The sequence below is a fragment of the Schumannella sp. GW821-FHT10F01 genome (assembly GCF_058809295.1).
Genome location: NZ_JBXASM010000017.1, coordinates 1 through 50201, shown reverse-complemented (window position 1 = coordinate 50201; position 50201 = coordinate 1). Strand labels below are relative to the sequence as shown.

At 73.2% G+C, this 50201-nt stretch carries 45 protein-coding genes, 1 tRNA gene and 1 pseudogene; 11 read left to right on the top strand and 36 right to left on the bottom strand.

Features of this window, described 5'->3' with window-relative positions:
• The 10 genes and pseudogenes from AC1RSJ_RS15560 to AC1RSJ_RS15515 all read right to left on the bottom strand — a co-directional run.
• Nucleotides 1-900 (bottom strand): annotated as a pseudogene (locus tag AC1RSJ_RS15560) (hypothetical protein); the annotation flags it as partial.
• 91 nt (nucleotides 901-991) lie between these two features.
• Nucleotides 992-1846, bottom strand: a complete 855-nt coding sequence (locus AC1RSJ_RS15555) for an FHA domain-containing protein (protein WP_493119356.1) — start codon at nucleotides 1844-1846, stop codon at nucleotides 992-994.
• Entirely contained in the window at nucleotides 1843-4182 is a 2340-nt protein-coding gene (locus tag AC1RSJ_RS15550) for a transglutaminase-like domain-containing protein (protein WP_493119355.1), read from the bottom strand. The genes AC1RSJ_RS15555 and AC1RSJ_RS15550 overlap by 4 nt, the downstream gene beginning before the upstream one ends.
• Entirely contained in the window at nucleotides 4179-5579 is a 1401-nt protein-coding gene (locus AC1RSJ_RS15545; protein ID WP_493119354.1) for a DUF58 domain-containing protein, read from the bottom strand. The genes AC1RSJ_RS15550 and AC1RSJ_RS15545 overlap by 4 nt, the downstream gene beginning before the upstream one ends.
• Nucleotides 5576-6541, bottom strand: a complete 966-nt coding sequence (locus AC1RSJ_RS15540) for an AAA family ATPase (protein ID WP_493119358.1) — start codon at nucleotides 6539-6541, stop codon at nucleotides 5576-5578. Before AC1RSJ_RS15540 ends, AC1RSJ_RS15545 begins: the two co-directional genes overlap by 4 nt.
• A 32-nt stretch (nucleotides 6542-6573) precedes the next feature.
• Nucleotides 6574-12504 carry an Ig-like domain-containing protein gene (locus AC1RSJ_RS15535; protein ID WP_493119353.1) on the bottom strand — a complete coding sequence of 1977 codons (5931 nt, stop codon included), beginning with the start codon at nucleotides 12502-12504 and terminating at the stop codon, nucleotides 6574-6576.
• 7 nt (nucleotides 12505-12511) lie between these two features.
• On the bottom strand, nucleotides 12512-13945 hold the full coding sequence (locus AC1RSJ_RS15530) for a serine/threonine-protein kinase (protein ID WP_493119352.1): 1434 nt from the start codon (nucleotides 13943-13945) through the stop codon (nucleotides 12512-12514).
• Between the two features lie 126 nt (nucleotides 13946-14071).
• A complete protein-coding gene (locus tag AC1RSJ_RS15525; protein ID WP_493119351.1) occupies nucleotides 14072-14842 on the bottom strand; it encodes a PP2C family protein-serine/threonine phosphatase in 771 nt (256 codons plus the stop codon).
• Nucleotides 14839-15321, bottom strand: a complete 483-nt coding sequence (locus AC1RSJ_RS15520; protein ID WP_493119350.1) for an FHA domain-containing protein — start codon at nucleotides 15319-15321, stop codon at nucleotides 14839-14841. The genes AC1RSJ_RS15525 and AC1RSJ_RS15520 overlap by 4 nt, the downstream gene beginning before the upstream one ends.
• Nucleotides 15322-15343: 22 nt before the next feature.
• The gene (locus AC1RSJ_RS15515; RefSeq protein ID WP_493119349.1) at nucleotides 15344-16780 is read right to left on the bottom strand and encodes an aminobutyraldehyde dehydrogenase; all 1437 of its coding nucleotides are present in this window, start codon (nucleotides 16778-16780) and stop codon (nucleotides 15344-15346) included.
• A gap of 138 nt (nucleotides 16781-16918) precedes the next feature.
• On the opposite strand from AC1RSJ_RS15515, the gene AC1RSJ_RS15510 reads away from it, so the two are divergent.
• From AC1RSJ_RS15510 to AC1RSJ_RS15490, 5 genes are all read left to right on the top strand, one after another.
• Complete coding sequence (locus AC1RSJ_RS15510; RefSeq protein ID WP_493119348.1) at nucleotides 16919-17386, top strand: Lrp/AsnC family transcriptional regulator; 468 nt, start codon at nucleotides 16919-16921, stop codon at nucleotides 17384-17386.
• Between the two features lie 29 nt (nucleotides 17387-17415).
• Nucleotides 17416-18831, top strand: a complete 1416-nt coding sequence (locus AC1RSJ_RS15505; RefSeq protein WP_493119347.1) for an aspartate aminotransferase family protein — start codon at nucleotides 17416-17418, stop codon at nucleotides 18829-18831.
• A 22-nt stretch (nucleotides 18832-18853) separates the two neighbouring features.
• Nucleotides 18854-20224 (top strand): NAD(P)/FAD-dependent oxidoreductase, encoded by a 1371-nt coding sequence (locus AC1RSJ_RS15500; protein WP_493119346.1) that lies wholly within the window; start codon nucleotides 18854-18856, stop codon nucleotides 20222-20224.
• Between the two features lie 102 nt (nucleotides 20225-20326).
• The gene (locus AC1RSJ_RS15495) at nucleotides 20327-20878 is read left to right on the top strand and encodes a YceI family protein (RefSeq protein ID WP_493119345.1); all 552 of its coding nucleotides are present in this window, start codon (nucleotides 20327-20329) and stop codon (nucleotides 20876-20878) included.
• Between the two features lie 84 nt (nucleotides 20879-20962).
• A complete protein-coding gene (locus AC1RSJ_RS15490; RefSeq protein WP_493119344.1) occupies nucleotides 20963-21523 on the top strand; it encodes a TspO/MBR family protein in 561 nt (186 codons plus the stop codon).
• Nucleotides 21524-21567: 44 nt separating this feature from the next.
• Here AC1RSJ_RS15490 and AC1RSJ_RS15485 read toward each other — a convergent pair whose 3' ends face one another.
• Entirely contained in the window at nucleotides 21568-22542 is a 975-nt protein-coding gene (locus AC1RSJ_RS15485) for an aldo/keto reductase (protein ID WP_493119343.1), read from the bottom strand.
• Nucleotides 22543-22665: 123 nt separating this feature from the next.
• Here AC1RSJ_RS15485 and AC1RSJ_RS15480 point away from each other — a divergent pair, with 123 nt between their 5' ends.
• Both AC1RSJ_RS15480 and AC1RSJ_RS15475 read left to right on the top strand, forming a co-directional pair.
• Complete coding sequence (locus AC1RSJ_RS15480; RefSeq protein ID WP_493119342.1) at nucleotides 22666-23256, top strand: methylated-DNA--[protein]-cysteine S-methyltransferase; 591 nt, start codon at nucleotides 22666-22668, stop codon at nucleotides 23254-23256.
• Between the two features lie 13 nt (nucleotides 23257-23269).
• Entirely contained in the window at nucleotides 23270-23881 is a 612-nt protein-coding gene (locus AC1RSJ_RS15475; RefSeq protein WP_493119341.1) for a DNA-3-methyladenine glycosylase I, read from the top strand.
• On the opposite strand, the gene AC1RSJ_RS15470 is transcribed toward AC1RSJ_RS15475, so the two are convergent.
• From AC1RSJ_RS15470 to AC1RSJ_RS15410, 13 genes are all read right to left on the bottom strand, one after another.
• Nucleotides 23878-24627 carry a YaaA family protein gene (locus AC1RSJ_RS15470; RefSeq protein WP_493119340.1) on the bottom strand — a complete coding sequence of 250 codons (750 nt, stop codon included), beginning with the start codon at nucleotides 24625-24627 and terminating at the stop codon, nucleotides 23878-23880. The two genes, AC1RSJ_RS15475 and AC1RSJ_RS15470, sit on opposite strands and share 4 nt — an antisense overlap.
• On the bottom strand, nucleotides 24628-25149 hold the full coding sequence (locus tag AC1RSJ_RS15465; protein WP_493119338.1) for a P-loop nucleotide/nucleoside kinase family protein: 522 nt from the start codon (nucleotides 25147-25149) through the stop codon (nucleotides 24628-24630).
• A gap of 52 nt (nucleotides 25150-25201) precedes the next feature.
• Nucleotides 25202-25462: a F0F1 ATP synthase subunit epsilon gene (locus tag AC1RSJ_RS15460; RefSeq protein ID WP_493119337.1), complete on the bottom strand. Its 261-nt coding sequence runs from the start codon at nucleotides 25460-25462 to the stop codon at nucleotides 25202-25204.
• 1 nt (nucleotide 25463) lies between these two features.
• A complete protein-coding gene (gene atpD / locus AC1RSJ_RS15455) occupies nucleotides 25464-26930 on the bottom strand; it encodes a F0F1 ATP synthase subunit beta (RefSeq protein ID WP_493119336.1) in 1467 nt (488 codons plus the stop codon).
• A 23-nt stretch (nucleotides 26931-26953) separates the two neighbouring features.
• Nucleotides 26954-27853 (bottom strand): F0F1 ATP synthase subunit gamma, encoded by a 900-nt coding sequence (locus tag AC1RSJ_RS15450; protein WP_493119335.1) that lies wholly within the window; start codon nucleotides 27851-27853, stop codon nucleotides 26954-26956.
• A gap of 68 nt (nucleotides 27854-27921) precedes the next feature.
• Nucleotides 27922-29559 carry a F0F1 ATP synthase subunit alpha gene (gene atpA / locus AC1RSJ_RS15445; protein ID WP_493119334.1) on the bottom strand — a complete coding sequence of 546 codons (1638 nt, stop codon included), beginning with the start codon at nucleotides 29557-29559 and terminating at the stop codon, nucleotides 27922-27924.
• A 32-nt stretch (nucleotides 29560-29591) separates the two neighbouring features.
• Nucleotides 29592-30380: a F0F1 ATP synthase subunit delta gene (locus AC1RSJ_RS15440; RefSeq protein ID WP_493119333.1), complete on the bottom strand. Its 789-nt coding sequence runs from the start codon at nucleotides 30378-30380 to the stop codon at nucleotides 29592-29594.
• Nucleotides 30381-30941: a F0F1 ATP synthase subunit B gene (locus AC1RSJ_RS15435; protein ID WP_493119332.1), complete on the bottom strand. Its 561-nt coding sequence runs from the start codon at nucleotides 30939-30941 to the stop codon at nucleotides 30381-30383. It lies immediately after the preceding gene.
• A gap of 32 nt (nucleotides 30942-30973) precedes the next feature.
• Nucleotides 30974-31195, bottom strand: coding sequence for an ATP synthase F0 subunit C (gene atpE / locus AC1RSJ_RS15430; RefSeq protein WP_493119331.1), 222 nt, complete (start codon nucleotides 31193-31195; stop codon nucleotides 30974-30976).
• 46 nt (nucleotides 31196-31241) lie between these two features.
• Nucleotides 31242-32072: a F0F1 ATP synthase subunit A gene (gene atpB, locus AC1RSJ_RS15425; RefSeq protein WP_493119357.1), complete on the bottom strand. Its 831-nt coding sequence runs from the start codon at nucleotides 32070-32072 to the stop codon at nucleotides 31242-31244.
• An 85-nt stretch (nucleotides 32073-32157) separates the two neighbouring features.
• The gene (locus tag AC1RSJ_RS15420; RefSeq protein WP_493119329.1) at nucleotides 32158-32625 is read right to left on the bottom strand and encodes a Cg1360 family ATP-synthase-associated protein; all 468 of its coding nucleotides are present in this window, start codon (nucleotides 32623-32625) and stop codon (nucleotides 32158-32160) included.
• The gene (locus AC1RSJ_RS15415; protein ID WP_493119328.1) at nucleotides 32622-33950 is read right to left on the bottom strand and encodes an MraY family glycosyltransferase; all 1329 of its coding nucleotides are present in this window, start codon (nucleotides 33948-33950) and stop codon (nucleotides 32622-32624) included. The genes AC1RSJ_RS15420 and AC1RSJ_RS15415 overlap by 4 nt, the downstream gene beginning before the upstream one ends.
• Nucleotides 33941-34621 (bottom strand): L-threonylcarbamoyladenylate synthase, encoded by a 681-nt coding sequence (locus tag AC1RSJ_RS15410; RefSeq protein WP_493119327.1) that lies wholly within the window; start codon nucleotides 34619-34621, stop codon nucleotides 33941-33943. Before AC1RSJ_RS15410 ends, AC1RSJ_RS15415 begins: the two co-directional genes overlap by 10 nt.
• A 44-nt stretch (nucleotides 34622-34665) precedes the next feature.
• On the opposite strand from AC1RSJ_RS15410, the gene AC1RSJ_RS15405 reads away from it, so the two are divergent.
• Complete coding sequence (locus tag AC1RSJ_RS15405; protein ID WP_493119325.1) at nucleotides 34666-35292, top strand: HAD family hydrolase; 627 nt, start codon at nucleotides 34666-34668, stop codon at nucleotides 35290-35292.
• 31 nt (nucleotides 35293-35323) lie between these two features.
• Here the strand turns inward: AC1RSJ_RS15405 and prmC are convergent, their stop codons facing one another.
• The 11 genes from prmC to AC1RSJ_RS15350 all read right to left on the bottom strand — a co-directional run bounded on the left by prmC (nucleotide 35324) and on the right by AC1RSJ_RS15350 (nucleotide 48341).
• Complete coding sequence (prmC, locus tag AC1RSJ_RS15400; protein ID WP_493119324.1) at nucleotides 35324-36223, bottom strand: peptide chain release factor N(5)-glutamine methyltransferase; 900 nt, start codon at nucleotides 36221-36223, stop codon at nucleotides 35324-35326.
• Nucleotides 36220-37296: a peptide chain release factor 1 gene (gene prfA / locus AC1RSJ_RS15395; RefSeq protein WP_493119323.1), complete on the bottom strand. Its 1077-nt coding sequence runs from the start codon at nucleotides 37294-37296 to the stop codon at nucleotides 36220-36222. The genes prmC and prfA overlap by 4 nt, the downstream gene beginning before the upstream one ends.
• Before the next feature lie 2 nt (nucleotides 37297-37298).
• A complete protein-coding gene (gene rho, locus AC1RSJ_RS15390; RefSeq protein WP_493119322.1) occupies nucleotides 37299-39338 on the bottom strand; it encodes a transcription termination factor Rho in 2040 nt (679 codons plus the stop codon).
• 141 nt (nucleotides 39339-39479) lie between these two features.
• Nucleotides 39480-40418: a homoserine kinase gene (gene thrB, locus AC1RSJ_RS15385; RefSeq protein ID WP_493119321.1), complete on the bottom strand. Its 939-nt coding sequence runs from the start codon at nucleotides 40416-40418 to the stop codon at nucleotides 39480-39482.
• Complete coding sequence (gene thrC / locus AC1RSJ_RS15380) at nucleotides 40415-41509, bottom strand: threonine synthase (RefSeq protein ID WP_493119320.1); 1095 nt, start codon at nucleotides 41507-41509, stop codon at nucleotides 40415-40417. The genes thrB and thrC overlap by 4 nt, the downstream gene beginning before the upstream one ends.
• Before the next feature lie 3 nt (nucleotides 41510-41512).
• Nucleotides 41513-42829: a homoserine dehydrogenase gene (locus AC1RSJ_RS15375; RefSeq protein ID WP_493119319.1), complete on the bottom strand. Its 1317-nt coding sequence runs from the start codon at nucleotides 42827-42829 to the stop codon at nucleotides 41513-41515.
• The gene (lysA, locus tag AC1RSJ_RS15370) at nucleotides 42826-44232 is read right to left on the bottom strand and encodes a diaminopimelate decarboxylase (RefSeq protein WP_493119318.1); all 1407 of its coding nucleotides are present in this window, start codon (nucleotides 44230-44232) and stop codon (nucleotides 42826-42828) included. Before lysA ends, AC1RSJ_RS15375 begins: the two co-directional genes overlap by 4 nt.
• Before the next feature lie 92 nt (nucleotides 44233-44324).
• The gene (locus tag AC1RSJ_RS15365) at nucleotides 44325-45110 is read right to left on the bottom strand and encodes an LmeA family phospholipid-binding protein (RefSeq protein WP_493119317.1); all 786 of its coding nucleotides are present in this window, start codon (nucleotides 45108-45110) and stop codon (nucleotides 44325-44327) included.
• A complete protein-coding gene (locus AC1RSJ_RS15360; protein ID WP_493119316.1) occupies nucleotides 45107-46765 on the bottom strand; it encodes an arginine--tRNA ligase in 1659 nt (552 codons plus the stop codon). Before AC1RSJ_RS15360 ends, AC1RSJ_RS15365 begins: the two co-directional genes overlap by 4 nt.
• Before the next feature lie 86 nt (nucleotides 46766-46851).
• Nucleotides 46852-47682: a transglutaminase-like domain-containing protein gene (locus AC1RSJ_RS15355; protein WP_493119315.1), complete on the bottom strand. Its 831-nt coding sequence runs from the start codon at nucleotides 47680-47682 to the stop codon at nucleotides 46852-46854.
• Nucleotides 47673-48341, bottom strand: a complete 669-nt coding sequence (locus AC1RSJ_RS15350; RefSeq protein WP_493119314.1) for a pyridoxine/pyridoxamine 5'-phosphate oxidase — start codon at nucleotides 48339-48341, stop codon at nucleotides 47673-47675. The genes AC1RSJ_RS15355 and AC1RSJ_RS15350 overlap by 10 nt, the downstream gene beginning before the upstream one ends.
• 93 nt (nucleotides 48342-48434) lie before the next feature.
• Between AC1RSJ_RS15350 and AC1RSJ_RS15345 the strand changes: the two genes are divergently transcribed.
• Nucleotides 48435-48507 (top strand) — tRNA-Arg (locus AC1RSJ_RS15345).
• Nucleotides 48508-48642: 135 nt separating this feature from the next.
• Here AC1RSJ_RS15345 and AC1RSJ_RS15340 read toward each other — a convergent pair.
• On the bottom strand, nucleotides 48643-48900 hold the full coding sequence (locus AC1RSJ_RS15340) for a hypothetical protein (protein ID WP_493119313.1): 258 nt from the start codon (nucleotides 48898-48900) through the stop codon (nucleotides 48643-48645).
• 550 nt (nucleotides 48901-49450) lie between these two features.
• Between AC1RSJ_RS15340 and AC1RSJ_RS15335 the strand changes: the two genes are divergently transcribed.
• The gene (locus tag AC1RSJ_RS15335; RefSeq protein ID WP_493119312.1) at nucleotides 49451-50020 is read left to right on the top strand and encodes a sigma-70 family RNA polymerase sigma factor; all 570 of its coding nucleotides are present in this window, start codon (nucleotides 49451-49453) and stop codon (nucleotides 50018-50020) included.
• Nucleotides 50004-50201, top strand: a 198-nt coding sequence (locus AC1RSJ_RS15330) for a hypothetical protein (protein ID WP_493119311.1), incomplete at its 3' end; no start/stop codon positions are given. The genes AC1RSJ_RS15335 and AC1RSJ_RS15330, both read left to right, overlap by 17 nt.

Here is a 50201-nt window from a genome sequence, read left to right as displayed (position 1 = left end):
GCGACGGGCCGCACCCGCCGCGGCCCGCCGGCCGATCGCATCGAGCCGGAGCTCCCGGGCGTCGACCGGCGCACCACCGCGCTCGACCGTCGCGGCGCGGCCTTCGCCCGCCAGCCGGACCACCGTCGCCGCGCGGAGGCCGGGCGGCTCGCCGCCGCTCCAGCCGATCGTCACGGTCGCGTCGTCGACGCGGAGCTCGAACGCGTCGTGCTGCCCGGCCTCGACCGGCACCGGCAGCGCGTCGATCCAGCGCTCGTCCTCCGGGCGGACGACCCGGAGCCGTGCCGGCGGGAGGCGAGCGCAGAGCTGCACGGCCAGCGCGCGGGCGACGGCCCGCGCGCTCTCCGGCTGCCCGATCACGTGCATGCCGCCGGCGGCATCGATCGCGAGCGGCGCCCGGAGCCGCGTCACCCGGTCCGCGAGCTCCGTGACGGCCTCCTCTCCCGCCACGAGCTCGTCGACGCCGTCGAGCGCCGCGCCGCTCGGGATCTCCGCCGTGCCGATCCGCACGGCGGTCGGATGGGCGTCGCGCCAGAGCAGCGACGGCGGGAGCTCGCCGACCTCGACCGCGGCGGGGACGAGGAGCGCGAGCCGCGAACGCTCCGAGTCCAGGGCGGCATCGAGCTCGGCCGCCAGCGCCGCGAGCCGCCGCGCCAGCCGCGCGCGCTCGACCCGGTCGTCCCGGCGCCGGCGGATCCGCCGGTCCGCGGCGGAGCCGGCGGCCATCACGGGGCCGAGCACCGCGAACAGCAGCATGCTCGGCGATCCCGTCACCGCCCAGAGCACGAGCGCGAGTCCGAGCGGCGCGAGCGAGGCCAGCAGCGGCAGGCCGCCCCGCTGCTCGCGAGCCGGGAGCCGGGGCGCGGTCCGGCGGAGCGGAGTCGGGGCGAGGGGGTCCATCCGGACAGCCAACCGCAGCGTGCTCCCGTCCGCCGCGCGATCGCCGGCATCCGTGCGGAGCCGGCGGAGCGGTCGCCCGGTGGAGGAGGGGTCAGCTCACGACGAAGAACTGCTCGCCGATGTCGATGCGCGTGCCCCGCGGCACGAGGTAGCGGCGGCCCGGCGTACAGCGCTGCGGCTGCTCGTCGGGCGGGCGGATGACGCTGCCGTTCGTCGAGAAGCGGTCGCTGACCCAGAACCGGCCCTCCTGCTGGCCGAACTCGAGGTGGGTCTTGGAGACCGAGCGCCCGGCGTCGAAGAGCGTCACGAGGTGGTCGACGTACTCCCCCGGCTCCGCGGCGGGATTCCGGCCGACCAGCCCGGTGCCCGTCACGAGCACGCTCTCGCCCGTGCTGAACTGCAGCACCCACACCGCCGGGGCGCCGGCGGGCGCTCCGGCCGCACGGTCGCGGTCGGCAGGGCGATCGGACGCCGGCGGCGCCGTCGTCGGCACGGGCAGGATCGGCGGCGCCGGCGTCGCGGGGCGGGTGGACAGGGCCGGTGCGGCCGGCGGATCCGCTGGGGCGTCGTCCGCCCAGTCGGGCTCGTCGTCCGATCCGGCGGAGCCGGAGTCGTCCGCCGGTTCCGCGGCGGCTGCGTCCGCGCCCGAGGCAGGACCGACCAGGTCGTCGGGCTCGGCGGCCCGCTCATCCTCGCCCGGAGGATCGACCGGCTCCACCACCCCGGTGTCGCCCGCGTCGGCGGCCGGCACGACCTCCACGTCGCGGAACCCGGGCCGGGTCACCTCCTCCGGACGCGCGGCCGGGGATGCGGGCGGGATCGGGGCGAAGCGCGGGCGCGGAGTCGTCCGCTCGCCCGGGGCGGGCGCGGCGGTCGAGCGTCCGCAGACGCCGCAGAACAGGGCACCCGACGGCAGCACGGTGCCGCAGTGGCGGCAGGCGATCACGGCCGGTCCCCCGTCCGGTCGGCGCCGGGGCGCGCCCACAGCCGGCGCACGTCGAAGCCGCCGAGCGAGCGGAGCGACACGATGGCGCGGAAGCGGTCGCGCCGCGTCATCCCGCGTCCGAGCGAGTCGGCGAGGTCGCCGAACGCGACCCAGACGCGGTCGGCCTCTGCGCCGTCCGCTCCCCCGGGCGCGAAGACCGCGCGATCGGCCACGGCGGCGAGGGTCTTCGACTGCTCGAGCCCGACCTTGTCCGCGAACTCGGCGCGGGTCGCCGTCGGCGGCATGACCCAGCCGTGATCGACGGCCTGATCGTGGAACTCGTCCCAGGCGCCGCGGATGCGCTGGAGCGGGGTCGGCGCGCGGCGGCGGAGGCGGCGCCGGCCGGACTTCGCGGCCACGATCACGAGGAGCGGGGAGGCGAGCAGGCCGAGCCCGAGCGAGGTCCATCCGGCCGTCCGCAGCACGGCGAGGATGACGCGCAGCACGGCGTCCTGGTCGCCCGTGTCGCTCTGCTGCGTGTCGGGCGGGCTCTGGTCGTCGCGGCGCTGCGGCTCGTCCGGGGCCGGCTCGACCGGCGTCTGGGGGCGCGCCACCTGGGCGGGGTCCTTCGGCTGCTCATCCGGGATGGGGCGCACCGGCGGCACCGGGTCGACGACGACCCAGCCGCGATCGGCGGTCTGCACCTCGATCCACGCGGAGATGTCGGAACCGCGCAGCACGACCGTGCCGCCCGTCTCCTGCGGTGCGAAGCCGAACACGACGCGCGCCGGGAAGCCGAGCTGCCGCGCCATCAGGGCGGCGGCGACCGAGTACTGCTCCGCGTCGCCGATCATCCGGGTGCCGCTGAGCAGCTCGGTGATCCGATCCGATCCGTGGCCGGAGCGGCTCGGCGGCTCGTCGGCGTCGATCCCGTGGCTGATGTAGCCGTCGCGGCGGAGGCCGCGGATCGCGGCGACGAGCTGGGCGCCCGGCCCGTCGATGCCGGCCGTGTACTCCTCGAGCTTCGTGCCGACGGCGTCGGGCAGCGCGTCGATGCGCGGCACCCGGGCCGAGCCGGGGGTCGACGCGTCGAGGTCGTCGAGCGCGACCGCGGCGGGCTGCAGGGCGGTGAGCTCGTAGCGGCCGTCGACGGGCACTCCGCCGAGCAGGGCGGCCGTGGAGGTCGTGCTGTTGAAGTAGAACCGGCCCGCCAGCGCGTCCGCATCCGATCCGGCGAAGCGGACGGTCTCGAGGTCGCCGACCGTGGGCAGCCAGACGCCGCGGTAGCCGTCGATCGCGATCGTCACGTCGACCGGGCTCGCCCCCGGCACGTCCTGCTGCACGCTCGTCGGCACGCGCACGAAGGTCCCGGAGTCCGCGTCGACGCTGGCCGATCCGACGGCGTAGACGACGCCGTCGTAGCTGTCGAGCGTGGCGATCCGGACGCGGCCCCCGGCCGGCAGCCCGGTGACGGTGAGCATGGACTGGTCTGCCCGGCCGTCCTTGAGGTAGCGGCGGAGGCCGGCGAGCGGGCTCGGGTAGTCGCGCGGCTCGAACGGCTGCTCCTCGATCGTGCGGAGCACGGTGCGCTGGGTCGACGGCGCGGAGGCCGTGGCCGCGGCCGACGCCCCGCCGGCGATCGCGAGCACGAGCACCGCCGCGAGCCCGGTGCGCACCGCGCCGGTGCGCTCGCGCGGCGATCCGATGCCGGTGAGCACGCGGAGCGCGTCGCGGCGGCGGCGGGCACGGCGCCAGACCAGCCAGAGCAGCACGATCGCGACGAAGGCGAGCGCGAGCGGCACCGCGGCGGGGGCGCGGGTCGGTCCGAACAGGATCGCGAGCAGGTAGAGCAGCACCGGCGGGATGGCGGCGAGCTCGCCGCTGCGCACGCGGAGGGCGATGCTGACGGACGCGGTCGTCGCGGCCAGCACGGCGGCGTAGGCCGGCACGAGCAGCGCCTGGTAGTCGCCGACGGGCAGGGTGATGGTGACGAGGTGCCGCCAGCCGAGGGCGGTCTCCGACAGCAGCTGCACGACGCCGGTGCCGGTCGGCAGCAGGCCGCCCGCGGACGCCGCGCTCGGGATCGCGAGCTGCACCCCGGTCGCCGCGTAGAGCAGCGCGGTCACCGGCAGCACGAGCGCGGCGGGCAGGCGGAGCACGGCGCAGAGCACGGCGACGAACGTGCCGATGCCGATGGCGGCGCCCGCCACGACCCAGTAGCGCGGGTGCTGGTAGACCGGCGCGAACGCGACGGCGGCGCAGGCGGCCGCGGCCATCGCGAACAGCGCCGAGACGATGACGAAGCCCGCGCTCCGCGGCACGGGCAGGCGCCGCGCGGCGGTCTCCGCGGCGCTCACGAGGTGGCCGCCGCTCGGGCGAGGATGGCGCGGAGGTCCTCGAGCAGTCCGACGCGCAGCACCGTCAGTCCCGGCACGCGGCGCAGCCCGGCCGTGCCGCCCGGGTCGCAGCGCACGACGAGCACCTCGACGTCCGGGCCGAAGGCGGCGGACGCCGCACGCAGCTCGGCGGGCGTCGGGGTGGAGCCGCAGACGAGGAACGCGATGGAGACCCCGGTCACGGTGTCGGCGACGACACGGGCGATGTCGCGCACGCCGAGGGCCCCGCTCGCGGACTCGACGAGCGCGAGGTCGTCGAGCAGCCGGTCGGGGCGCAGGGTCGAGAGCGGGCGGACGGCGAGCACCCGCCGCTTCGCGAACTCGGGCGTGCGCTCCCCCACGACGACGCTGATGGTGCGGCCGTCGCGGATCGCGCGGACGCCGAGGCTGCCCGCGACGCTGACCGCGAGCTCGAGCTCGTCCGGATCGCCGTAGTCGCGCTCGGCGACGCTGAGCCCGACGACGATGTGGCTGCGCCGGGTCTGCTCGAACTGGCGGACCATGTAGGTGCCGGTCTTCGCCGTCGAGCGCCAGTGGATGTGGCGGCGGTCGTCGCCCGGGAGGTACTCGCGCAGGGCGTGGAACGAGACGTCGCTCGGGGTCAGGTCGCTCGTCGGCGCGCCCTCGAGATCGCGGATGAGCCCGGTGCTCGTGGAGGGGATCGGGATGGTGCGCGGGTGCACGATGAGCTCGACGCGCTCGGTCCAGATCAGCTCGCGGCGCACGAGCCCGATCGGGTCGGCGCGCACGGTGCGCACCGGTCCGAGTCCGACGACGCCGCGGCGGCGGGTGGGCACCGGTACGGCGGCGGTCCAGTCCGCGCCGCCGCGGAGTCCCGGCACCGCGAGCTCGACGAGCCCCGGTCCGACCGGCACCTCGGCGGTCGCCCCGAGGATGCGGCGGCGGGTGGGGTTCTCGACCGTGACCGACGCCGCCGCCTCGTCGCCGACGACCACGCGGTGATGCGGCAGGTCGATCCGCATCCGGAACGCGTTGCGCCCGACCAGCGCGATCGCCGCGGCGGCGATGAGCACGAGGCCGGCGAAGCCGATGGCCCAGCCCTCCGCCCAGCCGAGCACGGCACCCGCGACGAACGCGGCCGGCACGACGGCGAGCAGCACCCAGCCGAGGCCGGTCACGACCGAGCCGACCCGTCGTCCAGCGCCGCGGAGCGCCGCGCGCAGCCGGCCCATCGTCTGGACGACGCCGACGACGGCATCCGCGAGCACGCCGGTGCGCGCGCCGACGAGGCGGGTGCGGGTATTGCTCAGGCCCGCCGATCCGCTGCTCGCAGGCGCGTCGGCCGGGCGCGACGAGCCGTGCTCGATCGCGCTCCGTCGCTCGCGGACCGGGCTCACACGGCCTGCCGGTCGCTCGGCGGCGCGGTCTCGATGAGGATCTGCGACACGACGCTCGACGAGGTGACCCCGTCGAACTCCGCCTCCGGGTCGAGCACGAGGCGGTGGGCGAGCACCGGCTCGGCGAGGGCCTTGACGTCGTCCGGGATGACGTAGTGCCGTCCGCTGGCCGCCGCGAGCGTCTTCGCGGTGCGCACGAGCGCGAGCGCGGCGCGGACGCTGCCGCCGAGGCGCACCTCGGCGGCCGTGCGCGTCGCCTCCACCAGACGGGCGACGTAGTCGTTGATCGACGCGTCGACGTGGACGGTGCGAGCGAGGTGGCTCATCTCCACGATCTGCGCGGCGTCGACGACGGTCGGCAGCACGATCTCGTGCGAGCGGTTCGCGGACCCCTCCAGGATGCGCAGGGTCGACGCGTGGTCCGGGTAGCCGATCGACGCCTTGAGCAGGAACCGGTCGAGCTGGGCCTCCGGCAGGCGGTAGGTGCCGGCCTGCTCGATCGGGTTCTGGGTGGCGATCACCATGAAGGGCGCCTCGAGCTGGTGGGTCACGCCGTCGACGGTGATGCGCCCCTCCTCCATCACCTCGAGCAGCGCGGCCTGCGTCTTCGGGGAGGCGCGGTTGATCTCGTCCGCCAGCACGACGTTGGCGAACACCGGGCCGTAGTGGAACTCGAAGTCGCTGGTCGACTGGCTGAAGATGCTGACGCCCGTGATGTCGCCGGGAAGCAGGTCGGGCGTGAACTGGATGCGGTTCGAGGTGCCGTCGACGCTCTGCGCGATGGCGCGGGCGAGCGAGGTCTTGCCGGTGCCCGGGAAGTCCTCGAGCAGCAGGTGGCCCTCGCTGAGCATCGCGACGAAGCCGAGCCGCACGACGAAGGTCTTGCCGACGAGCACCTGCTCGACGCTCTCCACCAGGCGCGCGAAGGTCTCCTGGTACCAGGTGGCCTGCTCGGGCGTCATGATCGGCCGCGAGGCGGCATCCGTGCTCGGGTTCATGCGATGTCTCTCGTCTTGGTGTCGGTCGCGGTCGAGATGCGCAGCCGCAGGGGCGGGCGCTGGTTCAGCAGGTAGTCGCCGGTGTCGCAGACGCCGGGTCCGGTCGACGCCGCGACCCAGCCGTCGTCGCCGCCGGTGCAGTCCACCTGGATCGCCGTGTAGCCGTCGCCGCCGGCGATCCCCGTCCAGCTGTAGACCGTGCGCGAGGTGACGACGCTCGAGGTCGTCTGGTTCACGACGTTGTCCATCCGCAGCCAGATCGGCACGCCGACCGCGAACGAGCCGGACCAGTCGCTGCAGAGCGGGGCGGACAGCTCGGCGTAGACGGAGCAGGCGCGGATCTGCACGCCGACGGCGGTGCCGTACTGCGAGTTGTTGTTCGTCGTCAGCTTCGTGCCGAGCTCGACCGCCCCGGACTCGGTGCCGTCGACCCCGGTGCCGGAGAGCCGGTAGCTGAACCGGGTCGCGTCGCTCGAGCCCGAGGAGGTGAACCCGGTGATGCGGTAGTCGTAGGTGCCGTCGCCCTCGGAGTCGTCGAGCGCCGAGAGGCTGATGCCCGTCGGGGTCGGCGGCGCCTGGCGCGGCGTCACGGCGATGGTCGGCGACGACGTGCAGCCCTGGCCGTTGTAGGCGAACACGACCAGGCGGTATGTGGTGTTGGCCGAGAGCCCGGTGAACGTCGTCGAGGTGGGGTTCGCGGCCGTGGCCACGTCCTTGGCGCGCACGATCATGCCGGAGCCCGACGGCGGGTTCGGCGTTGGCGAGCCCGTGTCGACGCCGGTGACCGAGCAGGTCGGCGCGTCGCCCGTGTACGCGACGGCGTAGTACTTCGAGATCGCGGCGCCGTTCGGCGCGAACACGCCGTCCCAGCTCATCGACGCGGACGTGCCGGACTGGGTGGACGCGCTCGGGCTGCCGACCTGGATCGGGGCGCCGGCGGGCGTGCCGGTGCCGGTGGCCGCGTTCCAGCGCGCGAGCGAGTTCGGCGCGCTGTTGCGGGCGCTCACCGAGTAGGCGGTCGCGCTGCCGTTGACGATGGAGGCGCCGGTGACGACCCGCGCGTACACCGTGCCGACGGCGTCCTTCGGATCGACGGCGACCGTCTGGCTGACGCCGCCGACCGTGACGACGTAGAAGCTGATCGGGCTGCCCTTGCCGCCGTCGTCCGGCTTCGCCCAGACGACGCGGAGGCCCTGGTCGTAGGGGGTGGACGACAGCCCGGTCGGCGACGGCGGGATGATGTCCGACCAGATCGAGGTGCCGAGGCCGACCGGATCCGACTTGCCGACGGCGTTGATCGCGACGACGCGGAGCCGGACCGCGTTCGCGGGGCCGTTGCCCGGCGTCGTCACGGCGCACGACGCCGCGCTCGTGCAGGTCGTGGTCGAGATGGTCGACCCGTCGCCGGCGTTGAGCTCGGTGACCTCGTAGCCCGTGATCGGCGAGTTGTTCGAGGCGCCCGGCGACCAGGACAGCCGGAGCATCCGGTCGCCGAACTCCGTGACGGTCACCCCGGAGACCGGATCGGGCCGGTCCTGCACCGAGATCCGCACGTTGCCCCAGACGAGGCGGTCGACGTCGCCCGTGGCGTCCTGCACCTGGTACTGCACGTTCACGTCGACCGGCGCCGTGCTCTGGGCGACCGTGACGCTGAGCTTCGACTTGTCGGCGTTCGGGCTGATCGAGATGCCGTCCGGCAGCGCGCCGGAGTCGACGCCGCGCACCTGCACGACCTTGAGCGGCGTGGCCGGGAACGGGTTGCCCGCCTGGTCGTTCGCGAGCACGTCGACGGTGGTGGTCTGGCCGCGCTGGGCGATCACGCTGTCGGAGACCGGCTTCGCGAGCGGGCGCGACGACGGCACGACGCGGAGCGAGATGCGGCCGGCCTGCCCGGTGCTGGTGGCGTCCTTCACGGCGATGGTCACGGAGGCCGTGCTGCCCTTCGAGGCGCGGTCGGACGCCGTGATGACGAGACGCTGCCCGTTCGGCTGCAGGGTGAAGCCCTGGGGCAGCGGGTCGACGAGCGTGTAGACCAGCTCCGGGAGGTCGTTCTCGTACGGGTAGTTGGTGAGCCGGACGAGGTCGATGTCCTTCTGCTCGCCGGGCTCGAAGTCGAGCGACGCGCCCTGGAACACGGGCGGCTGGTTGTCGCGCGCGAGCACGGTGATCGGCAGGCTCAGCGTGGCGCGACGCGCTGCCGGATCCGCCGGGTCGCCGTCGGTCACCTCGAAGCTGATCGACGCCGGCCCGAAGTAGTGGTCCGCCGACGTGAAGGCCAGGGTGTGGTCGTCGACCACGAGCGGGTCGCCGTTCGCGTGGGTGGCCGTGACGCTCGTCGTGTCGGCCAGCTTGATCCGCCCTCCGCCGATCGCGACGACGTAGTCGTCGAGGTCGATCTCGAGGCGCTGCTCGCTCTTCACGGTGATGCGGGGGGCCTTCGTGTCGAGCTGCGGCAGCGCGTCGTCGAGCCCGGGCACGCGGATGAAGCCGTACGAGCGCACGGAGGAGTCGTCCGGGTGGATCACGGCGAACGGGATGATCTGGCTGACCCGCCCGATCTCGACCCGGATCCGCTTCGATCCGGTGACCGTCGCATCCGATCCGTAGCCGGAGAGCACCTGCACGCCGAGCGACGAGACCGGCCCGTCGGCGAAGAAGACGTTGTCGAGCACCGGCACGTCGATGCTCTGCTTGCCGAGCACGTCCGTGACGGAGAGCACGGTGTCGGTGACGATCGGATGCGCGAGCTCCGCCTTCGCATCGACGGTCACCTGTACGAACGCGGAGCTCGTCGCGCCGGACGCGTTCTGGATGGTGTAGACGACGCCGTAGACGCCCTCGGTGCGCGGCGGCGTCACCTCGACGTACGACTTCTGCACGACCTTCGCCGTCGCGCCGGAGCCGTTCGCGTCGACCTTCGTCACCTCGAGGCTGCCGCCGTCGGGGTCGGAGTCGTTCGCCAGCACCTGCACCGTGACGGTCTTGCCGGGCCGCACGGTCACCTGATCGTCGACCGCGACGGGCGCGCGGGCGCCCGAGGTGCGCGGGCTGATGCCGACCCGGATGGTGCCGGTGGCGCGGGCGCCGAGGCCGTCCATCACGCTGTAGCTGAAGGTGTCCGTGCCGGTCGAGTAGGCGCCGGCCGTGTACTCGATGAAGTCCGCGCCGACCCGCGTGACGCTGCCCTTCTGGGGGCTGGTGTCCTGGCCGAGCAGCTGGACCGAGTCGCCGTCGGGGTCGATCCCGGTCAGGGGCACGTCGATGCGCACGCTGTCGCCCGCGAACACGCGCGCGGTGAGCTGCGCGGGCACCGGCGGGTTGTTCGTCGAGGCGTTCTTCTCCCGCACGGCGATCCGCACGGTCGCCTCGGCGGCCTGCCCGGCCGAGTGGACGCGGTAGACCGCCTGGTAGTTGCCGACCGACTTCGGCGCGAGGTAGCGCAGCCGGTCGCCGGACGCGAAGAGCAGGCCGCCGCCGCTCGGCACGTCGCTGACGAGCACCGGGTCGAGGGTGACGTCCTCGCCGTCCGGCTGCTCGTCGTTGTCGAGCACCGGGATGTCGATCGTGTCGCCGACGCGGACGGTGACGGTGTCGTCGCGCGCGATCGGGGGCTGCAGGAGCGCGGGCGGCGGGATCTGCACGACCGTGATCGTGCCGGACGACTCGGCCAGGCCGTTGCTGACGCGGTAGCCGAAGGTGAGCGGGGCATCCAGGAGCCCGACGAGCGTGACGCGCACGGAGCGCTGCTCGAGCACCTCGGCGCGGACGCCCGCGGCGGCGTCCGGCGCGTCGATGCCGGTCACGACGAGCACGCCGCCCGCCGGGTCGATGTCGGTGCCGGCCACATCGACCGTCTGGCTCGACTGGAAGCGCACGAACACGGTCTTCGGGATCGTGATCGGCTGCGTGTTGCTGTCCGGCGGGGCCGTCACGACGACGCGCACCTGCCCGGTCGCGGTCTGCTGGCCGTCGGTGACGACGTACTCGAGGTAGTGCGAGCCGATCCGGTCGCTGCTGAAGGTGAACGTGCCCTTGTCGAAGCTCGGCACCACGGTCACGCCGGTCTTCGCGGGCACGGCGTTGAGGCGCACGGCGCCGGTGCCGCCGCGCACGTGCTCGAGCGGCGAGACGGTCACGACCTGCCCCGCCGTGGCCGGGACGACGAACGGGTCGGCGATGATCGGCACCTGGCCGGCCGGCTTGACCGTGATCGCGAGCGATCCGGTGCCGGTGCCGGTGCCGTCCGAGACCGCGAGCGTGACGGACTTCAGCTCGCCGCCGGCGCCGGAGTCGCGGAACAGCACGACGCCGTCGGGCTTGGACGTGACGCGGTCGTCGTCGGTCGTCGGCGTCGCGCTCTCGAGGAACATGGCGTCGCCGTCCGGGTCGATCCAGTCGCCGAGCACCTGCGTGGTGACCTGGCCGCCGGACTGCACGGTCGTCTTCGACGTGCGCACCTGCTGCGGCGGCGAGTTCTCCCCCGGCTGGCGCACGTGCACGACGACGCGGGCGGTGTCGGTGCCGCCGCGGCCGTCGTCGATCGTGTAGTCGAACGACACCAGACCCGACGCCTCGGCGCTCAGCGTGAGCAGCACCTGCTGGCCCTTGCCGATGATGTCGATGCGGCCCTGCGTGTCCGGGACCGGCGTGACGGCCGAGATCACGAGCACGTCGCCGTTCGGGTCGTAGTCGTTGAGCAGCACCGGCAGCACGGTGGCGCGGCCGGGGCGCGCGCCGAGGTCGTCATCGACGGCGACGGGCGGCTGCTGCTGCGCCTCCGTCTCCGGTGGGATGTCCTCGTTGTTCTGCTGCTCCTGGCGGGTGTCGTCGCGCGCGAGCAGGTCCGCCCAGTTGTCCATGAGCTCGCCGCCGAGCTGCACCGCCCAGCTGTCGCCGCCGGCGGCGTCGCCGAGCACCGCGGCGTCGCCGTTGACCTGGAAGCCGAGACGGCCGGCCGCGTCGAGGCCCTCGAGCTCGAGCGTCACGTCGTCGCCGCCGCAGGAGCGCCACGCGCCCGAGCCGGACCACGCCGCGTAGGTGCAGCGTCCGAGCACGAGCGGGGCGGCTGGGATGCCGGTCCCCGTGGCGAGCTGCCGGCCTGCGCCGCCCTCCAGCGGCACGGAGACGAGGCCGCGGCGGGTGGCGATCAGCACGGCGTCGCCGGAGGCCGACGGACGCTGCAGCACCGGATCGGATCCGGACGGCGCGAGCGAGCCGAGCGAGCGGACGCCGTCCGCCGTCGCGATCCGCCGGTCGCTGCGGTCGAGCACGACCCACTGGCCGCCGACCGCGGTGATGTCGACCGAGCGCGCGGTGGACGGCAGGCCGGCGTCGAGTCGCTGCGACTCGCCGGACGCGCCGGCGACGTCGGTGACGATCACCTCGCCGGTGTCCGGGCCGTAGGCGTACAGCACGCCGGCGTCGTCGACGGTCGCGACCGCGTTGCGGCCGAACGTGTAGGCGGCCGGCGTGTTCGGGTCGAAGCCCTGCAGGTCGGCGAGCGGCTCGACCCAGACCTCGCCGGTGCCTTCCGCCATGATCACGGCGTTGTCGCCGGCGATCCAGACCTCGGGCCGCTCGGGAGGCAGCGCGACCGTGTCGCCCGCCTCGCTGCTGGCGGGGTCGATGATGTCGAGCGAGGCGTTCGTCTTGTCGACCAGCAGCACCGTGGTGCCGCGCTGCACGACCTCGAGGTCGGTGCCCTGCGCGCGCACGACGGAGTTGAGCTCCGCGACCTGCGGGTTCGCGCGGCCGATCGCCTGCGCGCCGTCGTTGACGACCCAGACCGCGCCGTCGCCGAGGTCCATGCGCTGGGCGGTGAACCCGGGCGACAGGAACGCGGTCGTGCCGAGCACGGCGGCGATGACCGTCCCGCTCGAGACGGTCGCGACGAGCGACTTGTGGGCGGCGAGCCAGCGGCCGATCATGCGGAGATCAGCCCCCGTCCCCGTCGACGCACTTCTCCAGGCTCGACTCGCCGGAGCGGCCGTCCCGGTTCACGGTCACGGTGAGGCAGACCCGGTCGCCGGCCGTGTCGGCGACGGCGAAGCTGGCGCGGCGCTGCACGATCGGGGCGTCGTCGCCGACCTGCACCTGGTAGCGGTCGCCGTCGTGGAGGCCCGGGTCCTCCCACGTGAAGCGCACCGTGCCGTCGGCGGCGCGGGTCGCCGAGATGTCGACGACGCGCGGGATGTCGGAGGACGCGCCCGCCTGGAACCCGAGCACGACGGCGACCGCGCCGATCAGCACGACGACGCCGAGGCTGACGGCGAGCACGGCGGCGAGGGTGCGCGAGCTGCGCGGTGCCGGCGGCGTGGCGGTGCGGGATCCGCGGCTCTGCGGCGCGTCCGACTCCTCGACGCGCGTGCCGGCGGCGGAGTAGGTCTGGCGCCCGGCGAGGGCGCGACGACGGCGGCGGTCCACTCCGGCCGCGCGGTCGTTCACGGGCCGCACGCGGGTGCGCTCCGAGAGCGGGCTCGACGATCCGAGCGCCCACTCGTCGACGGCGACCTCGATCGGCGTCTGCGCGAGCCCGAGCTCGGTCTCGACGAGCTGCAGCTCGCGCAGCAGCTCCATGATCGTGCCGGGCCGGTTCTCCGGGCGGCGCACCATGGCCCGGCGCAGCAGGTCCTCGAGCGCCGGCGGCACGTCGTCGCGGCCGATCGGCTGCGGCTTCTGCCGGCCGATGCGGCCGAGCAGCTCCTGCGAGGTGTTCGCCTGGCCGCCGACCTCGAACGGGGAGCGGCCGGCCAGCAGCGAGTACACCGTGGCCGCGAACGACCAGATCTCGCTCGCGACCGTGCCGGCGGTCTGGTCGTTGAGCACCTCGGGCGCCGACCACGGGATCGAGAGGCCGATGGCCTCGTCGCCCGCCTCCGCGGAGAGCGTGGAGGCGATGCCGAAGTCGCTGAGCACCGGATGCCCGTAGGCCGTGAGCAGGATGTTCGAGGGCTTGATGTCGCGGTGCAGCACGCCGGCGCGGTGCGCCGTCTCGATGGCGCTGCCGATGCGGATCGCGACCCGCAGCACCTCGGCGACCGGGATGCGCTCCTGGCGGTAGCGCTCGGCCAGCGCCGACGAGCAGAGCTCCATCACCAGGTACGGGCGGCCGTCGGAGGAGACGCCGGCCTCGTACACCGTGAGGATCGCCGGATGCGAGCTGAGCTGGGCCATGAGGTTCGCCTCGGCCTGGAACATCTGCCGCACGTGCTCGTTGACGACCTCGCTGAGCAGGATCTTGACCGCGACCTGCCGCCGTGGCATGTTCTGCTCGAAGAGGAACACGTCGGCGAAGCCGCCCGATCCGAGCACGTGCATGAAGGAGAAACCGGGCAGCACCGGGGGCTTCGAAGGCAGACGTCGAGCCATGGAGATCCCCCTCTCCTCCTCGGGATCACCCGATTCTAGGCAGGGGGGAACCCCCTCTGACCGCAGGCGCCCCCGAACGGGGGGCGTCGTGTCGCACCCCAGTCCGGGGCCTCCGGAGGGGCCGGATCAGCGCTCCACGTCGACCACGAGCACGGTCACGTTGTCGTGCCCGCCGGCCGCGAGCGCGGCATCGACGAGCGCCGACGCGGTGACCTCCGGGCCGAGCCCGGCGGCGAGCAGCAGGCGGAGATGCACGGAGTCGACCTCCTTCGTGAGGCCGTCGCTGCAGACCAGCACGCGCGTGCCGGCGACCGCGCGCACCCGGGTGATGTCGGGGCTCGGGTCCTCCCGGAAGCCGAGGGCGCGCGTGATGACGTTGCTCTCGGGGTGCGACTCGGCCTGGTCCTCCGTGAGGAGGCCCGCATCCACCATCTCCTGCACGACCGAGTGGTCGCGGGTGCGGCGGCGGAGCTCGTTGCCGTGCAGCGTGTAGACGCGGCTGTCGCCGAGGTTGAAGACGAGCAGCTCGGGGCCCTCCTCGCCGTCCGCGAGCACGACCCCGGTCACCGTGGTTCCCGCGCTGCCCATCCGCTCTGAGAGCTCGTCGATGTCGTCGGCGGCCTCGCCGAGCGCGGTGGTGACGAGCTGCTCGTCGCCCCAGCTCCCGTGCGCGTGCGCGGCGAGGCGCTCGACGGCGCGGGCGCTGGCCAGGTCGCCGGCCGCGTGGCCGCCCATCCCGTCCGCGACGGCGAACACCGGCGGGGCGGCGACGAGGCTGTCCTCGTTCACGGCGCGGTGGTGCCCGACGTCGGTGGCCGCCGCCCAGGACACGCGGAGCGTGCCGCCGCCGCGCGCCTCGAGCTCGACGGAGCCCTGCTGATCGCCCAGCACCGTCATGACCGCTCCTCCTCGTCCGCCTCGAGCACCCGCACCACGACCCCGTCGCCCAGGTCGACGGTCGTGCCCGCCGGGACCACCATGCTGTCACCCCGGGCGAGCGCGCGGGAGCGGGAGCCCGGCGACGAGACGCGCGAGCCGTTCGTCGAGCCGAGATCGCGGAGCACGGCGGTGCGCCCGCTCTGCCGCACCTCGAGGTGCGTCGAGGACACCATGCCGGTCGGCGAGGCCACCGTCACGAGCGCCACGGCCTCCGGGATGCGCGGCGCCACGGGGCTGCGGCCGATCCGCACGGCGAGGTCGAGGCCGATCGGCGCACCGCCAGCGACGGACACCGCGAGCCGCGCGATCCGCGGCGCGGCCGGCTCGTCGAGGTCGAGCTCGTCGAGGTCCGCCGGCGCCTCGGCGGAGCCCCGAGCGGCGCCGACGACGGGCCGGCCGGGAGGACGCGGGATCGTGTCCTCCTCGTCGCCGGCCATCACCCTGCCCGCTCGCGGATGACTACTCGCCGATGTAGGACATCACGTGCTTGACGCGCGTGTAGTCCTCGAAGCCGTACGACGACAGGTCCTTGCCGTAGCCGGAGTGCTTGAACCCGCCGTGCGGCATCTCCGCCACGAGCGGGATGTGCGTGTTGATCCAGACGCAGCCGAAGTCGAGGTGCTTGGCGAACCGCATCGCGCGGGCGTGGTCGCGCGTCCACACGCTCGACGACAGGCCGTACTGCACGCCGTTGGCCCACGACAGCGCCTGCGCCTCGTCCGTGAACGACTGCACCGTGATGACCGGCCCGAAGATCTCGTTCTGGATGGCGTCGTCGGTCTGCAGCAGGCCGGTGACGACGGTCGGGTCGATGAAGTAGCCCGGGCCGGCGTGCGCCGTGCCGCCGATCGCGATGTCGGCGTTCGAGGGCAGCGCCGCGATGACGCCGTTCACCCGCTCGTACTGGTTCGCGTTGTTCACGGGCCCGAAGAAGGTGTCGGCGGCGGCCGGCGCGCCGGTCTTCACGTTGTCGCGCACGTACGCCGTCATCGCGGCGACGAAGGCGTCGTGCGCCCGCTCGTGCACGAGCACGCGCGTCGCCGCCGTGCAGTCCTGCCCGGCGTTGAAGAACCCGGCGATCGCGATGCCCTCGACGGCCTTGTCGATGTCGGCGTCGTCGAACACGATCACCGGGGCCTTGCCGCCGAGCTCGAGGTGCACGCGCTTCAGGTCGTTGGAGGCCGCGCGCGCCACCTCCATGCCGGCGCGGACCGATCCGGTGATCGACACGAGCTGCGGGATCGCGTGGTCGATCATCGCGGCGCCGGTCGTGCGGTCGCCGGTGATGACGTTGAGCACGCCCTTCGGCGTGTGCTGCGCGACGATCTCGGCGAGCAGCAGCGTGGTCGAGGGCGTCGTGTCCGACGGCTTCAGCACGCTCGTGTTGCCCGCCGCGAGGGCGGGCGCGAACTTCCACACGGCCATGTTCAGCGGGTAGTTCCACGGCGTCACCTGGCCGACGACGCCGATCGGCTCGCGCCGGATGAAGCTGGTGTGGTCGGCCATGTACTCGCCGGCGCTGAGGCCCTGCAGGTGCCGGGCGGCCGTGGCGAAGAAGCGGATCTGGTCGACCGAGAGCATGATCTCGTCGTCGACGAGGCTCGCGCGCGGCTTGCCGGTGTCCTTCGACTCGAGGTCGGCGAACTCCTCGGCGCGCTGCTCCATCTCGTCCGCGATCCGGAAGAGGGCGAGCGACCGCTCCGAGGGGGTCGTCTGGCCCCAGCCCTCGAACGCGCGCGCCGCGGCCGTGAAGGCGGCGTCGACGTCGGCGGCGCCCGAGACCGGCGAGCTCGCGTAGACCTCCTCCGTTGCCGGGTCGATCACGTCGAAGGCGGCGTCGCCGCGCGCCTCCGCGTACTCGCCGTCGATGAAGTTGCGCAGGGTCGGGGTCGCCATGGCCACACCCTAGCCCGCGGGTCCGCCGGTGGTCACTCCCACCGGGATCATCCGCAATGCGACGGATTCCGTCGCGACACGGGCCTTCCAGGTGCGGATCCGCTTGTCTCGCCCGTGTCGCGCTGGGATGATCGGTGCATGCCCCAGCGCGCCCGTCCCGTCGTGCTCGATGACGTCTCCAAGGCGATCGTCGAGCAGCTCCAGGAGGACGGCCGGCGGTCGTACGCCGCGATCGGCGAGAAGGTCGGACTCAGCGAGGCGGCCGTCCGCCAGCGCGTGCAGAAGCTGTCGGAGTCCGGCGTGCTGCAGATCGTGGCCGTCACCGACCCGATGCAGCTGGGGTTCTACCGGCAGGCGATGATCGGCATCCGCGTCTCCGGCGACACCACGGTGGTCGCCGAGGCGATCGGGGCCATCGACGCCGTCGACTACGTCGTGCTGACGGCCGGCTCGTTCGACATCCTGGCGGAGGTCGTCGCCGAGAGCGACGACGACCTCATCGACCTGCTCAACTCGCGCATCCGCTCGATCGACGGGGTGCTCTCCACCGAGACCTTCGTCTACCTGCGGCTGCACAAGCAGTTCTACAACTGGGGCACGCGCTGAGGCGCACCCCGGAACGGAATCGATACACCATGACCACGACAGAGCAGCCCGTGAGCGCACGGCAGAGCCCGTCAGAGGCCGACCTCCAGCGGATGGCGAAGGACCACCTCTGGATGCACTTCGCCCGCCAGTCCGTCATGGAGGACGGCGGCGGCGTGCCGATCATCGTCAAGGGCGAGGGCCACCACATCTGGGACTCCCGCGGCAAGCAGTACTTCGACGGCCTCTCCGGCCTGTTCGTCGTCAACGCCGGCCACGGCCGCCGCCGCCTCGCCGAGGTCGCCGCCAAGCAGGCGGAGGAGCTCGCCTTCTTCCCGATCTGGTCCTACGCGCACCCGTCGGCCATCGAGCTCGCCGACCGGATCGCGTCCTATGCGCCCGGCGACCTCAACCGCGTCTTCTTCTCCACCGGCGGCGGCGAGGCCGTCGAGACGGCCTTCAAGCTCGCGAAGTACTACTGGAAGCTGCAGGGCAAGCCGACCAAGCACAAGGTCATCTCGCGCTCGGTGGCCTACCACGGCACTCCGCAGGGCGCGCTCGCGATCACCGGCATCCCCGCCATGAAGGCGATGTTCGAGCCGCTGACGCCCGGCGGCTTCCGCGTGCCGAACACGAACTTCTACCGCTCGGAGGAGATGGGCTACACCGGCGGCACCGTCGAGGGCTTCGGCGAGTGGGCCGCGAACCGCATCGAGGAGATGATCCAGTTCGAGGGGCCCGAGACCGTCGCTGCCGTGTTCCTCGAGCCGGTGCAGAACTCCGGCGGCTGCTTCCCGCCGCCGCCCGGGTACTTCCAGAAGGTGCGCGAGATCTGCGACCGCTACGACGTGCTGCTCGTCGCGGACGAGGTCATCACCGGCTTCGGCCGCATCGGCAACTGGTTCGCCTCGACCACCTACGGCTTCCAGCCCGACATGATCACCTGCGCGAAGGCGATGACGTCCGGCTACTCGCCGATCGGCGCGACGATCGTGAGCGAGCGGCTCTACGAGCCCTTCAAGCACGGCCAGACGAGCTTCTACCACGGCTACACCTTCGGCGGGCATCCGGTCTCGGCCGCGGTCGCCCTCGAGAACCTCGACATCTTCGAGGAGGAGGGCCTCAACGAGAACGTGCGCACGAACTCGCCGGTCTTCCGCCAGACGCTCGAGAAGCTGCTCGACCTGCCGATCGTCGGCGACGTGCGCGGCGACGGGTACTTCTTCGGCATCGAGCTGGTGAAGGACAAGGCCACGAAGGAGACCTTCGACGACGACGAGTCGGAGCGGCTGCTGCGCGGCTTCCTCTCGAAGGCGCTGTTCGACGCCGGCCTGTACTGCCGTGCCGACGACCGCGGCGACCCGGTGATCCAGCTCGCGCCCCCGCTCACCATCGGCCCCGCCGAGTTCGACGAGATCGAGGGCATCCTGCGGAGCGTGCTCACCGAGGCGTGGTCGCGGCTCTGATCCGCCAGGCCGGATGACCGCCGTGCCCGGGTACCGAGCGCTCTCGCTCTGGCACGACACCGTGCCGGACGATCTCGCGCGGCGCCCGGCGCTCGGCGAGCAGACCGGCGATGGCGAGGCCGACGTCGCGATCGTCGGCGGCGGCCTCACCGGCCTGTGGACCGCGTGGTACCTGGTGCGCCGCGATCCCTCGCTCCGGATCGTCGTGCTCGAGCGCGAGATCGCGGGCTTCGGCGCCTCCGGCCGGAACGGCGGCTGGTGCAGCGCCCTGTTCCCGCGCTCGACCGCGTCGCTCGAGCGCGAGCACGGCCGCGAGGCCGCGCTCGCGATGCGGCGGGCGATGATCGCGACCGTCGACGAGGTCGGCCGTGCCGCAGCCGAGGCCGGCATCGAGGCGGACTTCGCGAAGGCGGGCACGGTGGTCTGGGCGCGCTCGGCCGCGCAGCTCGCCGCGGCGCGGGCCGACGTCGCCGAGGCGGCGGGGTTCGGCGTCGACGAGCTCGAGCTGCTGCCCGCGGAGCGCGTCGCGGCGGTGCCGGGGGCGCTCGGCGGCGTGCTCGACCCGGCGTGCGCGCGGGTGCACCCGGCCAGGCTGGTCCGCGGGCTCGCGCGCGCGCTCGAGGATCGCGGGGTGCGGATCGCGGAGGGCACGACCGTGACGGACGTCGCACCGGGCCGCGTCGAGACGGACCGCGGCCCGGTGCGCGCGGACCGGATCGTGATCGCCACGGAGGCCTACGGCGCGCAGCTGCGGGCCGTCGGCCGCCGCATCCTGCCGCTCTACTCGCTGATGATCGCCACGGAGCCGCTGCCGGCCGAGGTCTGGGACGAGCTCGGCATCCCGCACGGGCGCACGTTCAGCGACTACCGCCACCTGCTGATCTACGGGCAGCGCACGGCGGACGACCGGGTCGCGTTCGGCGGACGGGGCGCCCGCTACCACCTCGGCAGCAGCATCCGGCCGGCGTACGATCGCGCGCCGCGGGTGTTCGAGCACCTCGAGCGGGCGCTGCACGAGCTCATCCCGGCCAGCCGTGGCCTCCGCGTGACGCACCGCTGGGGTGGTCCGCTCGGCGTGCCGCGCGACTGGCACGCGAGCGTGCACCTGAACCGCCGCACCGGCATCGCCTGGGCGGGCGGCTACGTCGGCGACGGCCTGTCGACGACGAACCTGGCCGGCCGCACGCTCGCCGACCTGCTCACCGACCGCGACACCGAGCTGACCCGCCTGCCCTGGGTCGGGCACGTCTCGCCGCGCTGGGAGCCGGAGCCGCTCCGCTTCCTCGGCGCGAACGCCGGGCTCGCGGCGATGACGGCGGCCGACGCGGAGGAGGCGCGCACCGGGCGCGCCTCGCTCGTCGCGCGCGCGATGGGACCCCTCACCGGGCACTGATCGCGGGCCGCGCGGGCCGCGCCGGCGTCCCACCGGGAAGTTCTCTGTGACACGTCTCCGAATCCGGGAATGGATCCGGGTTCCATGCGATTGCATAGTCTCATGACCACTGCGACCCACCCCGCCTACCTCGTCGGAACCTGGAAGCTCGACCCGACCCACTCGGAGCTCGGCTTCAGCGTCAAGCACCTCGCCATCAGCAAGGTGAAGGGCGTGTTCCACACCTTCGACGTCACCGTGACCACCCCGGGGGACCCGGCCGGCATCGCCGTCGAGGCCACCGTCGACGTGTCGAGCGTCGACACCAAGCAGGAGCAGCGCGACCAGCACCTGCGCACCAGCGACTTCTTCCTCGCCGACGAGCACCCGGAGATCACCTTCCGCTCGACGTCCATCGACCTGGACGGCGACGACTTCAGCATCACCGGCGACCTCACCCTCCGGGGCGTCACCAAGCAGGTCGTGCTGACCGGCGAGTTCGGCGGCATCGTGACCGACGGCTACGGCCAGACCAAGGCGGGCGTGACCGCCTCCACCAAGATCAACCGCCACGACTTCGGCGTCAGCTGGAACGCGGCGCTCGAGGCCGGCGGCTTCACGCTGGGCGACGACGTCAAGATCGACGTCGACATCCAGCTCGTGCTGCAGAAGTAGTCCCACCTCCGTCCGCCTGGGGGCGTCATCCGAGAACCGGATGGCGCCCCCTCGCCGTCACCGCCCGCGGCTACCGTCGGAGGCATGACCGGCATCCCCGCGGCCTCGCGCCGCTCCCCTGCGGCCTCGGACGATCCGGGCCGGGACCGCCTCCGCTCGGCGGTCGTGCTCGTCGCGTTCCTCGCGATCGCGGCCGCGGTCGCGGCGCTCGGCACCACGGCGACGATCGAGAACGTCCGCGGCTGGTACGCGACGGCGGAGAAGGCGTTCTGGACCCCGCCCAACGCGCTCTTCGGGCCGGTCTGGACCGTGCTCTACACGCTCATGTCGGTCTCGGCCTGGCTCGTCTGGCGCGAGCGGCGGCACGACCCCGTCGCCGTCCGCCGCGCGCTCGCGGTCTACGTGGCGCAGCTCGTGCTCAACGCCGTGTGGACGCCGGTCTTCTTCGGCCTCTTCCCCGCGGTCGGCGCGCCGGCGCTCTGGATCGGGCTCGTGATCATCGTGCTGCTCGACGCCGCCGTGCTCGCGACGATGCTCGCGTTCTGGCCGGTGCGGCGGGCCGCTGCGGTGCTCCTCATCCCGTACTGGGCGTGGGTGCTCTACGCGACGACGCTCAACGCGGCGATCGCGGCGCTAGCCCGGTAGCGCGCCCGCGGAACCCCGGCGTCGACCGCCCGGCGGGATCCGCGTCAGTCGGCCGCGGGACGGGTCGGCGGGAACCAGGCGTCGATGCGTGCGAGATCCTCGACGTCCGGCGTCCAGGCGGTCGCCGCCTCCGCGTTCTGCAAGATCTGCTCCGGCTTCGTCGCCCCGGCGATCACGCTCGACATCGCCGGCTGCGCCAGGAGCCAGCCGAACGTCGCCTGCAGCATCGTGATGCCCCGCGCGTCGCAGAACGCCGCGTAGTGCTCGATCTCGTCCCACGGGGCGTCGTCGGCGACGTGCGGACGCTGCCGGGCGATCCGGGTGTCGGCGGGCCGCACCGTGCGCGTGAACTTGCCGGTGAACAGCCCGTTGGCGAGCGGGAAGTACGGCAGGAACCCGACGCCGAAATGCTCGGCGGCGGGCAGCAGCTCCTCCTCGGCCTCGCGGCGCAGCAGGCTGTACTCGTTCTGGGCCGAGACGAAGTGCCCGGTCCCGGCGAGGTCGGCGGTGAGCTCGGCCTCCGCCAGCTGCCAGGCGGCGAAGTTCGAATGCCCGACGTAGAGCACCTTGCCCTCGGTGACGAGCTCGTCGAGCGCCGTCAGCGTCTCCTCGATCGGCGTGATCGGATCCGGGGTGTGCAGCTGGAAGAGATCGATCCGGTCGGTCTGCAGCCGCCGCAGCGAGCCCTCGACGGCCTGTCGGATGTAGCGGCGCGACGCCTTGGCGCCCCAGCCGGCGATCGGGCCGTCGTACCCCGCGTGGCCGAACTTCGTCGCGACGATCACGCGATCGCGGCGGGTGCCGAGCGCGACGCCGAGCATCCGCTCGCTGAGGCCGAACTCCGCGCCGTAGATATCGGCGGTGTCGAACAGCGTGACGCCCGCGTCGATCGCGGCGCCGACGACGCGGTCGGCGCCGTCCTGCGTCTCGGTCAGGGTGCCCGTGCGCCCGAGGTTGTTGCAGCCGAGACCGACGGCGGATACGCGGAGGCCAGAGCGGCCGAGGGTGCGGTACTCCATGTGCCGAAGCCTAGGCCCGCCGCCCGGGCGTCCCCTCCTCCCCCTCTGCCGTGAGCGAAGTCCTCTCCACACCCGCGCCCGCGCGGGAATCGCCCGACGGAGGGCCGCGTTATCGTCTGCACCATGAGCACCCCGGTCGCAGCCCCCGCCCACCTGCTCCGCATCGACAGCCCGATCGGGCGCATCGAGCTCGGCAGCAACGGCGACGCCATCGTGTCGCTGTCCATCGAGAGCGGGGGCGCGCTGCCCTACGACGCCCTGCCCGACTCCCCCGACGCCGTGCTCGAACGGGCCGCCGCGCAGCTCGGCCAGTACTTCGACGGCTCGCGGCACGACTTCGACCTGCCGGTCGAGCTCGGCGGCACCGAGTTCCAGCGGTCCGTCTGGGAGCAGCTCGTGCAGCTCGAGTGGGGCGAGCTGGTCACCTACGGCGGCCTCGGCCGCGGCACCGGACGCCCCGCCGCGGGGCGCGCGGTGGGCGGCGCGATCGGCGCGAACCCGGTGCCGATCATCGTGCCGTGCCACCGCGTGGTCGGCAGCGACGGCAGCATCACGGGCTACAGCGCCGGCGAGGGCGTCGCCACGAAGCGCTGGCTGCTCGAGCACGAGGGCTGCGCGATGACCGCGAAGACCGGCCGGGCGACGCTGTTCGACCTCGAGGCGGAGGCTGCCGAGTCGGCGCTCGCCACCGCCGCCGACGAGCCCGCCGCGTGAGCCGGCGGCCGCGATGAGCAGCTCGGTCGTCACCGGCGACGACGGCGTCGGCCGCTGCGCCTGGGCCGGCGCCGATCCGGAGTACCGCCGGTATCACGACGAGGAGTGGGGCACGCCGCTGCACGGCGACCGGCCGCTGTTCGAGAAGCTGACCCTCGAGGGCTTCCAGTCGGGCCTGTCGTGGATCACGATCCTGCGGCGTCGCCCGACGTTCCGCACGGCGTTCCGGGGCTTCGACATCGACGCGGTCGCCGCGTTCGACGACGACGACGTCGAGCGGCTCCTCGCCGACCCCGGCATCATCCGCAACCGCGCCAAGGTGCTCGCGGCCATCGCGAACGCGCGGGTGGCGCAGGAGCTGGTACGCGACGACGACGGGGCGCTCGACCGGCTGCTGTGGGGCTTCGCGCCGGAGCCGCGTGCGACCGCGCCGGCCTCCTTCGCGGAGGTCCCGGCGATCACGCCGGAATCGACGGCCGCGTCGAAGGCACTCAAGAAGGCCGGCTTCCGGTTCGTCGGGCCGACGACGCTCTACGCGCTGATGCAGTCCGCGGGCATGGTCGACGACCACGTCGCCGGCTGCTGGCGCGCGCTCGACGCGAGCCCGACGACCGGCTCGAGCTAGACGACCAGCTCGACCTCGCCGGGGGCGCCGCGGCGTGCCAGCAGCCCCACGTCGGCGATGCCCGCCAGCAGCTCCTCCACCGAGCCGTGGTCGCGCCCGTCCTCGAGCAGGGCGCGGACCAGCCGGCCCTTGCCCTCCTTGTTGAAGTGGTTCAGCGCGCGCACGCTGCCGTCGGCCCCGGCCGTGACGACCCGCACGAACACCGCATCCTCCCGCGCGGGCAGCGGACCGAGCGCCGCGTAGGCCTCCGAGCGCAGGTCGACGAGCAGCCCGGATCGCGCGGCCAGAACCCGCGCGATCGGCTCGCGCCAGATCGTCGCGAGCGAGCGGCCCGGCAGCCGGGTGCCGGCGCTGAGCCGGTATGCCGGCACCGCATCCTCGGGTCCGAGCAGGCCGAACAGCGCGGAGGCGATGAGCACCCGGCCGTCGGCGACGCCGCGCGCCGCGGGGCTGAGCGAGGCGGCGTCGAGCGCGTCGTAGAGCACGCCGTCGAAGCGGTCGAGCGCGGGCATCGTCGGGGCGCGCCGCACCTCGCGGTTCAGCGCCGCCTGATGCGCCGAGGCGGGCCCGAGCCCGAGCGTGACGGCCGCGGCGCGCAGGTTCGACGACAGGGAGCGCAGCTCCGCCAGCGCGGCGCGCCGAGGCGCCGCCAGCTCCCGGGGTGCGGACAGCGCGGCGAGATCCAGCGGACGCGCGGCATCGCCGCCCGGCCGCTTCGTCTCCGACGGGGGCAGCAGGAGCAGCATCTACGGCCGGACGAAGCCGAGCGCCTGCTCGACCACCACGCCGAGCGGCTGGACGCTGTCGACCGTGATGCGGGGAGCGGCGGCGCTCGGGCCGGCCCACTCCTCCCACTCGTCGAGCGTCTGCTCGACGCGGTGCCAGTCCGGCTCGTCGAAGTTCGGCAGGTCGCGCACGCGCGTCTCGAGCCGGGTGCGGTGCAGCTCGGGATCGGAGCACACCACCTCGACGAAGCGGAGCGGCACGCCCTGGCGCTCGGCCAGCTTGACCCACTGCTCGCGGGCCGGGCCGACCGCGTTGACGGCGTCGACGATCACGGCGCGGCCGGTCGTCAGCACGGCGTCCGCGAGCGTCTCCGCCACGAGGTACGCCGCGAGGCCGGTCGGCTGGTCGGAGTCGATGCCCGCCGACAGGATCGCCGACTCGATCGGGTCGACGCTGACGACCGCGGCACCGAGGCGGTTGCCGACGACCTCGGCGACCGTGCTCTTGCCGGTGCCCGGCAGCCCGGCCATCGCGATCAGCACGACGGCGCCCGTCGCGATGCGGTCCGGGCGCCGTCGGTGCTGCGCTGCCTGTTCAGACCAGCTCCGCCTGACCCGCGACGATCGTCACGGTGTCGTTCTCGACGGACAGGAACCCGTCCTCGGCCTGCGCGGTCACGACCTCGCCGGAGGTCGTGGTCACGCGCACCTCGCCGGAGGCGAGGATCGCGAGGATGGGCTCGTGGCCCGCCAGGATGCCGATCTCGCCCTCGGTCGTGCGGGCGATGATCTGACGCGCCTCGCCCGCCCACACCTCGTGGTCGGCCGCGACGACGCTCACCTGGAGGTCGGCCATCTCAGCCGTTCTCCTTCTGGATCTGGGCCCACTTCTCCTCGACGTCCGTGATCGGGCCGACGTTGAAGAACGCCTGCTCCGCCACGTGGTCGAAGTCGCCGCGGACGATCGCGTCGAACGACTCGATGGTGTCCTTCAGCGGCACGGTCGAGCCCTCGACGCCGGTGAACTTCTTCGCCATGTACGTGTTCTGGGAGAGGAACTGCTGGATCCGGCGCGCACGCGACACCGTGATCTTGTCCTCCTCGGAGAGCTCGTCGACACCGAGGATCGCGATGATCTCCTGCAGCTCCTTGTTCTTCTGGAGGATCTGCTTGACGCTCGTCGCGACGCGGTAGTGGTCCTGGCCCAGGTAGCGGGGGTCCATGATCCGCGAGGTCGAGCTCAGCGGGTCGACCGCCGGGTAGAGGCCGCGCGACGCGATCTCGCGCGAGAGCTCGGTGGTCGCGTCGAGGTGCGCGAACGTGGTGGCCGGGGCCGGGTCGGTGTAGTCGTCCGCCGGCACGTAGATCGCCTGCAGCGAGGTGATCGAGTGGCCGCGCGTCGAGGTGATGCGCTCCTGGAGCACGCCCATCTCGTCGGCGAGGTTCGGCTGGTAGCCCACCGCGGACGGCATGCGCCCGAGCAGCGTCGACACCTCCGAGCCCGCCTGCGTGAAGCGGAAGATGTTGTCGATGAACAGGAGCACGTCCTGGTTCTGCACGTCGCGGAAGTACTCCGCCATCGTCAGCGCGGAGAGCGCGACGCGGAGGCGCGTGCCCGGCGGCTCGTCCATCTGGCCGAAGACGAGGGCGGTCTTGTCGAAGACGCCCGCCTCCTCCATCTCGCCGATGAGGTCGTTGCCCTCACGGGTGCGCTCGCCGACGCCGGCGAACACGGACACGCCGCCGTGGTCCTGCGCGACGCGCTGGATCATCTCCTGGATGAGCACGGTCTTGCCGACGCCGGCGCCGCCGAACAGGCCGATCTTGCCTCCCTGCACGTACGGGGTGAGGAGGTCGATGACCTTGATGCCGGTCTCGAAGAGGTTGGTCTTCGACTCGAGCTGGTCGAATGCCGGCGGACGGCGATGGATCGGCCAGCGCTCGGTGATCTCGATCTTCTCGCCGGGGGCGGCGTTGAGCACGTCGCCCGTGACATTGAAGACCTTGCCCTTGGTGACGTCGCCGACGGGCACCGAGATGGCGGCACCCGAGTCGCGCACCTCCTGGCCGCGGACGAGGCCGTCCGTCGGCTTCAGGGCGATGGCGCGGACGAGGTCGTCGCCGAGGTGCTGCGCGACCTCGAGCGTGATCGTCTGCGTGAGGTCGCCGATGGTGACCTCGGTGCTCAGGGCGTTGTAGATCTCCGGGATCGAGTCGTGCGGGAACTCGATGTCGACGACGGGGCCGGTGACGCGCGCGATGCGCCCGACGCCCGCGGCATCCGTCGCCGCGGCGGCGGTGTCGGCGGTGGCGGTGTCAGTCATGGTGTCTTCTCTCTCAGGGGTCGTCATCGAGCGGTGCCGAGCGCGTCGGCGCCGCCGACGATCTCTGCGATCTGCTGGGTGATCTCGGCCTGGCGGGCGTTGTTCGCCAGGCGGGTGTAGTCGTTGATGAGCTTGTCGGCGTTGTCGCTGGCGGCCTTCATGGCCTTCTGCGTCGCGGCGTGCTTGGCGGCGGAGGACTGCAGCATCGCGTTGAAGATGCGGCTCTCGATGTAGACCGGCAGCAGCCCGTCGAGCACCGTGTCGGCGTCCGGCTCGAACTCGTAGAGCGGCAGCGGGCCGGTGCTCTCCGGCTCCTCGACGCCCTCCACGACCTCGAGCGGCAGCAGGCGGACCGTCTCCGGCTCCTGCACCAGCATCGAGACGAAGCGGTTGTAGACGATGTGGATCTCGTCGACCCCGCCCTCGGCCGTCGGCTGCACGAACTTGTCGACGACCGCGTGCGCGATCTCCTTCGCCGTGTCGAACTCGGGGCTGTCGGTGCCGCCCACCCACTGCTGCTCGGAGTCGCGGCGGCGGAACTGGAAGTACTGCACCGCCTTGCGCCCGACCAGGTAGTGGACGACGTCCTTGCCCTCGTTCTCGAGGCGCGTGCGCAGCTCCCCCGCCTCGCGGAGGATCTGGGAGTTGAACGCGCCGGCGAGTCCGCGGTCCGAGGTGAAGACCACGATCGCGGCCCGCGTCGGGTTCTCCGCCTCGGTCGTCAGCACGTGGTCGACGTTCGAGAACGTCGCCACGGCCGACACGGCGCGCGTGACCGCGCGGGCATACGGCGTCGAGGCCTTGACCCGCTGCTGCGCCTTCTGGATCCGCGAGGCGGAGATCAGCTCCATGGCACGGGTGATCTTCTTCGTCGTCTGCGCGCTGCGGATCCGCGCGCGGTACTCGCGAAGCTGGGCTCCCATGTCTGCTCTCTACTCGTTGTTTCTCGTCAGCTGCCTGAGGAGGCGCGTCAGCGCCGTCTCGGAGGTCGTCAGCGCTTCTGCTTGACGATCTTCTCCTGGTTGATGTCCTCGATGGCCATCTCGTCGGCCGACTCGGTGCCCGGGGCGTCGAGCGCGCGGCCCTCGCCCGTCTGGAACTCGAGCTTGAAGGCGCCGACCGACTCCTCGAGCTTGGCGACGGTCGCGTCGTCGAGCACATTGGTGTCGCGGAGCACGTCGAGCACGTCCGTGTTGCGGCCCAGGTAGTCGTGCAGCTCGCGCTCGAACCGGAGCACGTCCTCCACCGGCACCTCGTCGAGGTGGCCGTTGGTGCCGGCCCAGATCGAGACGACCTGCTTCTCGACCGGGAACGGCGAGTACTGCGGCTGGCGGAGCAGCTCGGTCAGGCGGGCGCCGCGCGCCAGCTGGCGGCGGCTGGTGGCGTCGAGGTCGGACGCGAACATCGCGAACGCCTCGAGCGAGCGGTACTGCGCCAGCTCGAGCTTCAGCGTGCCGGAGACCTTCTTGATGCTCTTCACCTGGGCGTCGCCGCCGACGCGGGAGACCGAGATGCCGACGTCGACCGCCGGGCGCTGGTTCGCGTTGAACAGGTCGGACTGCAGGAAGATCTGGCCGTCGGTGATCGAGATCACGTTGGTCGGGATGTACGCCGAGACGTCGTTCGCCTTGGTCTCGATGATCGGCAGGCCGGTCATCGAGCCCGCGCCGAGCTCGTCCGAGAGCTTCGCGCAGCGCTCGAGCAGACGCGAGTGCAGGTAGAACACGTCGCCCGGATAGGCCTCGCGTCCCGGCGGACGGCGGAGGAGCAGCGACACGGCGCGGTAGGCCTCGGCCTGCTTCGACAGGTCGTCGAAGATGATCAGGACGTGCTTGCCGCCGTACATCCAGTGCTGGCCGATGGCCGAGCCGGTGTAGGGGGCGAGGTACTTGAAGCCTGCCGGGTCGGAGGCCGGGGCCGCGACGATGGTGGTGTACTCCATGGCGCCGGCGTCCTCGAGCGCGCCCTTCACCGAGGCGATGGTCGAGCCCTTCTGGCCGATCGCGACGTAGATGCAGCGCACCTGCTTCGTCGCGTCGCCGGAGTCCCAGTTCGCCTTCTGGTTGATGATCGTGTCGATCGCGATCGCGGTCTTGCCGGTCTGGCGGTCGCCGATGATCAGCTGGCGCTGGCCGCGGCCGATCGGGATCATCGCGTCGATCGCCTTGATGCCGGTCTGCATCGGCTCGTGCACGCTCTTGCGGGCCATGACGCCGGGCGCCTGCAGCTCGAGCGCGCGGCGCGACTCGGCCGCGATCTCGCCGAGGCCGTCGATCGGGTTGCCGAGCGGGTCGACCACGCGGCCGAGGAAGGCGTCGCCGACCGGGGCCGAGAGCACCTCGCCCGTGCGGGTGACCTCCATGCCCTCCTCGATCCCGGCGAACTCGCCGAGCACGATCACGCCGATCTCGTCCTCGTCGAGGTTGAGGGCGAGGCCGAGGGTGCCGTCGGCGAAGCGGATGAGCTCGTTGGCCATCACGCCGGGCAGTCCCTCGACGTGCGCGATGCCGTCGGCGGCGTCGATGACCGTGCCGACCTCCGTGGTCGACGCCGTCGCGGGCGAGTAGCCGGCGACGAAGTCCTTGAGGGCGTCGCGGATCTCGTCGGGGCTGATCGTGATGTCTGCCATGTCGTTTCCTGTTCTGTGAGCAGCGCGTCCGGTCACCCGGCGAGCTGAATCCTGAGGTCCTGCAGACGGGAGGAGATGGTCCCGTCGATCACGTCGTCCGCCACCTGCACGCGGAACCCGCCGATGAGCGCGGGGTCGATCACGACGTTGAGCTGCGGCGTGCGGCCATAGCGGGCCTCGATAGCCGCGCCGAGGCGCTTCTCCTGGGCCGAGGTGAGGGGGGCGGCCGACGTCACCGTCGCCACGATCCGGTCGGAGCTCGACGCCACGATGTCCGCGGCGGTCGAGAGCAGCTCGCCGACGCGGCGGCCGCGCGGGCTCCGCACCAGGTGCCGCAGCACGACCAGCGTGGCCTCGTGCGCCTGCTTCCCGAGCAGGCTGTCGACGATCGCGGCCTTGCCGGCCGGATCGCCGAGCTTGCTGCCGATGGCGAGCTCGAGGTCGGGGTCGCTGCGCACCGCGCGCTCGAAGGCGAACAGCTCAGCCTCGATCTTCGACGTCTTCGCCGAGGACGCCGCGGCGCGGATGCCGAGCTCCTCGATCCCGTCGACCAGCTCCGCCTGCGACGACCAGCGCTCGGAGACCGCGGCGCCGAGCACGGCGCCGGCGGGCTTCTCCAGGTCCGGGAAGACCGTCGAGATGATCGTCGCCTTGTCGTCGGCCGGGATCGCCGGGTCGGCGAGGAGACCGCGCAGCTGGGCCGACCCGTCGATCGCGCGGGCCGCCGCGAGCAGCTGCTCCGCGGTGGCCGTCGTCACGCTCTTCGCGTCGTCCAGCGCCGCGACCGATGTCGCGAGCGCTCCCCTCGTCGCCGAACCCATCTACGCCTTCTTCGTGGTGGCCTCGCTGGCCTCGAGGTCCGCCAGGAAGCGGTCCACGAGCGCGGTGGCCTTCGTGTCGTCGTTGAGCGTCTCGCCGATCACGTTCGACGCGAGGTCGAGCGCGAGCGTGCCGACCTCGGCACGGAGCGAGCTCTGCGCCGCGGCGCGCTCCGCCTCGATCTGGGACTGCGCGGCGGTCAGGATGCGGGCGGCCTCGACGGACGCCTGCTCCTTCTTCTCGGCGATGATCTTGTCGCCGTCGACGCGGGCCTGCTCGCGGATGCGGCCGGCCTCGGCGCGCGCCTCGGCGAGCTGCGCCTGGTACTCGTCGCGCGAGGCGGCGGCCTCGGCCTGCGCGGCCTCGGCGCGCTTGAGCCCGCCCTCGATCGCGTCGGCGCGCTCGTCGAGCAGCTTGGTGAAGCGCGGCACGACCTTCCAGATGAAGAACACCAGGATGATCGCGAACGCGACCGTGGCCCAGATCAGGTCCGCGGGAGCGGGGATGAGGGGGTTGCCACCCGCCTCGCCCTCCGCCGCTGCGGCCAGGAATGCGTTCTGCATTCCGACTCCTTACGGTGAGAGGGGCTGCGGGTTTACGGCGCGGTGAAGGGGATGAAGCCCACCGCGATGGCGATGAACGCCAGGGCCTCGGTGAACGCGATGCCGAGGAACATCAGGCCGGTGAGGCGGCCCTGCAGCTCGGGCTGACGCGCAACGGACTCGATCGTCTTGCCGACGACCATGCCGACGCCGATGGCCGAGCCGATCGAGGCCAGGCCGAAGGCCAGCGGGGCGAGAAATCCGACGATATTCACGGGGTTTCCTTTCGAGGGTGGTTCGGTCCCGACACGAGGTCGAGTGTCAGTGCTCGTCCGCCAGCGCGAGCTGGATGTACACGGCGGCGAGGAAGGTGAAGACGTAGGCCTGCAGGGCGGCGACCAGGATCTCGAACACCGTGAAGGCGATGCCGAACGCGAGCGAGCCGACGCCGAGCAGTCCGAGGAAGTTGCCGTCCGCCAGGACGGTGAAGAAGAAGAACTGGGTGGCCGAGAAGCAGAGCACCAGCAGCATGTGGCCGGCGACCATGTTCATCAGGAGTCGGAGGGTCAGCGTGACCGGACGCAGGATGAACGTCGAGATGAGCTCGATCGGCGTGACGATGATGTAGAGCGGCCACGGCACGCCCGACGGGAACAGCGAGGCCTTGAAGAAGCCGGCCGGGTGCTTGCGCACGCCCGCGTAGATGAACAGCACGTAGGCGACGAGCGCCAGCACGAGCGGGAGGCCGATCACGCTGTTGCCCGAGATGTTCAGCAGCGGCACGATGCCGGTGATGTTCATGCCGATCACGGTGAAGAAGATCGCCATGAGGACCGGCATGAAGCGCTTGCCGTCCTTCTCGCCGAGCGTGTCGATGACGATGTTCTTGCGGACGAAGCCGAGCAGGAACTCCGTGATGACCTGGCCGCGGCCGGGGATCAGCTTGAAGCGGCTCGTCGAGATGCCGAGCCAGACGAGCAGCAGGACGACGACGAGCAGTCGGATCGCCATGATGCGGTTCAGCTCGAACGGCGTGTTCGCGAACAGCAGCGCCTCGGGGAAGAACTCCTCGAGGGAGGGGCCGTGGAAGCCGCCCTCCCCCGACGATTCGTCGGCGAAGGGAAGGAACGAGGTGAGGGCGGTAGCTAGCAGGGCTCTCTCCAGAATCGGGCGCGGCGACGCGCGGCGATCGAAGGGGGGAAGGTCTTGGTACGAGCCTATCAGGGCTCCGGCGTGCTCAACTACGCGCTGTAGAAGAACCCCGCTCCCGGTCGCCGTCGTCGCCGGGCAGGGTCACATCGACGTACGGGGTGCGCGTGCGCTGGTACGCGACCACGTCGAGCACGAGCGAGCCGAGCACCGCCACGATCACCGTGATGAAGAACACCCACGGATCGAGCCAGGTCTGGCTGCGCAGCCAGATCACGACGCCGAGGAAGATCAGCAGCTTGAGGAACCAGACCCCGAGCACCACGCCGAAGAAGACCGGGCTGCCCGGATCGCCGGCGGTGGCGCGGGCCGCGACGATGATGCTCAGCGCGGTCAGGCCGAGGAACACGGCCGCGAGGGCGGCACCGAGCAGCGCCGCGGCCAGCCCGCGGCCGCCGGCGACGGCGAAGCCGATCCCGCCGCCGATCACCGCGACGGCGAGGGCGAAGGCGCCCCCGTAGCGCAGGGAGCGGACGAGGAGGGGCACGGCGGTCATCGGGGCTCCTGACGGCGGGGCAGGTCGAGCGCGCCGGTCGCGACGCGCTCCTGCAGGGCGGCGGCATCCGCCACCGGGGCGGACTCGGGGTCGGCGTCCGCGTCGGCGGCCGCGTCGAGGCGGTCGTAGCGGACGAGTCCGCTCTCCTCCACCGCGGCCGTGTCGAACGCCTGCGCGGCGACCTCCGCCGCCTTGCGGTGGGTCAGCGGCGCGAGCGTGACGATCGCGCAGATGAGGAAGCCGACGATGAGGCCGATGAGGGCCCACCACCAGTCGATGAACAGGAACGACAGCACGCCGATGGAGGCGACGGCCGTCCAGGCGTAGAAGATCAGCGCCGCCGTCATCGGCGAGTGGCCCATGTCGAGCAGGCGGTGGTGCAGGTGCTTGCGATCCGCGCTGAACGGCGACTTGCCGGCGCCGAGGCGTCGGAACGCGGCCAGCGCGAAGTCGAGCAGCGGCACGAGCAGCACCGTGAACGGCAGCAGGATGGGGATGAAGGCGGGGAGCGTCCCCGATCCGCCGAGGATGTTCGTGACGCCGGTGCCCTGGGTGTTGACGATCGTGCCCGGGTCGAGTGAGCCCGTGACGGAGATCGTCGAGGTGGCCATGAGCAGGCCGACGAGCAGCGCGCCCGAGTCGCCCATGAACAGCCGCGCGGGCCGCCAGTTCAGCGGGAAGAAGCCGATGCAGGCGCCGATGACGACGGCCGCGAGGAACGAGCCGAGGTTGAAGTAGTCCGTCTGCGCGCCGGGCCCGGTGGAGATCAGGTAGCTGTAGACGAAGAACACGCCGTTCGAGATGATCGCGACCCCGGCGACGAGGCCGTCGAGCCCGTCGATGAAGTTCAGCGCGTTCATCACGAGCACGATCACGAAGACCGTGAGCCCGAGCGAGTAGAACGACGACGTGATGAGCAGGCCGCCCGGGATGGGCAGGCTCGCGAGCTGCGTGCCGGTCCAGGCCAGCAGGCCGGCGGCGATCGCCTGGCCGGCGAGCTTCGTGTACCAGTCCAGATCGATGAGGTCGTCCGCGACGCCCATGATCACGATGAGGAGGGCCGCGCCGAGCACGCCCCAGATCTTGATCGGCTCCGCGAACAGCACCGAGAACACCGGCAGCTTCGACGCGATCGCGAAGGCCGCGAGCACGCCGAGGAACATCGCGATGCCGCCGAGCCGCGGCGTCGGGCGGGTGTGCACGTCGCGCTCGCGGATCTTCGGGTACAGCCGGAACTTCATGCTGAGCTTCCAGATCAGCAGCGAGAACACGAACGTCACCGCGGCGGCCGAGGCGACGACGAGGACGTAGAAGACTATGCGCACCTGTCGGCCCCCACGACGCGGATGATCTCCTCGTCGGGGATGACGCCGTGCCGCAGGATGCGGAGCTTCCCCTCGGGGTGCTCGAGCGCGACCGCGTCGACGATCGTCGACCCCGTGCCCGCCTCCGCTCCCGCGTAGGACTCGCCGGCGGGACCGGCGTCGAGGTACACCGCGACGCGGTCGCCGAGCATCTCCTCGGCCTCCGCGGCCGTCATGGCGGCCGTGCGGCCGGTCAGGTTCGCGCTGGACACGGCGAGCGGCCCGGTGTCGGCCAGCAGCTCGAGCGCGACCGGGTGCTCCGGCATCCGGAGCCCGACGGTGCCGCGGGTCTCCCCCAGGTCCCAGTCGAGCGTCGGCCGCGCGCGGAGCACGACGGTCAGGCCGCCGGGCCAGAACTCGGCGACGAGGTCGCGCACGAGATCGGGCACGGTCTCGGCCAGCGCGTCGAGCTGCTCGATGCCGGGCACGAGCACGGGGGGCGGTGCGTCGCGGCCGCGGCCCTTCGCGTCGAGCAGGCGCTGCACGGCGGTCGTCGAGAACGCGTCGGCGGCGATGCCGTAGACGGTGTCGGTGGGCAGCACCACCAGCTCCCCGCGCGCGATCGCCTGCCGCGCCAGCCGCGTGCCGGTGAGCAGCTGCGCCGGATCGGAGCAGTCGTAGAGGGGAGCCATCGCCGTCCGATCCTAGACGCCGCCGCCTGGCAGACTGGTACGTCGTGCCCCTGCTCTTCGTATTCGACATGGACGACGTGCTCTACGACTACGACTGGCGGGTGCGGATGACCGGCCTCGCCCGGCTCACGGGTCTCGACGTCGGCGAGCTGCGGCGCCGCTGGTGGACGGCCGCGGGCGGCGAGGGCAGCGCCGAGGCCGGCGCGTTCCGCACGGGCGAGGAGTACCTCGCGGCCGTGACCGAGGCGGTGGGCACCGAGGTCGACGTCGACACCTGGATGCGCCTCCGCCGCGAGGCGATGACCCCGCGCCCGGCGGTGCTCGACACGGTGCGGCGCGCCGGCGAGCTGGGGCGCACGAGCCTGCTGACGAACAACGGCATCCTCGTGCACGAGCGGCTGGCCGAGCTCGCGCCCGAGCTCGTGGACCTGTTCGCGCCCGAGGACCTCCGGGCGAGCGCCTACTACGGCGCGCGGAAGCCCGACCCGGCCGTGTTCCGGGCGCTGCTGGCGGCGTACGGCGCCGACCCGCGCGAGGTGTTCTTCGCCGACGACCTCGTCGAGAACGTCGAGGGCGCGCGATCGGTGGGCATCACGGCGCATCTGTACCGCGACCCGGCCGGGCTGCGGGAGGCCGTCGAGGCCTTCGCCGCGGAGCGCGCGGCGGCCTGAGCCGGACCGGTGCTCGGCCGGTGCACGCCCGCTAGCGGGTCGCGGAGGTGGTGCGGTCGCGTCCGGTGAGGTCGCGCATCGTGGCCGGCGCCCGCCAGCCGTCCGCGGCGAGCAGCTCGCGGATCGCGGCGCCCTGCTGCTCGGCGTGCTCGAGCACGAGCGTGCCGCCCGGCCGCAGCAGCGCCAGCGCGCGCCGCGAGAGGGCCCGCACGACGTCGAGGCCGTCCGGGCCGCCGTAGAGCGCCGCGGCGGGGTCGTGCAGCCGCACCTCGGGATCGCGCGGGATCGCGTCGTCCGGGATGTACGGCGGGTTCGACACGACGACGTCCACTCCCCCGTCGAGCTCCGGCAGGGCCGTCGCGAGATCGTCGAAGACGAGGCGGAGGTTCGCGGCGCCGATCCGGTCGGCGTTCTGACGGGCCCAGATGAAGGCCTGCGGCGAGTTCTCGACGGCGTGGACGCGTGCGTGCGGCACCTCCACGGCGAGCGACAGCGCGATGGCGCCGCTGCCCGTGCCGAGGTCGATCGCGACCGGCTCGGCCGACGGCACGGCGAGCAGCGCGTCGATCGCGATCTGGGCGACGCCCTCCGTCTCCGGCCGCGGCACGAACACGCCCGGTCCGACGGCGAGTTCCAGCCCGCGGAACGCGGCGGCGCCGGTGATGTGCTGCAGCGGCTCGCGCGCCGCGCGGCGCTCGACGGCCTCGATCACCGCGAAGGACTGCTCCGGGTCGACGGCCGCGCCGATGAGCGCCTTCGCCTGCACCTGGCCGCGGCTGAGGCCGAGCACGTGGCCGACCAGCAGCTCGGCGTCGACCTCGGGGCTCGGCACGCGCGCGCCCTGCAGCACCGCGACGGCGTGGTCGCGCAGGGCCGCGACCGTGCGCGGCAGGCCGGAGGTGCGGGCGGGCGCGTCGGTCTGCACGGTCACCCGGCCCCGATCTCCGCGAGCCGCGCCTCCTCGTCCGCCTGGATGAGCGAATCGAGCACGGGCTGGATGGCGCCGTTCAGCACCTGGTCGAGGTTGTAGGCCTTGTAGCCGGTGCGGTGGTCGGCGATCCGGTTCTCCGGGAAGTTGTAGGTGCGGATGCGCTCCGACCGGTCCATGCCGCGGATCTGCGAGCGGCGCTGGTCGGAGGCCGCGGCGGCGAGCTCCTCCTGCTGCTTCGCGAGCAGGCGGGCGCGGAGCACGCGCATGCCGGCCTCGCGGTTCTGGATCTGCGACTTCTCGTTCTGCATCGACACGACGATGCCCGTCGGCAGGTGCGTGATCCGCACCGCCGAGTCCGTCGTGTTCACGCTCTGACCGCCGGGGCCCGACGAGCGGAAGACGTCGATCCGGAGGTCGTTCTGGTCGATCGTGACCTCCTCGGGCTCGTCGACCTCGGGGAAGACGAGCACGCCGGTGGTGGAGGTGTGGATGCGGCCCTGCGACTCGGTCGCCGGCACGCGCTGCACGCGGTGCACGCCGCCCTCGTACTTCAGGCTCGCCCAGACGCCCTCGGCCGGGTCGGACGCGCTCGACTTGATCGCGACCTGCACGTCCTTGTAGCCGCCGAGGTCCGACTCGGTGCGCTCGAGCAGCTCGGTCTTCCAGCCGCGCGACTCCGCGTAGTGCACGTACATCCGCAGCAGGTCCGCCGCGAACAGCGCCGACTCCTCGCCGCCCTCGCCGCCCTTGATCTCCATGATCACGTCGCGGCCGTCGTCCGGATCGCGCGGGATCAGCAGCCGGCGCAGGCGCTCCTCGGACTGCCGCTCGCCCTCCTCGAGTTGCGGCACCTCCTCGGCGAACGCCGCGTCCTCCACGGCGAGCTCGCGCGCCGCCGCCAGGTCGTCGACCGCCTGCGTCCACCCCGAGTGCGCCGCGACGATGCGCGACAGCTCGGCGTAGCGCCGGTTCAGCTTGCGGGCCAGCGGCGGATCGGCGTGGACGGCGGGGTCGGCGAGCCGCTCCTGGAGCTGCTCATGCTCCTCCAGGAGCCGCCCGACGGAGTCGAACACGGTCAGTGCGAGGCGGCCGCGTGCGTCGAGCCGCCCGCGCCCTGGCCGCTGCCGTTCGGCAGCGACTTCTGGATCTGCACGAGGAACTCGGTGTTGGAGCCGGTCTCCTTGAGCTTCGAGAGCACGCCCTCCAGCTGCTGCTGCAGCTCGAGGCCGGCCAGCGCGCGGCGCAGGCGCCAGGTGATGGCGACCTCGTCGGCGCTGAGCAGCTCCTCCTCGCGGCGGGTGGACGAGGCGTAGATGTCGACCGCCGGGAAGATGCGCTTGTCGGCGAGCTGGCGCGAGAGGCGCAGCTCCATGTTGCCGGTGCCCTTGAACTCCTCGAAGATGACCTCCTCCATCTTCGACCCGGTCTCGACGAGCGCCGTGGCGAGGATGGTCAGCGAGCCGCCGCCCTCGATGTTGCGCGCGGCGCCGAAGAAGCGCTTCGTCGGGTAGAGCGCCGCGGCGTCGACGCCGCCGGAGAGCACGCGGCCCGACGGCGGCTGCGCGAGGTTGTAGGCGCGCCCGAGGCGGGTGATCGAGTCGACGAGCACGACGACGTCGTTGCCGAGCTCGACGAGGCGCTTGGCGCGCTCGATGGCGAGCTCCGCGACCGTGGTGTGGTCCTCGGCCGGGCGGTCGAACGTCGACGCGATCACCTCGCCGCGCACGGAGCGCTGCATGTCGGTGACCTCCTCGGGACGCTCGTCCACGAGCACGACCATGATGTGCACCTCGGGGTTGTTGGCCGAGATGGCGGCGGCGATGGCCTGGAGGATCAGCGTCTTGCCGGCCTTCGGGGGCGCGACGATGAGGCCGCGCTGGCCCTTGCCGATCGGCGCGACGAGGTCGATGATCCGCGTGGAGAGCTGCTCCGGCGTGGTCTCGAGGCGCAGGCGCTCGTTCGGGTAGATCGGGGTGAGGTCGCCGAACTCGGTGCGCTCGCCGAGCTCCTCGAGCGGGATGCCGTTGACGGAGTCGACCTTGACGATCGCGTTGTACTTCTGGCGGCCGCCCTGGTTGTCGCCGTCACGCGGCTGGCGGATGGCGCCGACGACCGCGTCGCCCTTGCGCAGGTTGTACTTCTTGACCTGGCCGAGCGAGACGTAGACGTCGTTCGGGCCCGGCAGGTAGCCGGTGGTGCGCACGAACGCGTAGTTGTCGAGCACGTCGAGGATGCCCGCGATCGGGATCAGCACGTCGTCGTCGCTGATCTCCGGCTCGTCCGAGTCGCCCTGGGCACCGCGGCCGCGCTTGCGGTCGCGGTAGCGGCTGCGGCTGGAGCGGCCGTCGCCGTCCTGGTCCGCCTGGCCCTGCTGGCCGTTCTGGCGGCCCTGCTGGCCGTTCTGGCGGCCCTCGTCGTCGGACTCGGCCTCCTGCGCGCGGTCGGCCTGCGCCTGCTGGCCGTTCGAGGCCTGCGCGGCCTGGTTCTGGCGGCCGCCCTGGTTCTGCTGGCCGGAGCCCTGCTGGCCCTCGTCCTGACCGCCCTTGCCGCGGTTGCGGTTGCGGTTGCGGCGGCGGCCGGAGCGCGAGCCCTCGGACGGCTGGTCGCCGTCGGCGTCGTCCTGGTCGGACGAGGACGCGTCGGCCTGGTCGGCGACGGGCGCCTCGGTCTGCTCGGCGGCGGGAGCCTCGGCGGCGGGCGCCTCGGCGGCCGGCGCGGCGTCGCCGTCGGCGGCGTTGAGGTGCTCGGCGGCCGGGCGGCTGGCCAGGTCCTCGGTGGTCGCGGTCGCACGGCGCGAGCGACGCGAGGGGCGGGTCGCGGCCGGAGCCTCGACGGGCTGCTCGGCCGGGGCCTCGGCGGGTGCGACGTCCTCGGGCGCGGCGTCCTCGGCCGGGGCGGCCTCGGCGGTGGTGTCGGACAGGGGCTCGATCAGCGCGGGCGCGGCGTCGTCGCCGGCCAGTGCGATCACCAGCTCGCCCTTGCGGAGGCGAGAGGAGCCGGAGATGCCGCGCTCGGCGGCCAGCGCCTTCAGCTCGGCGAGGCTCAGCTTGGCGAGATCGGCCGCGGTCGGATTCGAATCGGTCACGGTTCGGGGATTCCTTTCGACCCGGGGCATCAGACTTCCCGGGGGTGAGACGCGCGCGGTGTTCGCGGAGGGAGAGGCACGGACGTGCTCGAGTACTTCTGCGATGGCGAGCGCCGGGTGAATGTCCGGGACGGAGGGGTTGTCAACTGGATCCCTGGGGATCGTCCGCTGTCAGACCGCTGCCCCGTCCGGGTGCGCGACCACTGTAGCACCCCGGAAGTCGACGGCCAGCATGAGCGTGCGCCAGGGCGTGGTGGCGCTGCGCTCGATGATCTCGGCCGCCCGCAGCCGCTGCGCGGGGTCGCTGCCGAGCACGAGGAGCGACGGACCGGCGCCGGAGACGACGGCCGCCAGCCCCTCGACGCGGAGGACGCGCAGCAGCGCGTCGCTCTCCGGCATGGCCGAGGCGCGGTAGCTCTGGTGCAGCTTGTCCTCGGTCGCGGCGAGCAGCAGCTCCGGGCTCTGGATCAGCGCGGCGATGAGCAGCGCCGACCGCGACACGTTGAAGATCGCGTCCTCGTGCGGCACCGAGACGGGCTGCAGGCTGCGCGCGAGGGTCGTGGAGAGCGTGCTGCCCTCCGGCACGGCGACGAGCGGCGAGACGCCGCGGTGCACGTTGAGCTTCTTGGCCTGCGGGCCCTCCGGCGTCGACCAGGCGATGGTGAGCCCGCCGAACAGGGCCGGCGCGACGTTGTCGGGATGCCCCTCGAGCTCCGTCGCGAGCCGCAGCAGGTCGTCGGCACCGAGGTCGACGTCGCCCTCGAGCAGGCCCTTCGCCGCCATGACGCCGGCGACGATCGCCGCGCCGGACGAGCCGAGGCCCGAGCCGTGCGGGATGGCGTTGCGCGCGACGAGGTCGATGCCGGGCAGCTCCCGGCCGACCGACTCGAAGGCGTGGCGCATGGCGCGCACGACCAGGTGGCTCTCGTCGAGCGGCACCTCCCCCGCCCCGACGCCCTCGACGCGGATGCGGAGCCCGCCGTCGGCGCGCACCGCCACGTCCAGCTCGTCGTAGAGCGAGAGGGCGAGGCCCAGCGTGTCGAATCCCGGTCCGAGGTTCGCCGTGGTCGCGGGGACCTTCACCGCGACGGCGCGCCCCGCGGGGATCATGCCGGGCTCGCGGGCGCGGCGGCGCTGAGTCCCAGCACCTCCGCCACGGCCGGCACGTCGACCGGCACGACCTTCGGCGTGACCTCGCCGCCGTCCGCGGCGCGCAGGGCCCACTGCGGGTCCTTGAGGCCGTGGCCGGTGACCGTCAGCACGACCGTCGAGCCCGCGGGCACGGCGCCGGCGGCGCTGCGCTCGAGCAGGCCCGCCACGCTGATCGCGCTGGCCGGCTCGACGAAGATGCCGACCTCGGAGGAGAGGATGCGGTGCGCCTCGAGGATCTTCTCGTCGCTGATCGCGCCGAAGTACCCGTCGCTGTGCTCGCGCGCCGCGAGGGCGAGCTCCCACGAGGCAGGGTTGCCGATGCGGATGGCCGTGGCGATCGTGTCGGGGTCGCGCACGATCTCGCCGCGCACGATCGGCGCCGAGCCCTCGGCCTGGAAGCCGAACATGCGCGGGATGCGCGTCGTGACGCCGCGCTCGGCCTCCTCGCGGTAGCCGCGGTGGTAGGCCGTGTAGTTGCCGGCGTTGCCGACCGGGATGAAGTGCAGGTCGGGCGCGTCGCCGAGCACCTCGACGACCTCGAAGGCCGCGGTCTTCTGACCCTCGATGCGGTCGTTGTTCACCGAGTTGACGAGGTGCACCGGGTAGCTCGCCGCGAGCTCGCGCGCGATGTCGAGGCAGTCGTCGAAGTTGCCCTGCACCTGGATGAGCTCGCCGCCGTGGGCGATCGCCTGCGCGAGCTTGCCCATCGCGATGCGCCCCTCGGGCACGAGCACCGCCGCGGTGATGCCCGCGTGCGCCGCGTAGGCCGCGGCCGAGGCGGAGGTGTTGCCGGTCGAGGCGCAGATGATCGCCTTCGCGCCGCGCTCGACGGCCTTCGTGACGGCCATCGTCATCCCGCGGTCCTTGAAGGAGCCGGTCGGGTTCATGCCCTCGAACTTGACGAAGACGCGCGCGCCCGTGCGCCGGTCGAGCGCCGGCGCCGGGAGCAGCGGCGTGCCGCCCTCGCCGAGCGTGACGACGGGCGTCGCGTCGGTCACATCGAGCCGGTCGGCGTACTCGCGGATCACTCCGCGCCACTGGTGGGCCATGCCTCATACCCCTTCGACACGCAGCACGCTGGTCACGGCCGCGACGACATCGCTGGACCCGAGGGCGGCGACGGTGGCGGCCAGCGCGGCCTCCGTGGCCTCGTGGGTCCCGATCACCAGGGTAGCGGTGGCGGGAGCGCCCTCGGCGCCGCCCGCGGCCGACTGCTGGACCGTCTCGACGGAGACGCCGTGGTCGCTGAGGACGCCGGCGACGGCCGCCAGCACGCCCGGCTGGTCGACGACCTGCAGCGTGATCTGGAAGCGGGTCGTGATGGTCGCGATCGGCAGCACCGGCAGGCCGGCGTTCGTCGACTCGGCGACGCCGGGGCCCCCGACGACGTGGCGGCGCGCGGCCGAGACGACGTCGCCCATGACAGCCGACGCGGTCTGCACGCCGCCGGCGCCCGCACCGTAGAACATGAGCGGTCCGGCGGCCTCGGCCTCGACGAACACGGCGTTGTTCACGCCGTGCACGGCGGCGAGCGGATGGCCGGCCGGCACGAGCGCGGGATGCACGCGGGCGCCGACGCCCTCGACGCCGTCCGGCGCGGTGTAGCGCTCGCACACGGCGAGGAGCTTCAGCACGTAGCCGTTCTCGTGGGCCTGGGCCACCTGCTCGTGCGTGATCGAGCTGATGCCCTCGCGGTGCACCGACTCGAGCGGCACCGTGGTGTGGAACGCGAGGCTCGCGAGGATCGCGGCCTTCTGCGCGGCGTCGTGGCCCTCCACGTCGGCGGTGGGGTCGGCCTCCGCGTAGCCGAGTCGCTGGGCCTCGGCCAGGGCGACCTCGAGGCTGTCGCCGCCGCGGTCCATCCGGTCGAGGATGTAGTTGGTGGTGCCGTTGACGATGCCGAGGATGCGCTCGACCCGGTCGCCGGCGAGGCTGTCGCGCAGCGGGCGGATGATCGGGATCGCGCCCGCCACCGCCGCCTCGTAGTAGAGCTGCGCGCCGACCTGCTCGGCCGTCTCGAACAGCTCCGGGCCGTGCGTGGCGAGCAGCGCCTTGTTCGCGGTGACCACGTCCGCGCCGGAGTTCATCGCGAGCAGGAGCAGCGAGCGGGCCGGCTCGATGCCGCCCATGAGCTCGACGACGATGTCGGCGCCGACGATGAGCGCCTCGGCGTCGGTCGTGAGCAGCTCGCGCGGCAGGTCGACGTCGCGCGGCGCGTCGAGATCGCGCACGGCGATGCCGACGAGCTCGAGCCGGGCGCCGATGCGCCCGGCCAGCTCGTCCTGGTGCTCCAGCAGCATCCTCGCCACCTGGGACCCCACGGAGCCGGCGCCCAGCAGGGCGACGCGGAGGTTGCGGTATTCGATCATCGGGCCACTCCCAGATCCCTCGACAGCAGGTCGTCCTCGGTCTCGCGGCGGATCAGCACGCGCGCCTCGCCGTCGCGCACGGCGACGACGGCGGGGCGGCCGAGGTGGTTGTAGTTGGACGCCAGCGACCAGCAGTACGCGCCGGTCGCTGGCACGGCGAGCAGGTCGCCCGGGGCGACGTCGCCGGGCAGGTAGTCCGCCTGCACGACGATGTCGCCGGATTCGCAGTGCTTGCCCGCGATCCGCACGAGTGCCGCGTCGGCGCCGGATGCGCGGGACGCGAGCCGCACCGAGTAGTCGGCGCCGTAGAGCGCGGGGCGGGCGTTGTCGCTCATGCCGCCGTCGACGCTGATGTAGCGGCGCACGGCCGGCGCCGCGTCGCCCTCGCCGTCGCTGACGAGCACGTCCTTGACCGTGCCGACCTCGTACAGCGTCACGCCGGCCGGTCCGATGATCGCGCGACCGGGCTCGATCGCCACGTCGGGCACCGGGATGCCGAGCTCCGCGCACGACGCGGCGACGGCCTCCGCCAGCGCGCCGGCGATGCGCTCGATCGGGTCGACGCGGTCCGCGGAGGTGTAGGCGATGCCGAACCCGCCGCCGAGGTTGAGCTCCGGCACGGGGCCGCCCTCGAGCAGCCGCGCGTGCAGGGCCAGCAGCCGGCGGGCGGCCTCGCCGAAGCCGGACGACTCGAAGATCTGCGAGCCGATGTGCGAGTGCAGCCCGAGGAACGACAGCGAGCCGCGGGCGCGGAGGCACGCGACGGCGTCGGCGGCGTCCGCGATCGGGATGCCGAACTTCTGGTCCTCGCGCGCGGTCGCGAGGTACTCGTGGGTCGAGGCGTGCACGCCGGAGTTGATGCGGAGCCGGACCGGCTGCACCCGCCCGTGCCGCTCCGCGGCGTCGGCGACCCGGTCGAGCTCGGTCAGGCTGTCGAGCACGATCGCGCCGACGCCGGCCGCGACGGCGCGGTCGATCTCGCCGAGGCTCTTGTTGTTGCCGTGGAACCCGATCCGCGCCGGGTCCGCGCCGCCGGCCAGGGCGACCGCGAGCTCGCCGCCCGTGCAGACGTCGATGCGGAGTCCGGCGGCGGTCATCCATCGCACCACGTCGGCGCTGAGGAACGCCTTGCCGGCGTAGTAGACGTGCACGGCCGACCCGAGGGCGCCGAACGCGGCCCCGAACGCGTCGCGGATCCGCTCGGCCCTGGCGATCGCGTCCGCCTCGTCGACGACGTAGAGCGGCGTGCCGTAGCGCCCGGCGAGCTCGGCGACCGGGATGCCGGCGAGCGAGACCGCGCCGTCCGCGCCGCGCACGGCGCCCGACGGCCAGACGGCGGCGTCGAGCTCCCCGGCGTCGTCCGGATGGACGAGCCAGCCGGGAGCGAGCGGGTTGGAGGTCACCGGGGGCACCTTCTCTGATCTCAGGAGCTGACCCGGGTCGGGCCTTCGAGCCGGATCCCACAGTACCGGTCCGGCGCGGCGCGCCCGGCCGCTCAGGTGCAGGCGCCGCGGCGGTCGGAGCCGAGCACGACGCGGTCGCCGGAGGCGGTGAGCCGCACTTCGGAGCCGGTGACGGCGACGCGCTGGAGGTCGATGCCGGCGGGCAGCTTCTCGTTGACGCAGACCGACAGGTCGTCGGGGATGAGCTTGCCGATCGCGGAGAACGGGCCGGACTTCAGCTGCGCGATGTCGATGGACGCGCCGGACACCGTCGCCGTGGTCGGCGTGAACACGAGGCGTCCGCCGGAGACGGACGGCGCGAAGACCACCTGGACCGGGATCGAGATGCCGAGCACCGAGGCGGAGCCCGACACGGTGAGCCCGCCCTTCCCGAACGCGACGTCGTCGATCGGGAGGTCGGTGATCTGCGTCGCGAGCTTCTCGGCCTCCGCCTCGGTGATCGAGATGGTGCCGTCCACGTGGCTCACCGCGTCGCCCGTCGACAGCGGCACGCCCTCGGCGTCGAGGCGGAGGCTGCCGCGGATGCCGGAGAACTCGACGTCGTCGGTGCTCGCGGACACCCGGTCGAGCCGGCCGGCGATCGCCTGCAGCAGCACGCTGCCCGAGCCGAGGTCGACGTCGACCGCGTCCGGGTCGTCCACCTCGAGGGCGGACGCGAGCGCGACCTGCGCCGTGCGGGTGCCGACCGAGCGGGCGATCGCCTCGCCGGCCGCCGCGAGCCCGGCGAGCAGCAGCACGAGCACGGTCAGCACGACGACGGGCGCGACCCAGCGCCGGCGCCGGCGGGGCGGCGGCGTCACGGCGTCGGCGGCGGTCACATGCGCTCCGGGGCGCTCACGCCGAGGAGGCCGAGCCCGGTGCGCAGCACCTGGCCGGTCGCGTCGTTGAGCCACAGGCGCGTGCGGTTCGCGTCGGTGACCTCCTCGTCGCCGAACGGCGTGACGCGGCGGGCGTCGTACCAGCGGTGGTACTCCCCCGCCAGCGCCTCGAGGTAGCGGGCGACGCGGTGCGGCTCGCGCAGCTCGGCGGACTGGGCGACGATGCGCGGGAACTCCGCCAGCGCGCCGAGCAGCGCGCTCTCGGTCTCGTGGTCGAGCTCCGCGGCGTCGAACACCGAGCGGTCGACGCCGGTCGCCGCCGCGTTGCGCGCCACGGCCGCGGTGCGCGCGTGGGCGTACTGCACGTAGAACACCGGGTTGTCGTTCGTGCGCTTCTGCAGGATCTCGGGGTCGACGGCGAGCGGCGAGTCGGCGGGCGAGCGCTCGAGCGCGTAGCGCAGGGCGTCGGTGCCGAGCCAGCGCTGCAGGTCGTCGAGCTCGATGATGTTGCCGGCGCGCTTCGAGAGGCGCGCGCCGTTGATGCTGACGATCTGGCCGATCAGCACCTCGATGTCGCGGTCCGGATCGTCGCCCGCCGCGCCCGCCAGCGCCTTGAGGCGGTGCACGTAGCCGTGGTGGTCGGCGCCGAGCAGGTAGATCTTGTGGCCGAAGCCGCGGTCGGACTTGCTCAGGTAGTACGCCGCGTCGGCCGCGAAGTAGGTGTACACGCCGTTGCCGCGGCGGATGACGCGGTCCTTGTCGTCGCCGAAGTCGGTGGTGCGCACCCAGACCGCGTCGTCCGCGTCGTAGACGTGCCCCTGGGCGCGGAGGCGGTCGACCGCGTCGTCCACGGCGCTGCGGCCGGTCTCGGGGTCGACGGCGTGCAGCTCGCGCTCGCTGAACCAGACGTCGAAGTGCACGTTGAAGCGCTCGAGGGAGGCGCGGATGTCGGCGAGCTGGAACGTGTAGGCGAGGTCGCGCACGCGGGCGGCGGCCTCGTCGCGCGGCACGTCGACGATGCCGGGCTCGACCTCGAGCACGCGGGCGCCGAGGTCGGTGATGTACGGGCCGGAGTAGCCGCCCTCCGGGGCGTCGTGCCCGAGGATCGCGGCGAGCACCGAGTAGCCGAACTTGTCCATCTGGGCGCCGGCGTCGTTGATGTAGTACTCGCTGACCATCGTCGCGCCGGATGCGCGGAGCACCCGCGCCAGCGCGTCGCCGAGCGCGGCCCAGCGGGTGTGCGCCAGGTGCAGCGGCCCGGTCGGGTTCGCGGACACGAACTCGAGGTTGATGGTCTGGCCCGCCAGCGCGTCGTTCTCGCCGTAGGCGTCGCCCGCCTCGACGATCGTGCGGGCGAGCTCGCCGGCGGCCGCCGCGTCGAGGCGGATGTTGAGGAAGCCGGGTCCGGCGATCTCGACGGAGGCGACCCCGGGGATCGCCTCGATGCCGGGCGCGATCGCCTCGGCGAGCTCGCGCGGCGGCACGCCGAGCGGCTTCGCCAGCTTGAGCGCGGCGTTCGTCGCCCAGTCGCCGTGGTCGCGGTTGCGCGGGCGCTCGAGGGTGACCGCGTCGTCCGCGACCGCGCCGCCGCCGCGTCGCGCCGACTCCTCGCGGGCGACGGCGAGGACGGCTGCGGCGAGGTCGGCGGGATTCACCCGCCCATCCTAGGCGGGCGCGCCAGGACGTCCCGCCGGGCCGGAGGGCCGTCCCGACGCCGCGGCGAGGCCGCCCGGCGACCCGGTCAGCGGAGCTCGACGACCGCCGCCGGATCCTCGCCGGGGAGCGGATCCGCGGCGGCCGACACCCGCAGTCCGGTGAGCCGGATGTCGGTGCCCGTCGTGGTGAGGAAGGCCGTGTCCGCGGTGTCGCGCCCGGTCGCGATGCGCACCATCGACGCCCGCGGCGCGAGGCGGGTGGCGTCGAGCAGCACCCACCGCCCGTCGACCAGCGCCTCGACGACGGCGTGGAAGTCCATCGGCGCGAGGCCCGGCGCGTAGACGCCGACCACCCGGGCGGGCAGGTCGAGCGCGCGCAGCAGCCCGGCCGTGAGATGGGCGAAGTCGCGGCAGACGCCGCGCCGTGAGGCGAGCACCGCCTCCGCGCCGCCCGTCGACACGGTCGAGCCGACGACGTACTCCGTCCGGTCGTGCACCCATGCCGTCACGGCCGAGGCCAGCTCGCCGCCGCGCAGCCCGCCGAACTCCCGCCGCGCGATCGGCACCAGCGCGTCGGCCTCGGCGTAGCGGCTCGGACGGATGCCGCGGACGGCATCGATCGGATCCACTCCGGCGGGCGCCGCGTGCCCGAGCACGACGGCGTCGTAGGCGATCTCGACGTCGCCGGCGCCGGTGGCGAAGGTCTGCAGGCGTCCGCCGACGGCATCCGCCAGCTCGGCGTGCGGCAGCGGCCGTCCGTCGAGGGTGAGCTCGAGCCGCTCGCGCTCGAGCACCTGCCCGCCCGCGACCGCCACGGCGAGGGCGTACTCCGTCGGGCCGTCGGCGCGGAGCGAGATCCGCGCCGAGACGGTGCGGCGCAGCCCGTCCGCGTCCGGGTCGGCTCCGGTCAGCTCCACAGCTCCTCCCGGTGCCAGCCGTCCGCCGTCCGGGTCCAGCTCACGCGCCGCGGCGCGCCCTCGGGTTCCGCGACCCAGATCTCGATGCGCTCCGGGCGGAGCCGGTAGGCGACCCAGTCCTCGGCCACGGCGTCAGGATCCGCGTCGAGACGGCGGTCGGCCTCCGCCAGCCTGCGCTCGGCGTCGACGCGCGGCGCCGACGGCTCCCCCGCCAGCAGCTCGCGGCGCGCGACGCGGCTCCGGTCGAGGAAGTCCGCGGCCGAGACCGCCGCCGACGGCGCATCGACCGCGCCCGCGAAGCGCACCTGCCTGCCGGTCTCGCGCCAGTACAGCGTCAGGGCGGCCCGCGGGTTCGCGGCGAGGTCGCGGCCCTTCGCGCTGCGATCGGAGGTGGAGAACCACACCCCGTCGGCGTCGAGGTCCTTCACGATGAGCATCCGGACCGACGGCTCGCCCTCCGGCGATGCCGTGGCCAGCGCCGCGACATGCGGCTGGTCGACGCCGCGCGCGATCGCGTCCTCGAGCCATGCGGCCGCAAGGTCCATCGGATCCTCGGGGAGGTCGCCGGCTCCCGGCACGTCGCGGCCGAGCACCGGGAGGGCGCGGAGGCGGCGTCGGCGGTCGGGATCGGAGGCGGGGGTCGGCGCGGCGTCGTCCATACCGCGACCCTAGACGCGGCCGCGGGGCGCACGGCCCGCACGGGGGCGGCGCGGCCGGCGCCCGGCCCCGATGCGTTAGGCTCGGGACCGCAAGCCCCTGTAGCTCAGTGGATAGAGCGCTTCCCTCCGGAGGAAGAAGTCGAAGGTTCGAATCCTTTCGGGGGCACTTCCAGTCCCTGCTCGCGGTGCGCTCCGACGGCATCCACCCGGCGGCCCGAGACGCCGCCGCCCGCATCCGCTCGGCGCCCGAGACGACGATGCCCGGCGATCCGAGGGATCGCCGGGCATCGTGCTGGGCCGCTCACACCTGTCGCCAGGAGATGAGGGCCGCGTCGCGGGACTGCGCCCGCTCGTAGTGCTCGCGCTGCTCGCGGGCGAGCCGCACGAGACGGTGCTCCACCGGGGTGGCGCGGCGCTCGCGCACCGGACGCCGGCCCCAGGTGATCAGCGCCAGGCCCGCGTGCAGGGCGAGGCGGTCGAGGAATCCGACCCGGCGCACGGCGACAGCCGGCACCGTGTGGGGCGGATGGTCGGTGGTGACCGACAGCAGGGTGTTCATCAGGGTGTCCTTCCGGGACGGCTCCGGGCGCGACGATCGGCCGCGTCCGGCGGTGACGTCGCCGAGGGTCACGGCGACGGGGACGGTCCACGGGCGGGACCGGGAGGGCGGAGGATCCGGAACGGGTCGGCGGCCGGCGAGCCGATCGGGCGCCGGGAGGGCGCCGATCAGCGGGCGGGTCGGAGACCTGTCGTCCGGACCGGGGCGGCGGCCGCAGCGCGGCCGGCGTCGCCTAGCGCGTCGGGAGGACGGCGGCGAGGAGGCCCGGCTGCGAACCGCGCGCCCCGGCGGTGGCGAGAGCTGCGCTCTGCGTCATCGGGATGCTGGTCTTCGTGATCATTCGGTGCCTCCTCTCCTGCTGCTGGTGGCCGGCGCGGAACGTCGGCCGGGATCCGCTCGGAAGCGGGCACATGACCTTACCGAGGCGGCGGATCCGCCCGCAAGGGTTCCATACGACCGCATCGGATCCGCGTCGGGATCCGGCGATCCCCCAACCTTCCGGGTGGGCCGTTCGTCGACACTGGTGAAGGCCGGCAGAAGGAGAAGCCCGATGGGCAGGACCCCCGCACCGTGGGAGCTCGTGGTCGCCGAGCTCGTCGCCGCGCGCGGCGAGGCGCTCGTGCGGTACGCCACCATGCTCTGCGGCGATCGCGAGACCGGCGCCGACCTCGTGCAGGACGCCCTCGTGAAGACCTTCGGACGGCTGCGCAACGGGTTCGCGGTCTCGAGCGCGGAGGCCTACGTGCGGCGCGCGATCCTCACCACCTACCTCGATCTCGGGCGGCGGCGCACCCGCTGGCGCGGCATCGCGCCGCTCGAGTACCGGCCCGACGAGACGCCGTCGCGCACCGGCGACGTCGATCTCGGCATCGACCTGCACGACGAGCTGCGCAAGCTCTCGCCGCGCGAGCGCGCCTGCCTGCTGCTGCGGTACTACGACGACCTCAAGGTCGACGACGTGGCCGCCGCGCTCGGCATCAGCTCCGGCGCCGTGAAGCGCTACCTCAGCGACGGGCTGGCCAAGATGGCCATCGCCCTCGCCGACGACGGCACCGTGCACGATCGGCTGCACGGCGCCGCACCCGACTCGAGAGGAGCCCGCCGTGGCGACCGGATCTGACCTGCGGCACCTGGTGCGCGACGACGGTGCGCGCGGGAACGGCGGGCTCGACGCCGACGCCATCCTTCGCGCCGCCCGCCGCCGCCGGCTGCCCCGCCGGCTCGCCGCGGGCGGCGCGGCGGTGCTCGCCGTCGCCGCGATCGCGGTGCCGGCCTCCTTCCTGGTCCGCACCGCGCTGCCG

Bases quoted from the DNA above. Each gene is read 5' to 3' on its own strand.
- AC1RSJ_RS15350 (WP_493119314.1), bottom strand. From the start codon at position 48,341: ATGGACGACGCCGCGCCGACCCCCGCCTCCGATCCCGACCGCCGACGC.
- AC1RSJ_RS15530 (WP_493119352.1), bottom strand. From the start codon at position 13,945: ATGGCTCGACGTCTGCCTTCGAAGCCCCCGGTGCTGCCCGGTTTCTCC.
- AC1RSJ_RS15485 (WP_493119343.1), bottom strand. From the start codon at position 22,542: ATGGAGTACCGCACCCTCGGCCGCTCTGGCCTCCGCGTATCCGCCGTC.
- thrB (WP_493119321.1), bottom strand. From the start codon at position 40,418: ATGATCCCCGCGGGGCGCGCCGTCGCGGTGAAGGTCCCCGCGACCACG.
- AC1RSJ_RS15460 (WP_493119337.1), bottom strand. From the start codon at position 25,462: ATGGCCGACCTCCAGGTGAGCGTCGTCGCGGCCGACCACGAGGTGTGG.
- AC1RSJ_RS15480 (WP_493119342.1), top strand. From the start codon at position 22,666: ATGAGCACCCCGGTCGCAGCCCCCGCCCACCTGCTCCGCATCGACAGC.
- thrC (WP_493119320.1), bottom strand. From the start codon at position 41,509: ATGGCCCACCAGTGGCGCGGAGTGATCCGCGAGTACGCCGACCGGCTC.
- AC1RSJ_RS15435 (WP_493119332.1), bottom strand. From the start codon at position 30,941: ATGCAGAACGCATTCCTGGCCGCAGCGGCGGAGGGCGAGGCGGGTGGC.
- AC1RSJ_RS15520 (WP_493119350.1), bottom strand. From the start codon at position 15,321: ATGGCCGGCGACGAGGAGGACACGATCCCGCGTCCTCCCGGCCGGCCC.
- AC1RSJ_RS15495 (WP_493119345.1), top strand. From the start codon at position 20,327: ATGACCACTGCGACCCACCCCGCCTACCTCGTCGGAACCTGGAAGCTC.
- rho (WP_493119322.1), bottom strand. From the start codon at position 39,338: ATGCCCCGGGTCGAAAGGAATCCCCGAACCGTGACCGATTCGAATCCG.
- AC1RSJ_RS15410 (WP_493119327.1), bottom strand. From the start codon at position 34,621: ATGGCTCCCCTCTACGACTGCTCCGATCCGGCGCAGCTGCTCACCGGC.
- AC1RSJ_RS15340 (WP_493119313.1), bottom strand. From the start codon at position 48,900: ATGAACACCCTGCTGTCGGTCACCACCGACCATCCGCCCCACACGGTG.
- AC1RSJ_RS15490 (WP_493119344.1), top strand. From the start codon at position 20,963: ATGACCGGCATCCCCGCGGCCTCGCGCCGCTCCCCTGCGGCCTCGGAC.
- AC1RSJ_RS15375 (WP_493119319.1), bottom strand. From the start codon at position 42,829: ATGATCGAATACCGCAACCTCCGCGTCGCCCTGCTGGGCGCCGGCTCC.
- AC1RSJ_RS15515 (WP_493119349.1), bottom strand. From the start codon at position 16,780: ATGGCGACCCCGACCCTGCGCAACTTCATCGACGGCGAGTACGCGGAG.
- AC1RSJ_RS15510 (WP_493119348.1), top strand. From the start codon at position 16,919: ATGCCCCAGCGCGCCCGTCCCGTCGTGCTCGATGACGTCTCCAAGGCG.
- atpD (WP_493119336.1), bottom strand. From the start codon at position 26,930: ATGACTGACACCGCCACCGCCGACACCGCCGCCGCGGCGACGGATGCC.
- AC1RSJ_RS15540 (WP_493119358.1), bottom strand. From the start codon at position 6,541: ATGACGCCCGAGCAGGCCACCTGGTACCAGGAGACCTTCGCGCGCCTG.
- AC1RSJ_RS15525 (WP_493119351.1), bottom strand. From the start codon at position 14,842: ATGACGGTGCTGGGCGATCAGCAGGGCTCCGTCGAGCTCGAGGCGCGC.
- AC1RSJ_RS15475 (WP_493119341.1), top strand. From the start codon at position 23,270: ATGAGCAGCTCGGTCGTCACCGGCGACGACGGCGTCGGCCGCTGCGCC.
- atpA (WP_493119334.1), bottom strand. From the start codon at position 29,559: ATGGCAGACATCACGATCAGCCCCGACGAGATCCGCGACGCCCTCAAG.
- AC1RSJ_RS15420 (WP_493119329.1), bottom strand. From the start codon at position 32,625: ATGACCGCCGTGCCCCTCCTCGTCCGCTCCCTGCGCTACGGGGGCGCC.
- AC1RSJ_RS15450 (WP_493119335.1), bottom strand. From the start codon at position 27,853: ATGGGAGCCCAGCTTCGCGAGTACCGCGCGCGGATCCGCAGCGCGCAG.
- AC1RSJ_RS15440 (WP_493119333.1), bottom strand. From the start codon at position 30,380: ATGGGTTCGGCGACGAGGGGAGCGCTCGCGACATCGGTCGCGGCGCTG.
- AC1RSJ_RS15335 (WP_493119312.1), top strand. From the start codon at position 49,451: ATGGGCAGGACCCCCGCACCGTGGGAGCTCGTGGTCGCCGAGCTCGTC.
- AC1RSJ_RS15535 (WP_493119353.1), bottom strand. From the start codon at position 12,504: ATGATCGGCCGCTGGCTCGCCGCCCACAAGTCGCTCGTCGCGACCGTC.
- AC1RSJ_RS15470 (WP_493119340.1), bottom strand. From the start codon at position 24,627: ATGCTGCTCCTGCTGCCCCCGTCGGAGACGAAGCGGCCGGGCGGCGAT.
- AC1RSJ_RS15505 (WP_493119347.1), top strand. From the start codon at position 17,416: ATGACCACGACAGAGCAGCCCGTGAGCGCACGGCAGAGCCCGTCAGAG.